Consider the following 57,671-nt stretch of genomic DNA (forward strand, 5'->3'; position numbering starts at 1 on the left):
TGCGATACCTGCCGTTGCTCCAGTTCGGCGTACAGACGTTTCAGGAATGCATTGGGCTGGCTTTGTAATGTATAACTAACGCTGTGCTGGCCAAGGTCAACCTTTTCAACCAAGTAAGCCACATTGAAAGCGTCTGGCTGCAGCACGACAAAGTGAATGCCGTCGGCACCGCGCTGCAGGGCATCAGCGGCTTTGTCAATGGCCTGCCTGCCGTCATCGGTCACTTGTATTTGCTGCACGTTCAGCCAGCTGTTGTCGCCGTTTTTGTTGCCGCGCATAAAAGGAAAATCGCCGGGCTTCTGCTTTACAAAGGGCAGGTCGGCAATGTCTTCTTTAGCGTAGTATGGCTTTATGTCGATGCCTTCGTAGGTGTGCCAGTTAAGGCTTTCCAGAGGCGTTTCGCGCAGGTCCTTGCGTGCTTTCTGTTCCCAATCCGCTGCGGTGGCAGGGGTGAAATCTGCAAACAGGCGCTCCTGGTTTTGCTGCTCGTCAGTCGTCATGCTTTTGTTCTAATTTCTTGTAAAGATAGCCTTTTATCCCTTACAAAGTAAGGCTGCTTGAATGGCTGAGAAGTTGAATTAATACCTCAGCTTATCTGTTCCTGGTACGCCTGGTACAGCCAGTACCCGATCAGGAGCCACGCAATGACAATAACAACTGCCATCACATAGTTTGGTTTCTGTTCGTGCATCTGCTCCTTTGCTTTTTTGCGGTAATAGTGCAGCAGCGGCGGCGGTACCAGCTTGATGGACAGCCAGATGCCCAGCGGCAGAATCAGCAAATCGTCGAGGTAGCCGAGCAGGGGAACAAAGTCCGGGATCAGGTCGATGGGACTGAAGGCATAGGCCACGGTAATCAAAACCATCACTTTGGCGGCGAACGGCATGCGCGGGTCCTGCGAGGCTAAGTATAAAGTATAAATGTCCTCTTTCAGTTGCCGTACAAACTCTTTCCATTTCCGAAGCATGTTAGCTTGTACGGGAGATGGGGTGTAAAGTAAGGCTGGGGATGGGCACGCGCTGTAACACCGTGCATACTACCTATGGCAAAATTGATTATCTTCAACCTTCACTCTAAAACATAAACATGATCAGAAACTATACTTTCACACAGCGCACCCTACTTGCCACGCTTGGTTTGGGGCTGCTGATGGCTCCGGCCATGGCGCAGGACACCAAACTGATGGCCAAGGCAAGCAACCTGGCTGATAAGGTGGAACCGAAGGTAATTGAATGGCGCCGCCATTTCCACGAGCACCCGGAACTAAGCAACCGCGAAAAGGAAACAGCTGCCCGCATCGCCTCAGAACTGAAGAAAATGGGCATAGAGGTGGAGACAGGCGTGGCCAAGAACGGCGTTGTCGGCATACTGAAAGGCGGCAAGCCTGGGCCGGTGGTAGCACTGCGCGCTGATATTGACGGCCTGCCTGTAACGGAGCGTGCCGACGTGCCGTTTGCCTCTAAAGCCAAAGGTACTTACAACGGAAACGAAGTGGGCGTAATGCACGCCTGCGGCCACGACACGCACATTGCCATGTTGCTGGGTGCAGCCGAGGTGCTGTCAAGTATGAAGAACGATCTGAAGGGCACGGTGAAGTTTATTTTTCAGCCAGCCGAGGAAGGTGCTCCGGCAGGTGAGGAGGGAGGAGCCCGGCTGATGGTGAAAGAGGGCGTACTCGAAAAAGGACCGAAGCCTGAGGTGATTTTTGGCCTTCACATTAACTCACAGACTGAGGTAGGCACGCTCAAGTACAGGCCGGGCGGCATTATGGCCGGGGCCGATGTGTTCCGAATCAAGGTAAAAGGCAAGCAGGTGCACGGGGCCAATCCTTGGGCAGGCGTAGACCCGATCGTGGTATCGTCGCAGATCATTTACGGTTTGCAAACCATCATCAGCCGCCAAACCGAGCTCACCGAGGATGCCGCCGTCATTACGGTAGGTATTATCCACGGCGGCGTGCGCAACAACATCATTCCGGAGGAGGTGCAGATGGAAGGCACGATCCGTACGCTTGACAAGGACATGCAGAAAAAGATCCACGACAAGATCCGTCTTACGGCCACCAACATTGCCGAAAGTGCCGGGGCCACCGCAGAGGTGGAGATAGAGGAGATGGCCGCCATTACCTACAACGAGCCTGCCCTAACCGAAAAAATGCTACCTACGCTGCAGGCAACGGCCGGCAAGGACAAGGTAAAACTGATGAACGCCATGACGGGTGCCGAGGATTTCTCTTACTTTCAGCAGGAGATCCCGGGGCTGTACCTGTTTGTGGGCGGCATGCCCAAAGGCCAGGACCCGGCCAAGGCACCGGCGCACCACACCCCCGACTTCTTTGTGGATGAAAGCGGCATGAAACTGGGCGTGAAAACACTTACCAACCTGACGCTGGACTACATGAACGGCAAAGGCAAAAAGTAAAATTTATACTTGCTAAAACAGGAAAGGCAGCCTTAGTCGGGGCTGCCTTTCCTGCTTTAGCAAGTATAAGCTCCTTACTGGGTAAGGGTATTGTAGTAGTTCACCAGGTTAACCAAGCTGGCCTGAGACGTGAAATCGGTATTGTTTTTCTTTACAAAATCCTCCACTGCCGCTTTGTTGGCGCTAAAGTGCTCCAGGTTCTGCTTTTTACGCTTGCCTACTTCCCCTAACTCTTTTTGATCGCTCTGCTTGAGGTAGTATTTTTCCTTTTTGATGATGCGGTCTGACTTTTCGCCTGAGTTCAGAGCCACGTTGTAGCTGGAGCGCAGGAGTTCAGTGTCTATTTTACGATAGAGACTCATATTCGCGTCATTCACCAGCACCTCCAGAAACCCTATCACAGGCTGCCCTTCGTTTGTCAGTCCGGCATTGGTGGCATTAATAAAAATGCGCTTGCCCCGGATGGGGTCGTGCAGCACAAAGGCATCCACAGTGTTGCTGTAAATCACGCGCAGCTGATCGAGGGTAGGCTCCGGCGTATTCACTGTTTTGATGAGGAACTGGTTGTTTTCCAGGTCATACTTAAACTCCTCGGTTTCGAGCAGGCGGTTGAGCGTAAAGTAGAGGGTGCCGGTGCTCCAGTTGTCGGTCAGGAACGTGGTACCGATTACCGCAGGCGTGGTATCCAGTTCGTCAGCGGGGAGGGCCCGGTACTCGCCGTAACCTGTGCCTACGTTTGTGGTGAGTTCGCCAATATAAGTGGGCATGGCACTGGCAGATTTGCCTGTGGATACAGATTGGGCATCAGCATGGTAAACAGTTAGCGCCAACAGCGTAAGTACGGCGGCTATTTTTTCGCTTACTTTCATGGTTCAGGAAATTTATTGGGTGTAAAACGTATGGCTGTGCCTGCCAGGCCAGCCTCATATCAACTTTCCGCCTTCAAACGAATAGCTTCTAAGCCTGTTGAAGTGCACTACAATGTCATCATATTTACGTTGGTTATGAAAGTGTTAGCCACTATTTCACCAACATTTTACCTGTTCCCACAGGCTTGTGGCGGCTCGTGATAGTGTAGAAGTATAAGCCGGCGGCGAGTGCTTCCGGACGGGTCAGGTTATTCTGCCCCGGCTGCAGTTTTAGGCGTGCCACTGTTTTGCCGTTGACATCGCGCAGATGCAGGAGCATGTTGGGGAGGTCTGGAGCTTTAATCACAAACTTGTCGGCCACGGGATTGGGATATAGGATGAAACCGGCTTTTGCCAGCTCATCTCCAACCGCGGTTGGCTGCTGCTCGCCCACCACCAGGTAAGTGTAGTTCCAATCAAGGTCGTATCTATCAATAAAACTCCCATTCCCTCTGATGTCTACTTCAGCTTTCCCGCGCATGCCTATCGTGTACGGCTCCAGGCGCACAAGATCAGCGGTGGGCGTAAAGGTGAGGGTTACGGCTTTGCCATTGGCCGAGTCGCGCATGGTTATAACCGGGGAGGCCAAGTCCAGGGTGTCCAGGTCGCTGTACTGACGGGCGTGCAGTGCGAAGTCAGTTCCCTCGGCAGAACGCAGGAAGTACTCCAGCTTCAGCGGCTGGTTTGGGCGGGCAAGTATAGAGCCATCATAGTTCACGGTTAGCCGCTCTCTATGCAGCTGCCTGAGAATTGGCTGCTGCGTTCGCTCCGCTACGGTCACCATAAAATCCACCACCATCGATCCGATGACTTTCCCCTCCCGGTGTTCCGTGATTTTTACCGCAATGGCATATTTCCCCTTTGTGGCGGGTGTCTTCCAGCGTAGTTCCCCGAATTTATCAACCGTCAGTCCTTCCGGAAACGTATAGCCTGCAATATAAGTGGGATAGCCTTTTCCATCTATTATCTTTCTTTCCCTTGAAGGCACCAGGTCGTACGTCAGCCTGTCACCGTCCGCGTCGTAGGCAATCAGGTTAAACTTCATTTCCTCTCCAACATAGGCCGCAAAAAGAGGGGCTCCGGCAAGCTTTGCGCCATGCCTGTTCACTGCCGTAGGGTCTACTTTTAGCGTTGTGAGGATGTAAAACGACTTTTGATCGGATGGACTGGGTATGTTAATGTGGTTGTTGTCCCGATTTTCTCCTGTCCAGGCAACGGTATACTCGCCGGGGCTGCCGTAAGTATAGCTCCAAAAAAATGTTTCTAAATCGAATATGTTGTTATATTTTACTACGGTAGCTCTGGGCACTTCTACAGTGGTGCCGTCGCCCATAGCAACCAGAATAGCCATGTCCTCAGCAGTCGAATTCCGGTTGGTATAGACGGTCTGAGTAAAGTTGTACTTGCGTGGGTTTTGCGGGTCTACGCTGTAACTGATGTAGCCACCGACAATGTGCGTAGCCTGTGCGAACAGGGGCAGGAAGAGTAGCGCTAAGACGCTAAAAATTAATCTTGTTTTCACAGGGCTTCATATTTATAGAGATAGAGCAATATACAAAGTATAACTTAAATAAAGGTAATCTTCTGTTAGAAATATTATAAGTGTAGATTAGCAATGGCTGGTGCTAATTTTGGGCGGAAGAACCCAGATGATTTGGTTGGTGTTGGGGAGGCGGATACCTTTGAGATCAGACCCTAAGAAAACATGAACACATACCTTTCCCGGAAGCTCGGAGTTCTGCTCCTGGTCCTTAGCCTGGCCTCTTGCCAGCGCCCTTGGGTTGCTTCGCCCGCACCTGGCACCAACACCGATGTGCCTGTAGACTCCACCATCACCGCCGATCCGCAGATGGAAGCCAGAATTGCCCCGTACCGCCAGCAGGTTATCGCCAAAATGTCGGAAGTGGTGGGAACGGCACCTGTGGCCTTGAGCAAAGGAGATTATGAGTCGCCCCTGGGCAACTTTGTAGTAGACCTGCAACTGGCGCAAGCCGAGCCGCTCTACGGCAAGCCTATCGACCTCTCGCTGACCACCAATGGCGGCCTGCGCATGCCGCTGCCGGCAGGAGAGATTACCACGGGCAATGTGTTTGAACTGATGCCCTTTGAGAACGAGTTGCTGGTGCTTACGCTGAAAGGGGAGACGGTGCAGCAGCTGTTCGATTACGCCGCGGCGCGCAAAAACGCCCCCATCGGCAACGCCACCTACACAGTGGCTGTTGGCAAAGCCAAAGACATAAAAATAGCCGGCAAGCCATTCGACCCGAGGCAGACTTATACGTTGGTTACCTCCAACTACCTGGCTGGTGGCGGCGATGACCTGAACATGCTGAAGGACGCCGTGAAGACGGAAACTGTAGGCCTGCTGCTTCGCGATGCGATCCTGCAGCAAATTCGCCACTATACTTCTATCGGTAAGCCTGTCACGGCCGACACCACCAAACGCGTCACCATCCTCCCATAAGTATAAACTACATGAAAAGAAGAGATTTTCTAAAGACTTCGGCACTTGGGGCGGCTGGTATCGGTATGCTCGGCCTTCCGCTCCCGGCAGCCGCCGCGCAAAGTATAACCCTCACCATCCTGCACACCAACGACCAGCATTCGCGCATCGACCCGCTGCCCACCGACGGCCGCAAGTATGGCGGCATGGGTGGCATGGCCCGCCGTGCCACGCTGATCGAGCAGATACGCCAGCAGCAGCCCAACGTGCTGCTATTGGACGCCGGCGACATCTGGCAGGGCACACCCTACTTTAACTTCTTTAACGGGGAGCTGGAGTACAAGCTGATGAGCGAGATGAAGTATGATGCGGCCACTCTCGGCAACCACGATTTTGACCTGGGCCTGGAGGGGCTGCAGCGGCAGTTGCCACACGCCTCCTTCCCGTTCGTGAGCGCCAACTACGATTTCAGCAAAACCATCCTTCAAAATCAGTTTGCGCCCTACAAAGTATTCGAGAAACAGGGTATCCGGATCGGCGTGTTTGGCCTGGGCATAGAACTGGCGGGGCTGGTGGGCAAGAATAACTACGGCGACACGGTGTACCTTGATCCGGTAGCCACGGCCCGCGAGGTGGTACAGGAACTGCGCGGTCAGCAGCAGTGTAACCTGGTGATTTGCCTTTCACACTTGGGTTACAAATATGAGGACGGCAAAATAGACGACGTGACGCTGGCGCAGCAGGTAGAAGGCATTGATCTGATTCTCGGCGGCCATACACATACCTTCCTGGAGCAGCCTGAAGTTTTCAGACATGCCTATGGCCACGAAACGCTTGTAAACCAAGTGGGTTGGTCCGGCATCTTCCTGGGCCGCCTCGACTACAGCTTCAACAAAAAAACAAAAGAAAAAACAGGCCTCAGAACCGCTGTGTTAGCTATTGAGAAACCTGTAACAACTTCGTGAAAAAATAATTTTTTGTTTACGGATTATTGAGCAAATTTGTAACCCCCTGCCGGTGAAAGAGCCGTTTGTTACACCAAACAAATCTGATGTGTTTTGGAAAATTGGATGATCAAAGACTGTTCAACTGTATGGAATAACTGCCTCCAGGTGATCAAGGATAATATTGGCGAACAGAGTTACAAGACTTGGTTTGAGCCGATAAAGCCTATATCGCTGCGAGATAGCGTGTTAACCATACAAGTGCCCAGCCAATTCTTTTATGAGTGGCTGGAGGAGCACTATGTGCAGCTTCTAAAGAAGGTCATCTACCAGGAGCTGGGCAGCGAAGGCCGTCTGGAGTACTCCATCATTGTGGATAGGGGCAACGAGTCGAACAAGCCGCAGACGGTGAATATTCCCACCAAGAAGATCCCGCAGGCGGTGGTTAACTCATACAGGCCGGAGCAAAACTTCATTAAGAGCCCGTTCGAGTCGAAGACCATCGACCGCAATTTCCTGAACTCGCAGCTTAACCCATCCTATACTTTTGAGAATTACATAGAGGGAGACTGTAACCGTCTGGCGCGCTCGGCGGGTTATGCCGTGGCCAACAAACCGGGTACTACTTCTTTTAACCCGCTCATGATTTACGGCGGTGTGGGGCTTGGCAAAACGCACCTGGTGCAGGCCATCGGCAACAACATCAAAAACATAAACCCGGAGAAGTTTGTGCTTTACGTGTCGTCGGAGAAGTTCGTGAACCAGTTCATCGAGTCCCTGAAGACAAACAACGTGCAGGATTTTGCCAACTTTTACTTGCTGGTTGATATCCTGATCATTGACGACGTGCAGTTTCTGAGCGGCAAGGAGAAGACGCAGGAAATGTTCTTCCACATCTTCAACCACCTGCACCAGTCCGGCAAGCAGATTGTGATGACATCTGACTGCCCTCCACGCGACCTGAAAGGCCTGGAGGAGCGCCTGCTGTCCCGCTTTAAGTGGGGCCTTACAGCCGACCTGCAGAGCCCGGATTTTGAAACGCGCATGGCCATCATCCAGAAAAAGATGCAGGGCGACGGCATTGACATCCCGGACAACGTGGTGGAGTACCTGGCTTACAGCGTAGACACGAACGTGCGTGAGCTGGAGGGTGTTTTGATCTCCCTGATCGCGCAGTCATCGCTCAACAGAAAAGAAATTGACCTGGAGCTTGCCAAGCAGGCCCTAAAGCATATTATAGAGGATGTGGAGACCGAGGTGAACCTCGACTTCATCCAGAAAACGGTGGCCGAGTACTTCCAGGTAAGCCTGGACTCGCTGAAAGCCAAAACCCGCAAGAAAGAAATTGTGACGGCGCGCCAAGTGGCCATGTACTTCGCTAAGGAATTCACCAGCCACTCGCTCAAGTCCATCGGTTATCACTTCGGCGGCCGTGACCACAGCACGGTAATTCACTCGGTGCAAACGGTTTCTGACCTGATCGACACAGACAAGAAGTTCAAGGCCAGCATTCAGGAACTACAGAAGAAATTCAAATCCAAGAGTGGCTAAGAGCAGCTACTCAAGAGAGACAGCATAAAATAGAACGGCGTCCATACTTGCAAGTGTGGACGCCGTTCTATTTTATGCTTATCCTTAATTTAAATTCTGTTGCCTACCGTGTCAGAAAGCTCAAACTGGTGCTCTTCGGCCATATCGCGAATCTTATTCTTGATCCGGTCGAGGTCGCGTTTTTTGCGCACCTGCTTCAGGTCGAGGTATACTTGCGCACCGTCCTTCAGGGTGAGGCGCAGGGCCAGGGGCGTAATGTGCACCGCTGCTATATCCGGAATCTGCACCAAATGCTTCGTGCGGAACACACCGAATTTCTGGACAATGTACTGTTCCGTTATCTCGATGTAAGACTGCACCCCGAAAACCGAGGTGTTCTGCAGCACCACGTAAAACAAGAAGGCAATGGCCAGCCCAAAAAAGGCATAGTACAGGTAGTTCTCGCCACCGGTGCGCTCTTCAGAGAAGAGAAGCATTGCCGCCCAGCTTATCCAGAACAGCGTAAGTATAAGCTGCACTGTAAATGAAAGTTTTGCATTACGCGTTGGGCTTAGCTGCACAATCATACTCGATCGGGCACTACTACCAGATACTGCCATTCTTTAAATATTTGGTGATACATTAGTGCCGGCAAGCGGCCTCACATGCAATATAATGAAATATTACACAAGTGATGCCTGTACCGTGATCTCCGGCACCGAACTTAGTGCCTTCGACACCGGGCAGCCTGCTTTCGCCTCCTGCGCCAGCTGTTGGAACTGTTCATTGTCTAGTCCCTCTACCTTGGCCTCGGTGGTGAGTTCTATCTTCAGGATGGTGGGGGCGCTGTCCTGCTCGCCCAGCGTTACCACGGCTTTGGTTTCAATATAGTCTGGTGTGATGTCCTGTTTTCCCATCAGGGCGCTCAGGAACATGGAGTAGCAGCCGGCGTGTGCAGCTCCAATCAGTTCCTCAGGTGTGGTGCCGCTGTTGCTGTCGCCGAAGCGCGAGGCAAAAGTATACTTGGCCTGCAATGCGCCGTTTCCTGATTTTACTTCTCCTTCGCCGTCTTTAAGGCCTTTGTTCCATCTGGCTTGTGCTTCATGTTTTTTCATGTGTCTGTCGTTTTTTTGTGAAAGCTAGTTCATAAAACTGCTACTGTGTTAGAATGTTTCTTGTTTACCCGGTTTGAAACCGAAGGGTTGTGTGCCCATAAATAGGCTGTTTTGTGGCATTGCTGCTTTATCTCGTTATCTTTACTTTTCATCAGATAGAATCTTATGGGTGTAAAAGCATTGCTGAGCAAGCCACTGGCTGCCTATGTGCATAAAAAACATCAACGTTGGGTAGAGAATCCTGTGGCGGCGCAGCAGGCAGTTTTTAAGAACCTGGTACAAAAAGCACAGGCAACTAAATTCGGCCGTGACCATAGCTTTGCAAGTATAAAATCGCACGCTGATTTTGTGAAGGCAGTGCCCGTACGGGACTATGAGGCGCTTTCGGCATACTTTAACCTGGTAAAGCAGGGCGAAAACGATGTACTATGGCCCGGAAAACCACTGTACCTGGCCAAAACCTCCGGCACCACCTCCGGCACCAAGTATATTCCCATCACCCGCGATTCCATTCCGAACCATATTAACGGCGCCAAAGATGCGCTGCTGGCCTACGTGCACGAAACGGGCAAATCCGCTTTTCTCGATGGCAAGATGATTTTCCTGTCAGGCAGCCCGGAGCTGGAGCAGGTGAGCGGCATCAACACCGGGCGGCTGTCAGGCATCGCCAACCACCATGTGCCTGGTTACCTGCGCACGAACCAGCTGCCCAGCTACAAAACCAACTGCATCGACGACTGGGAAACGAAGCTCGACCAGATCGTGGAGGAAACCATTGACCGGGACATGACCCTGATCTCAGGGATTCCGCCCTGGGTGCAGATGTATTTTGATAAGCTCATTCGGCAGACTGGAAAACCGATCAAGGATATTTTTCCGAACTTTCAGCTGTTTGTGTACGGCGGCGTTAACTTTGAGCCTTACCGCAAAAAACTGTTCGAGTCGATCGGCCAGCAGGTAGACTCGATTGAGCTGTTCCCCGCCTCAGAAGGCTTTTTTGCCTTTCAGAACAAGCAAAACGACCCGGGGCTGCTGCTGCTGCTGGATGCTGGAATTTTCTACGAGTTTATACCTACGGAAGAATACTTTAACGAGAACCCGACCCGCCTGACGATAGGGGAGGTGGAGCCGGGCGTGAACTACGCGCTGGTGGTGAGCAGCAATGCCGGCCTCTGGAGTTATTCTATCGGGGACACAGTAAAATTCACCTCCGTTAAGCCGTACAAGCTGATCGTGAGCGGCCGCATCAAGCATTTTATATCCGCTTTCGGTGAGCACGTGATCGGCGAAGAGGTAGAGAAGGCGATGAAACTGACCATGGCCAAGTTTCCGGAGGTAGAGCTGATCGAGTTTACCGTGGCCCCGTTTGTGAGCCAGAACGAAGGGGCTTCCTGCCATGAATGGCTGGTGGAGTTTGCCATCAAACCCGCCAACGAAGCTGCCTTTGCGGCAGAGCTGGACAAGCAACTCCGCCAACTGAACTCTTACTACGATGACCTGATTGCCGGCAATATTCTGCAGAAACTAAAGTTAACAGCCTTGCCACGCGGTGCCTTTCAAAGTTACATGAAGTCGCAGGGCAAGTTGGGCGGGCAGAATAAAGTACCGCGGTTAAGTAATGATCGGAAATTAGCTGGAGGGTTGCTGGCAGTTACGAGTTCCTAATTCCGAGTTAATTTATCTGAAAACTCATGAGTAAAAGTATAGTTTCAGAAAAGGCTTATGCTTTTGCTGTGCGGGTGGTAAGAATGTATCAGCACCTTTCTAAGGATAAAAAAGAATTTATTCTATCGAAGCAGGTACTACGCAGCGGAACTTCTATTGGAGCAAACGTGGAAGAAGCCACTGGAGGACAATCAACGGCAGATTTCATACATAAGTTAAGCATTGCAAGGAAAGAGGCGCGGGAAACATCCTACTGGCTGAGGCTCTTACATGAGACAGGCTACATCGAAACTAAACACTTTGAGAGCATACAAGCGGATTGCCTGTAGCTCACGAAAATTTTAAATAGTATAATCCTAACGAGTCAGGGAAAGAGCAAAACCAACTCGGAACTAGGAACTCGTAATTCGTAACTCACCATGAAGAGAATCGCCATACTTGGCTCTACCGGCTCCATCGGTACACAGGCGCTGGACGTGATCAGGGCAAACCCGGAAAGCTTCGAACTGGAAGTAATCACTGCGCACAGCAACGCCGAACTGCTGATACAGCAGGCACTGGAATTCAGACCCAACACCATCGTTATTTCCCGCGAAGACCTGTACGAGCAGGTGCAGCAGGCGCTGCAGCACGAGGACATCAAAGTATACACTGGCAGCAAAGCCCTGTGTTCCGTGGTGGAAATGGGCACCGTAGACATGGTGTTAACTGCCATGGTGGGCTATGCCGGCCTGTTGCCAACCATACACGCCATCAAAGCTGGCAAGCAAATTGCCCTGGCTAACAAGGAAACGCTGGTGGTGGCCGGAAAACTAATCACTGACCTGGCAAAGCAGTATGGCGTCAACATTTACCCAGTTGATTCCGAGCATAGCGCCATTTTTCAGTGCCTGGTAGGTGAATTCCACAACCCGATCGAGAAAATCATACTGACTGCCTCCGGCGGACCGTTTAGAGGCAAGAGCGCCGCAGAGCTGGCGCAGGTTACCAAGGCACAGGCCCTGAAGCACCCGAACTGGGACATGGGCGCCAAGATCACCATCGACTCGGCCTCTCTGATGAACAAGGGGTTGGAAGTGATTGAGGCCAAGTGGCTGTTCGGGCTGCGCAACAACCAGATTGAGGTGGTGGTGCACCCGCAGTCAATTGTGCATTCGCTGGTGCAGTTTGAGGACGGTTCCATTAAAGCGCAACTTGGCTTGCCTGACATGAAATTGCCCATACAGTATGCCCTTGGGTATCCTGAGCGCCTGAAATCAGATTTCCCGCGCTTCAGCTTCCTGGATTACCCGCAGCTTACGTTTGAACAGCCCGACATGAAAACGTTCCGCAACCTGCAGCTGGCCTTCGATGCCATGGAGCGTGGAGGCAATATGGCCTGCATCCTGAATGCTGCTAATGAAGTGGCTGTCAGTGCCTTTTTGCGTGATGAGGTGGGATTCCTGCAGATGTCCGATATCCTGGAGAGCTGTATGGCAAAAGTTGCGTATATTGCGAATCCTTCTTACGAGGACTATGTTACCACAGACAGGGAGGCACGGGCGTACGCTTCTGCGTTGCTGAACAAGTAATTACACAGCCTGTTTCCTAAGAGTAACAGACTACAACCAAGTATAAACTTTTCTTTTTTAGATGGATATAGTAGTAATGGTAGCCCAGCTCATTCTGGGGCTTACGATATTAGTTGGATTACACGAGCTGGGACACATGTTGGCGGCCAAGTGGTTTGGTATGCGCGTGGAGAAGTACGCCATTGGCTTTCCGCCTAAGGTTTTCAGCAAGAAGTTCGGTGAAACAGAGTACATGCTGGGCCTGATCCCGCTGGGCGGTTTCGTGAAGATTTCCGGTATGGTAGACGAATCCATGGACACGGAGGCGCTGAAAGAGGAGCCGAAGCCATGGGAATTCCGTGCCAAGCCAGCCTGGCAGCGCCTCATCGTGATGATGGGCGGTATTATCGTGAACGTGATCACCGGCATCGTTATTTATGTGGCCCTGACCTACAGCTACGGTGAAAGCTACCTGCCTGCCTCTGAGGCAAAGTATGGCGTAGTGCCTAACGAGATAGGCCAGGACATCGGTTTCCGCACCGGCGATAAAGTAGTGGCTGTGAACGGCGAGAAGCTGCAGCGGTTCAACGATGTATACTCTATTGATGCCATACTTGGCCGTAACTCCTACTACACAGTGGAGCGCAACGGCGAGCTGATTGACTTAAAAGTGCCTGTTGACCTGGCAGATAAGCTGGCAGACAAGGAAGAGCGCATGCTGTTTGTACAGCCGCGTTTACCATTCAAAGTAGGCCAGGTGGTTAAAGGCAGTGCTGCCGATGAGGCAGGCTTAAAGGTAGGCGATACCTTCAAAACCATCAACGGCAAGAACGTCATGTTCTTCAATGATTTCCAGGAAGCCATGCTGGCCAATGCCGGTAAAAAAGTGGTGATGGTGGTGGAGCGAAACGGCAAACCGATTAAGCTGCAAGCCGAAGTTGGCGACGACGGTACCCTGGGCTTTTACCAGGAGCCGCTGGTGCAGCTGGCCACGCGCGAGTACAGCCTGGGAGAGTCTATCCCAATGGGCACAGAACAGGCCTTTGGTGTGATCACGGCAAACCTGAAAGGCTTCGGCAAGATTTTCCGTGGGGAGATGTCTGCCTCCAAGTCGCTCAGTGGCCCGATTGGCATTGCCCAAATATTTGGCGATACGTTTAACTGGTACAAGTTCTGGAGCATCACGGCCATGTTATCGATGGTACTGGCCTTTATGAACTTCCTACCGATTCCGGCACTGGATGGCGGCCATGTTGTATTTTTAACATACGAGATCATCAGTGGCCGCAAGCCGTCTGATAACTTTTTAGAGAACGCCCAGAAAGTGGGCATGGTTTTATTGTTAGGTTTAATGGCTTTTGCTATCTTTAACGATGTGTTCAAGATTATCTTTTAACTAAAGATACCTCCATGAAGTTCGTCGTAAAGTACACCCTCACAAGCTTAAGTTTATTTTTAGTTTTTGCACTTACCCAAGCTGAAGCTTCACCGGCCAAAGCACCTGCAAGTATAAAATACCAAGCTATCGCCCTTCAGGGCGATAGCACCTACCTGGTGCAGCAGGGCGATACCTACTACAGCCTCTCCCGCCGCTTCAACGTGCCACTCGACTCGCTGCAGCGTTGGAATAAGAACCTCCTGCAAATCGGGCAGACCCTCTACCTTGCCAATCCAAAGAAAAAAAGTGCTGTAGCAGCTGCCAAGCCTGCCGCTGCGGCATCAAAACCTGCTGTTGCCGCCAAAGCCGTTCCTGCAGCAAAAAGTAACACAGCTGAAAGGGGTGGTGCAACAACCGCAAAGCAGCAAGTGGAAAGCAACTCTGCCGCGCCGGCACCGGCGCCAAAGCTTGCCGCCGATAAAACCAAAAGCCGCATCCTGGTTATTCCCTTCGACCCGCACCTATACTTCTCCGATGCCGATGCCGAGATTGCGCGCCAGTCCAAGATCCCGATGCAGAACGTGCGCCACGTGTTCCGCGGCCGCCTGAATGCCATGCTGGCACCGGAGGGCTATGAAACCATACACTTGCTGGGCGGCGTGTACCGCGATAGCGTGAGCGAGCTGAGTCGGGTGTATAAGTCGCTGCACTACGCGTACCAGGATAACAAGCAGTCGCGTTTTAACCACCAGCCGGAGGTAAAGGAAGACAAGGGGCCCAGCGTGCTGAATTGGGTGAAGGACCAAAAAGACAGGATTGGCTCCCGGGGAGAGCCGTCCACCGTGCCTGTTGCCCAAGACCCAGACAAGCACTTCGGCGCTACTGTGAAGGACCCGAAATTCTTCAGCTACTTCAACAACCAGTACGGCATCGACTATTACGTTTTCATCAATCAGTTTGAGGTAAAAACGATCTATGAGAATTGCCTCGACCGTGCCGCACTGAACTATGAGCGTGACTTTATGGTGCACTACAGCATCTATGACAACACAGGCAAGCTGGTTTCCGGAAATAAAGTGAAGGTGCCGTACCAGTCCAACATCAACAACGTAGAGCGCATTGTGAGCGACAGCATGCCGAATATGGCAGATCGGGTACTTTCTGATTTGCCAAATACCAAATAGCCTTATTATTGGTATCAATCTTGCTTCTTACGTGCCGAAACAGATTATTCTTTCAAGTATGAAGTATAGATTCCTTGCCCTCCTGCTATTGCTGGCTTTTGCTGTAGCACGCCCTGCCGCCGCCCACGATTACCACGCCAGCATTGCCGACGTGCAGTTTGACCCCCGCACCCAAACATTGCAGGTTGCAGTGAGGATATTTATGGATGACCTAGAGAATATTCTCTCGCGCCGTACCAAGACAAAGGTGGAGTACAACCAGACGTCTGATCAGGTTCAAAAGCACCTCGCAGATTATTTAAATACAACCCTCGCCTTTGAAGTAGAGAAAGACAAGCCGATAAAGCATAAGTTTATTGGCTCTGAGGCGGAAGCGGATGTGGTGTGGGTATACCTGGAGGTTCTGGTAAAGCAGGAGACGCTGACACAGCTGTACGTTAAAAACGCTATTCTCACCGAGCTGTTCTCTGATCAGATGAACATCGTGAACATCAACTACAAGGGCAAAACGGAGAGTGTGCTGCTACAGCGCGGCGAAACAGAGAAGAAAGTAGCGCTGTAAGTATAAACTATAAGTATAAAGAAAGGCTGAACTGCACGAGCGGTTCAGCCTTTTTGCTTTTCAAGTGATGATGAAGGCCTAGCAGCGAGTAGCAGAAGACCTCGCAGTGTGCGCAGCTCCTGCGAGCGTCTGAAGCGGAATCAGCTGTTGCTCCGTAGCCCAAACGCTCGCGGGACCTCCGGACACCGCGAGGTTTTCCCACTTCAAGCATTAAACAAAACAGCAGTTCTTACTTCTTCTTTGGCTTTATCACCGTGAACTCCACGCGGCGGTTAATGCGGCGGTCTTCCTCGGTCTTCTCTTCCTTGAGTGGCATGCGGCTGCCGTATCCAATCGCGATAATGCGGCCGTCTTCCAGGTTCACTTTCTCTTCAATGTACTTCTTGATGGCATCAGCCCTGTCCTGTGAGAGGGAAAGGTTAAACTCAGCGTCTCCGGCACCGTCGGTGTGGCCGGCAATCTCCAACTGGTAAGTCGGGTGGTCGATCATGAAATAAGCCACCTCGTCCAGCACAGGCTCCATCTCCGGTTTGATGGTAGACTGGTTCTGGTCAAACTCGATGTTCTGAAACACCAGCGGAATGTTGTAGTCAATCATGGTGGTCATCAAGTGGATGGAGGTATCGTCTTTCAGTTGCAGCTCCCGCTCAATGGTAAAGAAATCCTCACTCTGTATCAGGATCATATACTTGGTGTTGTCGATCAGGTCAAACTCAAAGGATCCGTCGGGGCGGATGTACTTGCTCGAAATCTCAATACCGTTTTCCAGGTCGATGATGGAGATCACCCCGGACAGTGGTTTGTTCGAGACAGAATCTTTCAGGGTGCCCTCCACCTTGGTTACCGCCAGCGGGTGCGCCTCCATGGGCAGCGGGAAAGAGTACAGGTCCAGGTTCTGCATGTCGTCTGGTTCGGAGCGCGCGTAGTAGAGATTTTTTGAGGCGGCATCGATGGTGAAGTAATACTCGCTGCCCCGGCCGTTTACCAACGGACCAATGTTGCGCGGTTCCTGCCAGTTTCCTTTCACCTGATAGGTTTTATAGATGTCGAAGTCGCCGAAGTTGTTGAGCTGGCCGCGCGAGCTGAAGTATAAAACCCGGAACTTAGGGTGCAGAAACGGGCTTACCTCGCTTTCGCGGGTGTTGATCACCGGCCCGATATTCTGCGCTTGTGCCCACTCGCCCTTCTTGTTTTTGTAAGTATAGTAGATGTCGGAAAGGCCAAAACCGCCCAGCCGGTCTGAGGCGAAGTACAGGGTGTCCTCCTGCTGCGAAAGGGTGGGCTGCGAGTCCCAGGCATCGCTGTTTACCTTCGCACCGAGGTTCTGAATTTCTCCCCACGAGCCGTCGGCCTGCATCGTGGCCTTATACAGGTCGCAGTTGCCAAAGCCGTCGGGTGCCTCACAGCGGGCGAAGTACAGCGTCTTGCCATCGCGGCTCAGGCAGGCAGAGCCCTCGTTGAATATACTGTTGATGGGCTTGCCAAATGACCTCGCCTCCTCCCAAAAGCCGTTGTTCTGCTTGCTGTAGTATAAATCCTCGTTCGCGCGGCCCTTAAAGTCATCCATATTGCGCTTCGACGTATAAATGAACACCTCGTTCTCATCGCTTAGGGTAGGGCCGTAATCGGCATAAGGCGAGTTGATGGGGTTGCCCATGTTCAGGTACACGCCCTGTGGCGGCTTAAAGGTAGCGATGGCCTTGCGGTACTCCACCAGCTCGTAATAGTAGTCCAGCGGCACGTAATAGTCCTTGGTGTTCTGCTCCAGCGAGTCGTAGTAAGATTTTATCTGTGTGATGTCGGAGCGATGGTGCTTGAGCACGAGGCGGAACAGCGCCTTGGCCTTCTCTTTGTTGCCCTGGCGCTCGTGCAGCTGCCCCAGCCGCCAGAGCAGACGGGTGTCCTTGTAAAAGTTTTGGGTCCCGAACTGAAACACATACTTCTCCAGCAGGGGGAGCACCTTGTCGTACTGCCTGCGCTTTTCGAGTTTTTGTATCAGCGCAAGCTGCTTGCGGTCGTGATAGTAGGGGATTTTGTTTAAATTGGGGAAATCGAGGTGCAACTCCTGCTGGGGCACCGATTTGTGAATTTTAAGTCCTGCCTCGGGTTGCTCTAAGGGGACGTGCCTGAGCTCCTGTGCCTGCGTCTGGAAGGAAGAAAGGTGCAGTGGCAGCAAGAAAACGAATAAAAACAGACGCTTCATTAGCTTGTATTTAACACAAAGCCTAAAGATATCACTTTTGCGCTATATTGTTACGAACAGGCCCTGTTATCGCTTCTTTTTTTGATTCCGGGCCTTGCACGGCACAAACCCGACAATTCATCACCTGAAAGCGCCTTGGCACAAGACTTGAACACCAATAGCAGTACAGAAAAACCGGGGGAGGAACAGTGTTCTTCTGTCAAAATGGCATTGAATAACCTATGAAAAACCATACACTAGAGAATTTTTTACAAAATTTACTTTTGAGCAACATTGCAGATGACGAAGGACCGGAGCTTATTCCCATTATAACGGCTGATGTTGAGGATGATATAAAACTGGAGGACCTGCCTGACGAGCTGCCGCTGTTGGCAGTCCGTAACACGGTGCTTTTCCCGGGTGTGGTGCTGCCGATAACGGTGAGCCGCAAAAAGTCGGTGAAGCTGGTGCGCAAGGCCCACAACGGCGACAAGATTGTGGGTGTGGTGGCGCAGAAGAACACCAACTCCGACGATCCGTCGGCCGATGATATCTACAGCGTTGGCACCATTGCCAAAATCCTGAAGATGCTGGTGCTGCCCGATGGGAACACCACGATCATCATTCAGGGGCAGAGCCGCTTTAAAGTAGAGGAGGTTACGCAGGAAGACCCGTACCTGGCCGCGCGCGTGAGCCTGTGCGAGGAGACGCCGATGGATAAGAGCAAGAAGGAGGTGAAGGCGCTGGTGCAATCGCTGAAAGATGCGGCGGGCAAAATGCTGAAGCTGAACCCCGAGATTCCGCAGGAGGCGCAGGTGGCCCTCGATAATATCGATAGCCCAAGCTTCCTGACGCACTTCCTGTCGAGCAACCTGAACGTGGAGGTGGCGCAGAAGCAGGAGCTGCTGGAGGTGAACGATGGCAGGGAGCGCGGCACGCAGTTGCTGGAACTCATGCTGCGCGAAATACAGCTGCTCGAACTAAAGCAGGAAATCCACTCGAAAGTACATACCGACATTGACCAGCAGCAGCGGGATTATTTCCTGCGGCAGCAGATAAAAGTATTGCAGGACGAGCTGGGGCAGGAGGGGCCGGACCAGGAAATAGAGCGTTTCCGCGAGCGTGCCCTGAAAAAGAAGTGGCCGGAGCCGGTGGCGCTGCATTTCAAGAAAGAGATGGACAAGCTGGCCCGCCTGAACCCTCAGGCGGCCGAGTACCCGGTGTCGGTGAACTACCTGGAGTTTTTGCTGGATTTGCCCTGGAGCGAGTATACCAAAGACAACTTCAACCTGAAACGCACCAAAAAGATACTGGACGCAGACCATTACGGGCTGGAGAAAGTAAAGGAGCGCATTGTGGAGTACCTGGCCGTGCTCAAGCTGAAGAACGACATGAAGGCGCCGATTCTGTGCCTTTACGGACCTCCGGGCGTGGGTAAAACCTCTCTGGGCCGCTCTGTAGCCAAAGCCCTGGGCCGTAACTATGTGCGCATGTCGCTGGGTGGTGTGCGTGACGAGGCCGAAATCCGCGGCCACCGCCGCACCTATGTAGGCGCGATGCCAGGCAAAATCATCAGCCAGATAAAGAAAACAGGCTCCTCTAACCCGGTCATCATACTTGACGAAATCGATAAACTAGCCTCTGATTTCCGTGGCGACCCGGCCTCTGCCTTACTCGAGGTGCTGGACCCGGAGCAGAACCATACGTTCATGGACAATTACCTGGATGTGGAGTATGATTTGTCGAAGGTGCTTTTCATCGCCACGGCCAACTCGCTGGATACTATTCAGCCTGCCCTGCGCGACCGTATGGAGATCATCGAAATAACCGGCTACACGATGGAGGAGAAAACCGAGATAGCCAAACGCCACCTGGTGCCGAAGCAAATCGCGGATCATGGCCTGGAGGAAAACGACGTGAAGCTGCCGCGGGCAACAATCCAGAAAGTAATTGACGACTACACCCGCGAGTCGGGCGTGCGTAACCTGGAGCGAAAGATCGGCCAATTGGTGCGGAACACGGCCAAGCAGAAGGCGATGGAGGAGGAATTTGCCGGCTCCATCAAGCCGGAGGATGTGGTGAAGATTCTTGGCTCTGAGATATTCGACAAGGAGATTTACCAGGACATCGATACAGCCGGTGTGGTGACAGGCCTGGCCTGGACTTCGGTGGGCGGTGATATCCTGTTCATCGAAAGTATACTGAGTCGCGGCAAGGGCAAACTGACGCTATCAGGCCAATTGGGTGATGTGATGAAGGAATCAGCCATGACGGCAATTTCTTACCTCAAAGCACACGCCGAGCTATTGGACATTGATTACCGCCTGTTCGACCAGTACGACCTGCACATTCACTTCCCGGAAGGCGCAGTGCCGAAAGACGGTCCTTCGGCCGGTATCGCTATTTTCACGTCGATTGCCTCTGTGTTCACGCAGCGCAAGGTGAAGTCGCGGTTGGCGATGACGGGTGAGATTACGTTGCGCGGTAAGGTGTTGCCAGTGGGCGGCATCAAAGAGAAAATTCTGGCGGCCAAGCGCGCCGGTATCACCGATATCATACTTTGCCAGAAAAATAAAAAGGACATCAACGAAATTCCGGCGCATTACATCAAAGGTCTCAACATCCATTACGTTGACCGTGTGGACGACGTGGTGAAGATCGCGCTGCTGAAGGAGCGGGTAAAGTATCCGCTAAACCTGACGGTGCGGGAGGAGAAAGCTGACGCAGAGAAGTAGTTTCGAATAACTGAATTTTGAATGAGTGGTTGATTGAATGAGCGAATTTCACCCAATCCTGTCATCTCGACGATAGGAGAGATCTTTTCAGAATTCCAGATAGATTTCTCACTATCGTTCGAAATGACAAAAGTGGTTGAGCAAGTATAAAATAGCCTATTCATGCAGTCACTCATTCGCCCATTCATAGATAATCGCCCGTGCAACGAGCCAAACTCCTTACGCTTCTGCTTTTAACGCTGGCACTGCAAGCGCAGGCGCAGATCGGGGGGCAGCGTGGGTTTTCATTTCTGGAACTGCCGAACAGCGCGAAACTGGCGGCCTTGGGCGGAATAAATGTTACGGCGGGCGCGCACGATATAAGTATGATTTCAGCGAACCCGGCCTTGCTGAACAAGGAGATGGACAGGCAGTTGAGTTTGAGCTATATCGGTTACCTGGCTGATATCAAACAAAGCAGTTTGGCCTACGGTTTTAGTAGCGAGAAGTGTGGCCGCTGGGCGGCAAGTATAAATTACCTGAACTACGGTGATTTTGTACAACGCGACCCGACAGGTATGGAGCAAGGCACCTTTAACGTGAACGACTATACTTTGTCGCTGTCGCATGCGCGGGAGGTGGAGGCGTTTACGATAGGCGCAACGGCAAAAGTGGCTGTGTCAAGTATAGCGGGTAACAAGGCGGTTGGTGTATTGGCAGATGCGGGAGCTGTATTTAAGCATCCGGAAAAGGATTTTACAGTGGGATTGGCGTTTAAGAATGTAGGTTACCAGGTGAAGGCTTATGATGGGGGAGAGCGGCAGCAAATGCCTTGGGATGCGCAACTGGGCATCACATACAAGCCAGAGCACATGCCCGTGCGGCTGTCGCTCACGGCACACCGCCTTTACCAGTTCGACATAGTGTACCTCGACCCAAACGCACCGGGGCAGCTGGATGAGAATGGAAACGAGGTGAAGGAAGAGAAAAAGCTGGGGGATAAGATTGCCCGCCACTTTGTGGTAGGAACCGAGTTTATAGTCAGTAAGAATTTTCAGGTGCGGGCCGGATATAACCACTTGCGCCGCAAAGAGCTGCGGCTCGATACAAAAGCAGGAGGAGCGGGCTTCTCGTTGGGAGCCATGCTGCGGGTGCGGAACTTTGAGTTGAACTATGGCAGCGCCTTTTTTCACCCATCGGGCGCTACGCACTACGTTACCGTCGGCACCAACACCAGCACGCTCCTCAAAAAGAAAAGAAGTTCCTAAACTACCGGCAATTGCGCGAACACGTAGCAATAGCCGGAAGAAGATGTTTAAATTTAAAAAAAGACATGGCAAATAAGATTGTATCATTAACACCAGCCCAGATTGTGGCGGAGCTGGATAAATATATCATTGGGCAGAAAGACGCTAAACGCAACGTGGCCATCGCGCTTCGTAACCGCTGGCGCCGCATGAATGCCGAAGAAAGTATAAAAGGCGATATCGTGCCGAACAACATTCTGATGATCGGTGCAACAGGTGTGGGTAAAACAGAGATTGCCCGCCGCTTAGCCAAAATTGCCGATGCGCCTTTTACCAAGGTAGAGGCCTCTAAATTTACCGAGGTAGGCTACGTGGGCCGCGACGTGGAAAGCATGGTGCGCGACCTGGTGGAGCAGTCGGTGAACATGGTGAAGACGCGCATGAAGGAGGAGGTGAAGCAGAAAGCGGCCGAGATGGTGGAAGACATCATACTGGACGCGCTCATTCCGCCGATCCAGGGCCGCACACACAGCCCCGTTTCCACGTCTGCTGATCCGAATGTGATGCCCGACAACGACTATGAACTGAATGAGCGTACGCGCGAGAAGTTCCGCGAAAAGATCCGAAACGGCGATCTGGAAGACCGCAAAATCGAGATTCGCGTGTCGCAAAGCTCTATGCCGGGTATGGGCGTGATGGGGCCAGGTATGGACGAGGCTTCCATGATGAACATCCAGGAGATGATCAGCGGCATGATGCCGAAAAAGACCAAAAAACGCAAAGTAACCATTGCCGAGGCACGTAAGATTTTACTCGAGGAAGAGGCATCCAAGCTGATCGACATGGATGAAGTGAAGGAGGAGGCGATCTTTAAGGCTGAGAACTCCGGCGTGATCTTTATTGATGAGATTGACAAGGTAGCCAGCGCCAGCAACAAGGGCGGTGGCGGTCCGGATGTGAGCCGTGAGGGCGTGCAGCGCGACCTGCTTCCGATTGTAGAGGGTTCCACGGTGAACACCAAGTATGGCATTATTAACACCGACCATATTCTGTTTATCGCCGCCGGTGCGTTTCACGTGGCCAAGCCGTCTGATTTGATCCCAGAATTGCAGGGCCGCTTCCCAATTCGCGTGGAGCTGAACAGCCTGACCAAAGACGACTTCTACCAGATCCTGAAATTCCCGAAGAACGCCCTTACGAAACAGTACGAGGCGTTACTAGCTTCGGAGGACGTGGAACTGACTTTTAATGACGAAGCTTTGGATGAAATTGCCTCCATCGCCTTTGAGGTGAACACAGAGGTAGAGAATATCGGAGCTCGCCGCCTGCACACAGTAATGAGCCGCCTGCTCAACGACATCCTGTTCGACGTGCCGGACAAGATCGGAGCCAACGCGCACATCGTAGTAGACCGCGCCATGGTACAGGAGAAGCTGTCCGGTATGGTGAAAAACCGTGATCTGAGTCAGTATATACTTTAGGAATGATGAATTATAAATTCTGAATTATGAAGTAACATCCTGGCGCGGGAGTCTATCCCGTGACTGTGGGTGTGCGCGAGTATCCAGAATCGCTGTTTAATTCAAAGCTGGTGTTTCTGCTGTGGCAGGAGCACCAGCTCTTTTTATTTAAATCAGGTTTTGATTATTATAGACATCATTATGAATGAAAGTCCAAAACATGTCTACTCCGCGATAGTTGCTGCAGCAGTTCTGCTTTCGATATTTACTGCCGTTCTAGCTTATATCATTACAGTTGAAGCGTCTTATTCATCAGATTGGAAAGAGACCAGAAACTTTAATCTTACTGTTGATACCTGCGATGAAGCAAAAAGTAAAGCAGAGAATGACTTTGAAAGAGGTTTGGTGCGCATGTATTTTAGTAGTGGAGTCTTAGAAGAACATCAAAATGGTTTTCCTTACAACTTCTATAACCGTCTAGAAAGTGAATATAATATAGAAGTCATATACACTGGAGATGTTGGTAATTCTCTACATAAATGTTACAATCTTATGATGGATGACCTGCTTGATGAAAAGTTAGGAAAACATACAATCGAAGACTTGTTCAATAAGTTAAGGGACGAGGAGTATGTACAATGAAGCATCTACCTAAGCACTCTATTCGTACCTCTAATTCATAATTCTTAATTCATCATTCCTAATTGTGAGCGAAGTGAACCTCTACATCATCACCGGATCCAGCAAGGGCATAGGCAAAGCCATTGCGGAAGAACTGCTGAAAGACGAGAACAACCAGGTCGTGGGCGTGTCGCGTACGTGCAGCATCAAGCACCCGAATTACCGTCACCAACCTATGGACTTCTCGGATGTGGAGGCCGTGGAACATAATCTTCAGAAGATATTCCTGCCGTACCCGGAGGCCACGAAGTTGGTGCTGATTAACAATGCCGGTGTGGTTGGCGATATTGGCTATGTGGGCGAGAAGATGCCGAACGAGCGCTTTGAGTTTGTGTTTGATGTGAACGTGATCGTACCTGCCATGCTGATGAACTCCTTTTTAGAAGTATACCAGCAGCACGCGGCGCAAAAAGTGGTGGTGAACATCAGCTCCGGCGCTGGCAAGTATCCGGTAGATGGCTGGGCCAGTTACTGCGCCTCCAAGGCCGCTATCGACATGCTTTCGCAAACGGTGCAGTTGGAGCAGGACAAGCGCGGAACTGGCGTGAAAATTTATGCGCTGTCGCCGGGGGTAGTAGATACACCCATGCAGGGGCAGATAAGGGCGAGTGATGTGAGCAAGTTCAGCACGGTGGAGAAATTTAGGCAGTACAAAGAAAATAATGAATTAGCCGCACCAGAAGAAGTTGGCAGGAAAGTAGCACACTTCCTGCAAAACACGGACAAGTATACCGAAGTAATCGTGTCGGTGCGGGATATGTAAATGCGTATTTGTCTTAGATCATTATACAAGAGCTTTGCCCAAGGGTAAGGCTTTTTTTATGGCTGGGCAGTTGTTTTGGGGTTAAGCCATTGATTAACAAAGGTGCAGGGATAAATGAATTTGAAATATATGTTGCTAAATTGTTATACATATGCTAAATTACTATATGTAAGTGTTTAATCACTTTAGCTGCACCTGAATGAAACACCCCATCTGCCCCCGCTGCGATGCGCAGGAAATAGTTAAAAGCGGTATCGTGAATGAGAGACAGCGCTATCGCTGCAAAAAATGCAGTTACTATTTCTCCGTCAACAAGATCGGAAAGAACATCGACAGCTACTACGTTACCAAAGCATTGCAACTCTACATCGAGGGAATCAGCTACCGCGAGATAGAACGCATCCTCGGCGTCAGCCATGTATCCGTCATGAACTGGGTCCGCAAGTATAAAATCAAGGCTCCGGAGCAAACCGAATATCACCCCACCTACAAAATCTTCAACCACGCTGAGCTGGTAGATTACCTCAAAAACGGCGGCAACCTGAAAGGCGCTGGCATGATGATCACTGAGCTGGGCGACAAGTACATGATGATCAAATGGAAGCGGTTTAAAGAGTAGCGCTACAGATTAGTCACTCTCAACGCCCAAGTACAACCGCTACCAAGTAAGTATGGCTTTTGAAACCAGTGGAGGTTGCAAACCCGGCATCATAGACAGGCACAAGCCTGAAGACTTGCGCTAGCTGGGCAGTTAGGCCAGAACCCGGGAAAAATCGCTTCTGGCCGCTTTCTCTTCGCTATACTTTCATTTGCTATATAAAATTAGCATAAAAGTACATTCACCACCACCTTTCTCACAGCAATTCCCTAAAATAGGTGAAAGATTCAGGGCATATCGTCCGCTAGTACTAACCTGCAAACTCCTGAACACCAATGAAAAAACTGTTGCTAAGTGTAGTGGCCGGGCTTGGGCTTTGCTGCTTTGGGGGAGGCGCTCTGGCGCAAGGGTCTACGCTGTATGGTCCTGGACTGAAGGTGCCCCTGAACGAGGACGGTTCAAAGTATGTGCGCGTCATACTATGGAACCAGGTGTGGGTGCGCTACAACGAAAACAACACGGGCTCACTCCGTAATGGTGAGCCCGAGGACGGCACCTTTGATGTAGGTCTGCGCCGCTCGCGGGTGCTGTTTTACTCCCAGATCTCTCCCCGCTTCCTGATCGTGACGCACTTTGGTATTAACAACCAGAATGCGGTGAGCGGGGGGCTTTCGGCTATAGACGGTAAGAAGCCGCAGCTCTTCATGCACGATGCGTATGTGGACTATAAGGTATTTGGCAATCAGTTGCACCTGGGCGCCGGCTTGCATTACTGGAACGGCATCTCGCGCATGTCCAATGCCAGCACACTGAACTTTTTGGCAATCGATGCGCCCATCTTTAATTGGCCTACCATCGAAACCACCGACCAGTTTGCGCGCATGTTTGGTGTTTTTGCGAAAGGCAAGCTTGGTAAGCTCGATTACCGGGTGGCGGTGAACGACCCGTTTCTGACAAACACGGCAGAGGCCATCTCTACTACAGCCAACTACAATCCCCGAAACAATAAAAAAGTATACCAGGGCTACTTCAACTACCAGTTCCTGGACCAGGAGTCAAACCTGCTGCCTTACATGGTGGGCACCTACTTGGGCACCAAAAACGTGTTCAACATCGGGGCGGGCTTCTTGCACAACAGCGATGCCATGTGGCGCGAAGAGCCGCTGGGATTTGGCGGTAGCAGGGCTGTGGAAGAGGATATGAGCCTGTTTAGCGTGGATGCCTTTCTGGACAAACCGCTGAATACAGAAACAGGTTCTGCTATCACAGCCTACGCTGTTTACTATAACTACGACTTTGGCAGAAACCATGTGAGCAGCATTGGCCTCCTTAACCCTGCCAACGGCGGGGGCGCCCTGCGGGGTAATGCCGTGCCAACAATCGGCACAGGCAGCATCTACTACGGACAGGCTGGTTTCCTGCTGCCAACGGATACCTTCGGCGAGGAGGCAAGGCTGCAGCCCTATGCCGCCTTTAGCTACGGCAAGTTCGATGCCCTGAGGGACGGTAGCGGCGACAGGGTGGCAGCAAAAGTGCTGGATGTAGGGGCCAATCTTTATATAGAAGCACACCACGCAAAGCTCACGCTGAACTACCGCAACCGCCCGGACTTCACCAGCATCAACAACCTGAAGTATAGGCCAGAGATTACGTTGCAGGCTATGATCTACTTATAAAATCCACTCATTTAAACATCTAACCTTATCACCAATGGAAAATAACAAAGGAAGAATGCAGGAGTACTGGAAGCGCAACGTGCGCATTCTCTTTATACTGCTTGCGCTTTGGTTCATCGTGTCCTTTGTATTCGGGATACTGCTGGTCGACGAACTCAACGCCATCCGGCTGGGCGGTTACAAGCTTGGGTTCTGGTTTGCCCAACAAGGCTCCATTTATAGTTTTGTCATCATCATCTTTGTTTATGTATGGCTGATGAACAAGCTGGACAGAGAGTTTGATGTGCACGAAGACTAATCAACTTAACTTACCTCAAAGACAACATATATGGGAATCCTAACCTGGACTTACATCATAGTGGGCCTTACATTTGCCCTTTACATCGGCATCGCCATCTGGTCGCGAGCCGGTTCTACCAAAGAGTTTTATGTGGCCGGCGGGGGCGTAAGTCCGCTGGCAAACGGTATGGCCACCGCCGCCGACTGGATGAGTGCGGCCTCCTTTATTTCCATGGCCGGCCTGATCTCGTTTATGGGCTACGACGGCTCTGTTTACCTGATGGGATGGACAGGTGGCTACGTGCTGCTGGCCCTGCTGCTGGCGCCGTACCTGCGCAAGTTCGGTAAGTTTACCGTTCCTGATTTTGTGGGCGACCGCTACTACTCCAGAACAGCGCGCTTGGTGGCCGTTATCTGCGCCATCTTTATCTCCTTTACCTATGTGGCCGGGCAGATGCGCGGTGTGGGCATCGTGTTTTCGCGTTTCCTGGAAGTGGAGATAGAGACAGGGGTGATCATCGGCATGGTGATCGTGCTTTTCTATGCCGTGCTTGGCGGTATGAAAGGCATCACCTATACACAGGTGGCGCAGTTCTGCGTGCTGATTTTCGCTTACATGGTACCGGCTGTGTTTATTTCCATTATGCTCACCGGTAACCCGATTCCGCAGCTGGGCCTGGGGAGCGAGCTGAACGACGGAACCTACCTGCTCGATAAGCTGGATGGCATGCTCACGGAACTAGGCTTCGCGGCCTACACCGACGGCAGCAAAGCTACCATCGACGTGTTCTTTATCACAGCGGCCCTGATGGTAGGCACGGCAGGTTTGCCACACGTAATTGTGCGTTTCTTCACTGTGCCGAAAGTAAAAGATGCCCGTATGTCGGCAGGTTATGCGCTGGTGTTTATCGCTATACTTTATACTACGGCTCCGGCGGTAGGTGCCTTCGGTATGTACAACATGCTGAACACCACCAGTAACCAACCTATCGCTTCTATGCCGCAATGGGTGGGCAACTGGGGCAAGACAGGCCTAATTACGGTGACGGACAAGAATGCTGACGGCATCATCCAGTACGTGAAGAACGCGGACCAGAACGAGCTTGCCATCGATAAGGACATTATGGTGCTGGCCAATCCGGAGATTGCCCGCCTGCCTAACTGGGTTATTGCCCTGGTGGCTGCCGGTGGTCTGGCAGCTGCGCTTTCCACGGCGGCTGGTCTGTTGCTGGTTATCTCTACCTCCATTTCGCACGACTTGCTCAAGAACTCGTTCATGCCGGGCATATCAGAGAAAAGCGAGCTGATAGCGGCGCGTATAGCAGCTACGGCAGCTGTTGTAGTGGCCGGTTACTTCGGTATTTACCCGCCGGGATTTGTGGCCGAGGTTGTGGCCTTTGCCTTCGGTCTGGCGGCGGCCTCTTTCTTCCCGGTCATTATCATGGGTATCTTCTCGAAAACCATGAATAAGCAGGGCGCTATCTGGGGTATGGTAACAGGCCTCGCCTTTACGCTGGCGTATATTTCCTACTTCAAGTTCGTTAATCCTGCCGCCAATGTGCCTGAAAACTGGTGGTTCAATATATCGCCGGAAGGCATTGGAACCCTTGGCATGGTGCTGAATTTTATTGTATCTTTTTTGATATCAAAAATGACACCTCCGCCGCCGGCGCATGTTCAGGACCTGGTGGAGGATATCAGAATTCCGCGTGGAGCAGTCGCATCAACGGGGGCACATTAAGCGTTCTTTATATCATTAAATAGCAGACCCCACTCCCGGTCTTCCACAACGGAGGCAGGGGTGGGGTCGCTAATTGAATCAGACTTATACTTAACCGACTCATGCGCGACCGTGTAAAAGGCAGGCGACTTTTCTTCATCAGCATCCTGTTCCTGGTGCTGTTGAATTTCCCGGTGCTCTCCATCTTTAACAAAGGTGGTGTGGTGGCGGGGGTGCCTGTTTTATACTTGTACATGATGCTGGTGTGGCTGGCTTGTATCGTGGCCATCGGCCTGTTTGTGGAGCGGAAGCAGATTCGTAAACCGAAAGGCAAAGTATGAATTACTGGCTCGTCATCGGTGTGTCGTTTCTGTACCTGGCTTTGCTGTTCGGCCTGGCTTACTGGGCAGAGCGCCGTTCGGTGGCAGGTAAAAGTTTTGTCAGCAACCCCTACGTCTACGCGCTGTCGATGGCCGTGTACTGCACCGCCTGGACCTACTATGGCAGTGTAGGGCGCGCAGCCACCACCGGCTTGCAGTACCTGGCTATTTATGTGGGCCCCACCCTGATGGCGCCGCTTTGGTGGGTGGTACTGCGCAAAATCATCCGCATCTGCAAAGTGCAGCGCATCACCACACTGGCCGATTTCATTTCCTCGCGCTACGGTAAAAGCATTACGCTGGGCAGCATTGTAACTATTATCTGCGTGCTGGGCGTGATACCCTATATCTCCATACAGCTAAAAGCCATCACCAGCAGCCTTAGCATGCTCACGAACAGGGCAGGCGAGGTAGAAGCATTCCCGGATACATCGTTTTTTATTGCGATTGGGCTGGCACTGTTTACCATTGTGTATGGCACGCGGCATATCGAGGCCACCGAGCGCCACGAAGGTATGGTAACGGCTATTGCATTCGAGTCGGTGCTGAAGCTGGTGGTGTTTATCGTAGCCGGTGTGTTTGTGACCTATGTTGTTTTCAACGGGTTTGATGATGTGATGGCGCAGGCGCAGCAGCTGCCGAATTTCCAGCAACTGATGACGTTCAGCAACGAGAGCGGCTTTGCAGAGTGGTTCTGGATAGTGTTTTTATCGATGCTGGCCATCCTTTTCCTGCCGCGCCAGTTTCAGGTGGCGGTGGTGGAGAACGTGGACGAGCAACACCTGAACAAGGCCATGTGGCTGTTTCCGCTATACTTGTTTGCCATCAATATTTTCGTGCTGCCCATTGCACTAGGAGGCAACATCCTATTTGCCCCCGGTACCTACGATGCTGATATGTTTGTGCTGGCCATTCCGCTGAGTCAGGGGCAAAGTCTGCTGGCGCTGCTGGTATACTTAGGCGGTTACTCGGCGGCCACCAGCATGGTAATCGTGGCCACCATCGCTTTAAGTGTGATGATGAGCAACAACCTGGTGATGCCGCTCATGATCAACACACCCTACTTCAAAACCAGCAACCAGGACCGCCTCACGCGCATCCTGCTCTACAGCCGCCGCCTCTGCATTCTGGTGGTGCTGCTGCTGGCTTATTTATATTACAAAGGCGTAGCCGAATACTACTCGCTCGTAGAGGTGGGGCTGGTGTCGTTTGCGGCGGTGGCGCAGTTTGCCCCGGCCGTGATAGGTGGTATCTTCTGGAAGGAAGGCACCAAAGGAGGTGCCCTGGCAGGCATTGTGGTGGGCGCCATCCTGTGGTTTTATACCTTGGTGATACCCTCTATTGTGGGGGTGGGCATGCTGCCGCCAAGCGTGATGACGCAGGGGCCGTTTGGCATCGAGCTGCTGAAGCCGTTTGCCCTTTTTGGCCTGCAGGGGATGGACTATATCTCACACGCCATGTTCTGGACCATGTTCCTGAACGCCGGCTTCTACGTGGGCGTATCCTTGCTAAGTCGGCAAACCTCGCAGGAGCGGAACCAGGCGGAGGTGTTTATGGATATTTTCCGCTACTCCACCGTGTATGAGTCGTCCATCGTCTGGAAGGGCACGGCGTACATACCTGATATCAAATCGCTGCTGGTGAATTTTCTTGGAGAGAAACGTACCGAAACGGCTCTTAAAACTTACCAGCGCAAGTACCCGGCTCCGGAGGATGAAAGTGGTAAAGCCGACCCGAAACTGGTTACTTATGCCGAAAAGCTGCTGTCGGGCGTGATCGGGACATCGTCGGCGCGCATTATGGTGGCCTCGGTGGTGAAGGAGGAGGAGATAAGTATAGACGAAGTGCTGAACATCCTGCGGGAGTCGCAGCAGCTCATCAGCATCAACAACGAGCTGCGGCGAAAATCGCTGGAGCTGCGGCGGGCAACCGAGCAGCTGCGCAGCGCCAACGAGCGCCTGAAGCAGCTGGACGAGCTGAAGGATGAGTTCCTGTCGACGGTAACGCACGAACTGCGCACGCCGCTCACTTCTATCCGGGCACTTTCCGAAATCCTGTACGACAACTCTGACATGGACCGCGAGGACCAGGAGCACTTCCTGCACACCATCGTGAAGGAGTCGGAGCGACTGACGCGCCTGATTACTCAGGTGCTGGACCTGGAGCGCTTTGAGAGCGGCCGCCAGAAACTGAACATGGAGCCAGTGCAGTTAAAGGAGCTTGTGCAGGAATCAGTGGAAGCGCTGGAGCAGCTGATACAGGAGAAAGGCATTGAGCTGATTGTGGATGTGCAGCACAGTTTGCCAGGTATAAACGCCGACCGCGACCGCCTGATACAGGTGCTGGTCAACCTCATCTCCAACGCCATCAAGTTCTGCAATCCGGAGCAGGGCAAGATTATCGTGTCGTGCTACTTTATCGATGGGGACGTAAAAGTGAATGTGGTGGACAACGGCAAAGGCATAGACCCTGAGAGCCAGCAGCAGATCTTCGACAAGTTTTACCAGGCCAAGCACCAGAACATCCGCAAGCCAGAGGGCAGCGGACTGGGGCTGGCCATCAGCAAAAAAATAATTGAGTCGCACCAGGGGCGGCTGTGGCTGGAGAGTAAGCCGGGTAAAGGAGCAAAGTTCTCCTTTACGCTGCCTGTAAAGGTAACAGCCGCCGCTGCTAAAGTATAAACTATGGGTAAAGTGAAAGAGAAACTGAAGGTGTTGGTGGTGGATGACGAGCCAAGTATACTGCTGCCGCTGGAGTTCCTGATGCGGAAAAACGGCTATCAGGTGTTTATTGCGCGCAACGGCACAGAGGCCATCGAGAGCGTGAACAAAGAACTGCCGCAGGTGGTGGTGCTCGACATTATGATGCCCGACGTGGATGGCTACGAAGTATGCCGCCACATCCGCCAGAAAGAAGAAATGAAAGGAGCCAAGGTTATTTTTCTGAGTGCCAAAACGAAGGAGGCTGACGTGAAGAAAGGCTATGCCGTGGGAGCGGACCTGTACATCCCCAAGCCTTTCTCGACCCGTTTCCTGATGGAGAAAATCAAAGAAATGACTGTGAGTTGAACGTATAAAACAGCAACACTATGGAGACTTCAACCCGAACGCCCAAAACATACGCGCAGGCCTACGCCCAAAGTATAGCAGAGCCGGAAACTTTCTGGGGAGAGCAGGCCGCGCAGCTGGATTGGTACGAGAAACCGGAGCAAATCCTGAGCACCGACGAGAACGGTTTTTACCGCTGGTTTAAGGGCGGCAAGCTAAACACGGCTTACCTGGCCCTGGACTACCACGTAGACAATGGCCGCGCAGACCAGAATGCACTGATCTACGATTCTCCGGTTACCAATACCATCAGGAAGTACACGTACCGGGAGCTGCGCGATTTTGTGGCCCGCTTTGCCGGTGCGCTGCAAAACCTGGGCGTGGGCAAGGGGGATACCGTTGTTATTTACATGCCCGTTATTCCGGAGGCGATGGTGGCGATGCTGGCCTGTGCCCGCCTGGGCGCAATACACTCGGTGGTGTTCGGAGGCTTTGCCCCGCATGAGCTGCGCGTACGCATTGATGACGCCAAGCCCAAAGTAGTGATCTCCGCCTCCTGCGGCATCGAATTTGCCAATATAATCCCGTACAAGCCCCTGCTCGATAAGGCGCTCGATACCAGCATCCACAAGCCAGCCCATACCATTATCTTTCAGCGGCCGCAGGTACAGGCAGAGATGCAGCCGGGCCGCGACCTGGATTACATGGAAGTACTGGAGCAGGCCGAGCCTGCCGACTGTGTGCCGGTTGATGCCACCGACCCGCTGTACATCCTTTATACTTCGGGCACCACCGGCAAGCCCAAAGGCATTGTGCGTGACAACGGCGGCCATGCCGTGGCGCTTAAGTATAGCATGAAAGCCGTGTATGATGTAGACCCGGGTGATGTATTCTGGGCTGCCTCAGATGTGGGCTGGGCCGTAGGGCACTCTTACCTGGTCTATGGTCCGCTGATCCACGGCTGCACCACGATACTTTTTGAGGGCAAGCCAGTGCGCACGCCCGATGCCGGCACGTTCTGGCGCGTGATTCAGGAGCACGGGGTAAAGGTGTTGTTCACGGCCCCGACCGCTTTCCGCGCCATCAAAAAGGAAGACCCGGACGGGCTGTTTAAGAAGAAGTCCGACACGCCATCGCTCAGGTACCTGTTCCTGGCCGGAGAGCGCTGCGATGTGGCCACTTACCATTGGGCAAAAGATATGCTGCAAGTGCCGGTGATCGACCACTGGTGGCAAACTGAATCTGGCTGGCCGATGGTGGCCAACATGATGGGCATTGAAGATTTGCCTGCCAAGCCCGGCTCTGCCGGTAACCCGGTTTGTGGCTATGAGGTGCAGATTCTGAACGAAGAAGGCAAGCAGCTCATCCCAAACCAGGAAGGCATTGTGGCCGTGAAACTACCGCTGCCGCCGGGCTGCCTGCCCACGCTCTGGCAGGACGATGAACGTTTCCGTAAATCATACCTGGAGCAGTTCCCGGGCTATTACATGACCGGTGATGGTGGCTATATTGATGAAGAGGGTTACGTGTACATCATGGGCCGCATTGATGATGTGATTAACGTATCCGGGCACCGCCTTTCTACCGGCGAGATGGAGGAGATGGTAGCCGCGCACCCGGCAGTGGCCGAATGTGCCGTGGTAGGGATAGCCGATGACCTGCGCGGGCAACGACCTATCGGACTGGTGGTGCTGAAAGATGGGCAGACGATAGGGGAGCAGCAACTGGAGAAAGAATTGGTAAGTATGATCCGGGAGCAGATTGGTGCGGTGGCTTATTTCAAAAATGTGCTGCTCGTAAACCGACTGCCTAAAACCCGGTCCGGCAAAATACTCCGCCGCATTCTGCGCCACATCGCCGACGGTACCCCTTACGCCGTACCCTCCACCATAGACGACCCGGCTATCCTGACCGAGATTCGCGATCACCTGAAGAAACGACGCATCGGGAATGCCTTTCTAAATCTTAAGACAAACGCAAACCAAGAACTAAACCTTGCCATGACGAACTATCAAGTTAAAACTTTTGAGGAGTACCAGGAAGCCTACAAACGCAGCACCGAAGATCCGGAAGGCTTCTGGTCTGATATAGCAGAAACCTTTACCTGGCGCAAAAAGTGGGATAAAGTGCTTGACTGGAATTTTGAGGAGCCAAGTATAAAGTGGTTTCAGGGCGGTAAAATGAACATCACCGAAAACTGCCTGGACCGCCACCTGAAAACCCGTGGCAACAAGCTGGCCCTGATCTGGGAGCCCAACGACCCGAAAGAGCGCTTTGTGCGCTATACGTACCGCGAATTGCACGAGAAAGTATGCCAGTTTGCCAACGTGCTTAAAAAGAACGGCGCCAAGAAAGGCGACCGCATCTGTATTTACATGCCGATGATCCCGGAACTGGCGATGGCGGTGCTGGCCTGTGCCCGTATCGGTGCCATCCATTCGGTTGTGTTTGCCGGTTTCTCTGCCGTAGCCATGGCCGACAGAATCAATGATGCCCAGTGTAGTATGGTGCTCACGTCTGACGGACTGAACCGCGGAGCCAAGCAGATTCCGGTGAAGCGCGTGGTAGATGAGGCACTGGAGCAGTGCGAGTCGGTGAAACGTGTGATTGTGTTTGAGCGTTTGGGTTGGGCCGTTAATATGCTGGAAGGCCGTGATGTGTGGTTCCACGATGAGGTGCAGGGTGTGAGCAAAGATTGCCCTGCCGAGGAAATGGATGCCGAAGACATGCTCTTTATACTGTATACCTCTGGCTCAACGGGCAAACCCAAAGGCGTGGTGCATACGTGCGGCGGCTACATGGTGTATGCGCAGTACAGTTTCAGCAATGTGTTCCAGTACCAGGAAAGCGACATCTACTGGTGTACGGCTGATATCGGCTGGATCACCGGCCATACGTACCTGGTATACGGCCCGCTGCTGGCTGGTGCCACCACCCTGATGTTTGAAGGCGTGCCTACCTACCCGGACAACGGCCGTTTCTGGCAAGTATGCGACAAGTTTGGCGTAACAATATTCTATACCGCTCCAACTGCTATCCGTGCTCTGATGGGAGGTGATATCGACGACGTGCTCTCGTACAGTCTGGACTCGCTGCGGGTGCTGGGTTCGGTGGGAGAACCTATAAACGAGGAGGCTTGGCACTGGTACCATACCCACGTCGGCAAGGAGGATTGCCCGGTAGTGGATACCTGGTGGCAAACTGAAACTGGCGGCATCATGATCTCTACCCTGGCTGACGTAACCCCGATGAAACCAAGCCACGCAGGGCTGCCGCTGCCGGGCATACAGCCAATACTCGTGGATGGCGAGGGCAAAGAAATAACCGAAAACGGGCAGGAAGGCTACCTGTGTATGAAATTTCCGTGGCCGGGCATCATCCGCACCACCTACGGCGACCACGAGCGCGCCCGCCTCAGCTACTTCTCTACCTACAAAGGTTTATACTTTACCGGCGATGGTGCCAAACGCGACGAGAACGGACTGTACCGTATCATCGGCCGGGTGGATGATGTGATCAACGTATCGGGTCACCGTTTCGGAACCGCCGAGATCGAGGAAGCTATTAACCACAACGAGCACGTGATTGAGTCGGCTGTGGTGGGTTACCCGCACGATGTGAAAGGGCAGGGCATCTACGCCTTCGTGATTCTGAAAGACAAGCCGGAGCGGGAAGAGTGGCTACGTGCCGAGATCATCGAGACGGTGGTAGAGAAGATCGGTAAAATCGCCAAGCCTGATAAAATCCAGATCGTAAGCGGTCTGCCGAAAACAAGGTCAGGCAAGATCATGCGCCGCATCCTGCGCAAAGTAGCCGAAGGTGACACCTCTAATTTAGGCGATACCTCAACCCTCCTTGATCCGGATGTAGTGGAAGAGATCAAGAACAACGCGCTGTAAGCGTAAAGTAAGTTTAGTTGTTTAAAGCCCTGTAGCTCTTGCTGCAGGGCTTTTTAGGTGTTTAGCAAGTTTTCTTTAGCGCTAGGGTTGTGTAGCGTAAAGCCGATGCATGATGTATATAACCACCCCTAGTCCCTCCTTTTTCTAAGGCGGGGAGTTTTATCCTCAGAAGTGTTAACATCCCCCTACCCCCTTCAAAGGGGGATTTAGCCTTTGTTGCATAGCATGAGCCATCGCCATCTGAACCGAATCCAGTCCTTGGGTTGAGCGCCTCTGGAGTTTTTCGGTCCCGCTGGAGGCGGGATTGCAAAGCGAAGCGAGCAAAGAAAAGGTCCCAGCGCGATGCCCTTATCGAGGGCCCCTCCCCCCAGGACGGGGCCCCGCGGCCGTGAGCGCTCCAAAGCCAGAAGTGGAACTGTTGGTATTCGGGAACTGGAGGATGAACAGTAGCTAGTAAGGATAGCTTGGTTCAAGTTACGGCAAGCAGCGGCTATAGAATTATAAATTGTGGAATGTAGAAGCTGTTGAAGGCACAAGCGGACGCTTGCGCCAGGGAATGTAACAAGTATAGCCACGGCGCAAGTATGGCCGCCGCTATACAAGTATGGGTTAAAGCCCTTCGAGTTATGAACTCAACACCATGGCAGGACACGAACTGCAAGCTCGCGCCAGCGGGCGAAATTCTTAACTCCAATCTCCTTGCACCTCATCCCCAAATCCCTTACCTTAAACAAACAAACCCCCACCTTATGAAACCCGCCAACGCCATACAGGAGCGCGTACTGGAGTTCCTGCAACAGTACCCGCCCTTTAACCTGATTAGCCAGGAGCAACTGCAGCAGTTGGCGGGGCAGGTGCGGGTGCAGTACCTGGAGCCGGAGCAGACGCTATTCAACCAGGGAGACACACCGCATGAAGTCTTTTACGTGGTGCGGCAAGGGTCGGTGCGGCTGGAGCAGGGCATGGGCGAGGCAAAGCGTCTGGTGGATGTGTGCGACGAAGGTGATGTGTTCGGGGCGCGGGCGCTTATCGCCAAAAAGAACTATTCCTCTACCGCCACGGCCACCGAGGAAACGCTCGTGTACGGCGTGTCCATTGCACTGTTTGATCCGATCCTGCACCACAACCCGGAGGTGGCTTTATACTTTGCCGCAGGCTTCGCGGCTGGCGGACCGGTGCAACAGGGCAACATGCAGGAAACAAACGAGGCCCGCCGCAGCCTTCACAGAACCACCACGCAGCAACTGCACCTCGAAGACGTGCTTACCCTGAGTACGGGCCACAATAAAGTTACCTGTACCGCCCAAACGTCCATTCGACTGGCTGCCCAGATCATGAGCGACAAGGACTCCAGTTTTATACTTGTAGTGGATGAGGAGGAGCATCCCATTGGCATTCTGACCGACACGGACCTGCGCAAGCGCGTGGTTGCGGGGCATGTTGGAATTGACGACATGGTGGAGGCGGTGATGTCGGAGCCGGAGGTAACCATTGCTCCCAACCCGCACATGGCCGAAGCCCTGCTGCTGCTGATGCGGCACCGGGTAAAGCACCTCTGCGTAACGCGTGACGGCACTGTAAATTCGCCGGTGGAGGGCGTGCTGACAGAGCATCATTTGTTGCTGGCCCAGGGAAATAACCCTGTCGTGCTGGTGCAGGAGATCCGGCAGACGTCAAGTATAGCGCACCTGCCTGCTATCCGGAATCGGGCTGAGGAACTGCTGCAGAAATACCTGGAGCAGGACGTGAACATCGCCTTTGTCGCCAACATCATGACAGAGATTAACGATGCGCTGGTGGTGCGGGCACTGCAGCATGCCGAAGGTATACTTGGTGAGCCGCCGCTGCGCTATTGCTGGCTCTCTATCGGGAGTGAGGGCCGTGAAGAGCAGCTATTGCGCACCGATCAGGACAATGCGCTGGTGTTTGAAGATGCCCATGTGGGGCTGGAGCAGGAGGCGCAGGCCTACTTCGTGCAGTTGGCGGTGCTGGTAAACGAGGTGCTGGAGCAGTGCGGCTTCGAGAAATGCCCGGCCAACATGATGGCCGGTAACCCGAAGTGGTGCCAGCCGCTGCACGCCTGGAAGCAGTACTTCCACAACTGGATACACGAGCCAACCGAGGAGGCGCTGCTGAACGCCAGCATCTTTTTCGATTACCGGCCTTTGCACGGCAACCTGGTGCTGGCCAAAGAACTGACCAGCTACATATACGAGCACATACAGCAGGAGCGAATTTTTCTGCCCTACCTGGCAAAGCACGCTCTGCAGAGCCCGCCGCCGCTTAGCTTTTTCCGCAATTTTATGGTGGAGCGCGGCGGCGACCACAAGGACCAGTTCGACATAAAGCTGCGGGCCATGACGCCACTAGTGGATGCTGCCCGCGTGCTGACGCTGTACAACCGCGTGGCCGGGGAAAATAATACCTTCAAGCGCTTTGCCAGGCTGGCGGAACTGGAACCGCAGAACGCCACTCTCTACCGCGAGGCCGCCATGGCCTACGAGATTATGATGCGGCACCGCGCCTTGAGTGGCTTGCGCAACAATGATACAGGGCGGTACATCAACCCGGCCCAGTTGAATAAGCTGGAGCGGCAGACACTGCGAAACACTTTTAAAATCATCAGCGATGTGCAGGAGCTGCTGCAGGTGCGGTTCCAGCTAAACTACCTCAACGCATGAGGCGCTGGTGGAAAGAACTTCTTCGTGGCAAGCCACAGGCGGCTCCCGGCGATCCGGACTTCTGGCAGGCGTACATCAGAGCCGTCAACAGCCAGTTCTCCGCCGCAAATCCCTTAGCCACTGCCGAGTTTGTTGTGTTCGACACAGAAACAACGGGGCTGGACCCCAAACAGGACAAAGCGCTGTCGATCGGGGCCGTAAAAGTGCTTGCAGGGCAGGTGCTGGTGCAGGAGAGCTTTGAATGCGTGGTGCGGCAACAGATTGCGCATGGCAATAAAAGTGCGGAAGTGCACGGGTTGCTGCGCCAGGAAGTGGAGCAGGGAGTGTCCGAACCGGAGGCCCTGAGGCAGCTTCTGGACTTCGCTGGTGGAGCCGTGCTGGTAGGCCACCACGTGGCGTTCGACATGGAAGTGGTGAACGGCATGATCAAGGGCAGCGGCATCAGTGGCAAGCTGCACAACAAAACCCTGGATACCGCCCAGCTTGCCAAACGCCTGGAGCGCCGCCACCATTCCCCCGACAGCTTCAGCCGCTCCGACTATACCCTGGATAGCCTTATTCACAAGTATAACCTGTCGAATGAATCGCGCCACACCGCCGCAGGAGATGCCTTTATCACCGCCATACTGCTGCTGAAACTGCTGGCACAGGCAAAGAAGCGGGGAATAAATATGGTGGGGGAGTTGGTGAGGTAACTATTAATTTTTTAAGCCTGGTTCGATGCAGGAGGTATTTAATTTAAGATAGCTTATTCATATATTTAGCGACTCTTATTAAATAAAAGCATCTATGAGACAAACATCCTTCAAACAGTACTTCATTGCATTGCTGGCATTGTTGGTACTAACATCTTGTGAAAAAGACGACATTTCTGTGGCACCTGTAGTTGATCAAGGAGGCTATGGGAACCTGTCTTATTTTGCGAAAGCCTCGGGGGCTGGTGTTAAACGAATGGGCGCCAAAGCTGATAACACAATGAGTTCCGCTGCTGTTGAATGGACTTCCGCATCTATCTATGTCGAAAAAATAGCCTTTGTTGGGAAAAGTGAAAGCCTGCTGGATACTACCATTCTTGTAGGAAAGAACATCAATATATTCAATGCTGATGCTTTGGCGGGAATAATCCAGTTACCCACAGGTTCTTATAAAGATGTGAAGGTTAAACTGTTTGCACGTAAATCAGAAAAGTCTGAAATGGCTTTTAGCCTCAAAGGGGCATTTGTAAATGCTAAAGGAGGAATAGATAGTGTAAGGGTAGGAAGCTCTTTCCCCTTCGAGGCGAATCTTGAGGTTACGGATATAGAAATCAATCCTTCAGATAAGTACAACGTGACTTTTACCTTCAATCTAGACAAAGTGCTAACGGGAATCTCGACAGAGTTACTACAGACCGCGAGAAGCTATGCCACAACAAACAATAAACGATTGTATGTGATCTGGAAGGGCGGATCTGATGAGGAACCATTCTACGACCAAGTTATTGAGAACTGGCAAACTGTTGCCAGTGTTGTCGTTACCAAAGAATAACCTGCCTGCATTTAATCAGAGGTTGGCGCATGCGTGTCCCTTGTGCATTTATGATATTGTGCATTTCCCTGCTTTGTCTCTACGATTTTGTTTTTTGCTCCAATAACAACTACAACTGGTTATACCAGGCGTTAGTCGGATGCTGATTTAGAAATATGGAAAGGGTAACTTCATCAGGGAGAGGTATGTCTGGAGGCGTTCCTTAGAACCGGGAGCAGAATGGTAGCTTCCTGGAATTTTCAAGAAGTAGAAGTAGGTCCGGATATGACTCCTTTACAATCGGGAAAAACAGAACCGGGACAAATTATTTACTGTACCCTGTTTCAGCCGCCTCTCTCCCAAAATCCCTTACCCATACTTCCGCAACCTGCAAACCCCTATCTTTGCCCCGCAACAACCTACAGCTATGATCGACGAAACACATAACCCCTGGACAACACTTTCCAGCAAACACATCTACCAGAACCCATGGATCAGAGTGCGCGAAGACCAGGTGCTAAACCCCAGCGGGGGCGAAGGCATCTACGGCGTGGTGAGCATGAAGAACAAAGCCATCGGCATCATTCCCATCGACGACGAGGGCAACACTTACCTGGTGGGTCAGTACCGCTACCCGCTGGATGAGTACAGTTGGGAAATTCCGATGGGCGGAGGTCTGGTAGAGAACGACATCCTGGAGTCGGCGAAGCGCGAGCTGAAGGAGGAAACCGGATTTACGGCTGCCCAATGGACTAATATCTGCCGCCTGCACACCTCAAACTCCGTTACCGATGAGGAGGGCTTTGTTTTTCTGGCACAGGAACTAAAGGCCGGGGAAACGGCTTTTGAAGAGACAGAGGAGCTGCATATCAAAAAGGTGCCTTTCAAGGAAGCCCTGCGCATGGCCATGAACAACGAGATCACCGATGCCATCAGCGTGGCAGGTATTCTGAAGGCGGCTTTTATCCTGCAGGAGCAGGGAAAACTGTAGCACCGGTTTATACTTGGCGGCGACCCTTCGCGTTTATACTTGCGGTAGGCCAGCACGGCGCCCGCGAGAATTGTACAGTGGTGGATTATTATTACATTTGGGCGTATGAAAGCTGTTAAATACCTATCTCACAGAATCTACACTACCTGGTGCGTTACCTGCTTTGTGCTGCCCTTTGTGGTAACGTATCCGCTGCAGGCGGTGCTGATGCGCAGGAAGAAGTGGTACAGCCAGTTACACAACATCAACCGGCTTTGGTCTTCGTCGGCCCTGCGCCTGTTCCTGACGCCCCTGGCAGTGGAGTGGCGCATGAAACTGGACCGGAAACAGCGTTACATCTTCACCCCAAACCACAGTTCTTACCTGGATATTCCGGTGGTGCTGCATGCCATCCCCGGATTTATTAACTTTGTGGGCAAAGCCGATTTGTGCAAGGTGCCCTTGTGGGGCAAAGTATACGAAAAGCTTTATATCCCGGTGGACCGCAAGAGCCCCATCAGCAGCGCCAAAAGCTACCTGAAGTCGCTTAAATCGCTGGAGGAGGGCCGCAGCCTGGTCATTTTCCCGGAGGGCACCATTCCCAAATCAGCCGGGGAACACATGCTGGCTTTCAAGGACGGTCCGTTTAAGCTGGCCATTGAGAAGCAGCTGCCGGTGGTGCCCATCACGATGCCATACAACCAACGCTTTCTGCCCGACCTGGACGGCAAACTGAAGGTGCGCTGGCATCCGCTGAAGATCATCATACACGAGCCCATCGAAACGAAGGGGCTCACGCTGGCCGACCTGCCGCAGCTGAAAGAGCAGGTGTTCCAGATTATTCAATCAGAATTAAATAAACATACCAAAGTACATGTCAACAGATATTCAGACTATCCGCAAAATAGCGCACTTAGCAAGGCTTGAGTTTAACGAGGAGAAAGAGCAGGAGATGCTGCAGGACCTGAACAAGATCCTGAACTGGGTGGACCAGCTGCGCGAGCTGGATACCGAGCACATCGAGCCGCTCATCCACATGTCGGAGGAGGTGAACGTGCTGCGCGAGGACGAGGTGCGCAATACCATTACCCATGAGGAGGCCCTGCTGAACGCCCCTAAAAAAGACTCCGATTATTTCCGCGTGCCGAAAGTAATGGAGTAATCTGCCGGCATAAGTATAAAGACAATCCGTGCCCGTTGTGCTTCTAAACTTACTGGTTTTAGCTTGGCGGCAGGCTGTGAAATCAGAATGTCTTGTGTCTTTTGTCGTGATACTTGTGTCCCTTATATATGAATAAAATAAAGTTTTGGGAAAGATGGGATACGCACACCAGGTATCCCTATCTTTTTTTGCTCCTGCTCGCGGCGCTGGCGCTGCTGCTGGGGGTGTATCATTTTTTTACCGGCGAAAACACGGTTTTTGCCTGGGACAAGCTACCTGACCTGCAGGTGGTGCCGCTGCCCGTGCACGAGGTAACGCGCCTGCTGGAGCCCTTCACCCTTTCCGCCGACGGGTACCTGATACTGGAGCAGTACGATGTGGCCCTGCCCGGCACCAGCATCCCGGCCGCCGCGGTGCTGCTGGGTATGGTGGCCGTCTGCGTTGCGTTTTACGCGGCCGCCATCAGCACCATGAAGCGCCTGGCATACTTTGGTGGCGTGCTGCTGCTGATGCTGTTCCTGGCCACCTTCAATTTCGATTTGCTGGATATTTTTGGCAGCGCCACCCAAACCATGCTGCTGCTAAGTATAGCGCTGCTGGCTATGGGCAGCTATGCCTTCCACGCCTTCCTGCCCGAAACCAACTTCTCGCTTCGCGTGCTGGCCATGCTGGGCGTGGTAACCCTGCTGGGGCTTCTGATCTACAGCGAAGCCGATTTCTCGGCTGAACTGGTGACGCTGCACCTGGTGAACTACAACTCCATCGGGTTGCTCGCGGCGGCGGTGCTTTTTATACTTTGGGTGGCCTACGAAAACGTGAACGCGCTGCTCTGGATCAACACACAGGCCAGCACACCTGAGCGGCGTTTCAGCATGTGGCAGTTCCTGCTCATCAGTGTTTTATACTTGCTGAGCCTGCTGCTGATGTACCTGCGCTACATCGGCTACATCCGCACCGAGATCATTTACATCAACAGCTACCTCATCCTGCTGCTTTCCACGGTGGCGGGATTCTGGGGCATGCGGCAGCGCGAGAAAGTATACAGCGGCATGTTTTCCTTTCGTCCGACGGGAGCCGTTTTGTACCTGGTGTTCGCCACCATAACGTTCCTGAGCATCGGCTACGCCTTCGCCACCGCCAACGACTCGCTCATCACCCTTTTCCGCGACATGGTGCTGTACTCGCACCTGGCTTTCGGCTTTGGCTTCCTGCTGTATGTGATGATCAACTTCGGGCGATTGCTGGAGCAGCGCCTGCCCGTGTACAAAGTGGTGTACGAGCCGCAGAAGTTCTCGCTTTTCTCGTTTTTCGTGATGAGCCTGGTGCTTTGCGTAATCCTGGTGATGCGCACGCAGTACCGTGTCTACTTCTACGCCCAGGCGGGTTATTACAGCTACATCGGCGATCTGTACCGCGCTTCTGACAATAATATTCTGGCCGTGCGCTTTTATGAGGAAAGCGATGTGTTTGACAACAGCAACGTGAAAGCCAACTATAGCCTGGCCGCACTGCACCGCCAGAACCAGCAGCGCAACGAGGAGATACTAAGGTTGCAGAAAGCCCTGGAAAAGCGCCCAAACCCGAAGCTCTACGTGCGCCTGGCCAACCTCTACGACGAGAAGCAGTACTTTTTTGAGCGGCTGTATGTGCTGCAGGAGGGCGTTGAGAAGTTTCCGGAGAGTGCGGAGATATACAACAACCTGGCCCTGCTTTACGCCCAGACCAGCGTGCAGGACAGCACCGAATACTACTTTAACCTGGCACAGGAGTATGCCTCCGATGAGGACGTGATTTACAGCAACCGCCTAGCCTACTACACCCGGCAGGCGATGCTGGAACCGGCGAAGACGGTGCTGGAGGAATCCAGGAAGGGCAAGTATAGAACGCTACGCAGCAACCAGTCGGCACTGCGCCAGCTCCTGGGCATGGAGCCGCAGAGCAAAGAGCCTTTTCGTCCCGACTCGCTGCAGGCGGTGGAGGATTTCACGCTGTTCTACAACCAGACCATCAGCCGCCTGGGCAGGGGGGACACCACCAGCCTGCAGGCCATCAACAGTTACCTGGCCTCTCCGGGCAACCAGATATTTTACGGCGACCTGCTGTTTCTGAAGGGCCTGGTGCACCACTATGACGGATTGCCGCAGGAGGGCCGCAACACCATGGAGAACCTGGCGCTGCAACTGGAGAATAAAAGCGGTTATTATTATAATGTGCTGGGGCAGTGGATGCTGGAGGAGAACAACTTCAGGGCTGCTGCCGCCTACTTTAAGCAGGCCAAAGACAGGGGCTATGCGCAGGCGTACCTCTCTGAGGGCTATGCCCTGGCCATGGCGTACCAACCCGAGGCGGCCGTGGCGGTGCTGGAAGAGGTGGCCTACACCGAAAACGAAGCGGCCATCACCTTGGCCCAGGACCTGGCGGCCCTGCTCCGCAAAACAGTGCCGGAAGTGCTGCAGGAGCCTTCAGACAAGGATAAACTGCAGTACCTGCTGGCGTACCTGCCCCACCTGGCTCCCCAACAGGTGGACTCGTTGGTGAATGCGGTGGAGGAAAAGGACCTGAAGCGCCGTGCCCTGGTGGCACGCGTAGACTACCTGCTGCAAAACCGAAAGCTGAAACCCGCCTACGATGCCATTACCGAGGCATCAACCCAGTTGCAGCCGGAAGGTGAGTTGCGCTCGCAGCTGAACCTGCAACAGCTACGCCTGTGGCTTTACACCGAGAAGTACGACGTGCTGCTGAACCGACTGGACAAGTTGTACCTGACGGACCGGGACAAACGCCATGCACTGTACTTTAAGGCGCGGATAGCCGAGGCACGTGGGCGCACCGAGGAAGCCGCCTCCCGTTACCAGCAGGCCCTGAGAATGCTAATTTATGATGAGGAAACCATACTGGCTGCCGCCAACTTCTACGACAAGTATAAACCCGAGGCGGAGACGGCCTACAGCATTCTGCTAAGCGGTATCACCTATAACCCCTATGCAGCCAAACTGCACCAGGCTTACGCGCTCGAGAGTCTGGACCAGGGGTTGTACTCCTATGCGGAGCAGGCTACAGAAAGGATTCAGGACTTGCTTCCTGCCACAGAATATAGTACATTTATAAAGAAGTTTGACCAGAAACGCCAGGAAATAGAGGCTCGCGCCGAAAACTGGCAGCTATGAAAAAAGGCCCTATGAGCACTATCATCGAAACCCACGATATCTCCAGAGTGTACCGCATGGGCGCAGAAACCATTAATGCCCTGCGCTCGGTAACCATCACCATCCAAAAAGGAGAGTATGTTGCCTTTATGGGGCCCTCCGGATCGGGAAAGTCCACGTTTATGAACATTATCGGCTGCCTGGATACACCAACGGCGGGAACCTATATCCTGAACGGGCAAGACGTAAGCAACATGACCGACAATGAACTGGCCGAGGTACGGAACAAAGAGATTGGGTTCGTGTTTCAGACTTTTAACCTGCTGCCGCGCCAAAGCTCGCTGGAGAACGTAGCCCTGCCCCTGATTTATGCCGGTTACAACAAAAGCCAGCGTGAGGAGAAGGCGCAAAAGGCACTCGAGAGCGTAGGCCTGGGATCGCGCGGAAAGCACAAACCAAATGAGCTGTCGGGTGGTCAGCGGCAGCGTGTGGCCATTGCGCGCGCGCTGATCAACAACCCTAGCATTATACTTGCCGACGAACCGACGGGTAACCTCGACACCAAAACATCTTACGAGATTATGGAGTTGTTTGAGAACCTGCACTCCAAGGGCCACACCATCATCATGGTAACGCACGAGGAGGACATCGCCAAATACGCGCACCGCATTGTGCGCCTCCGTGATGGTCTGGTGGAGTCCGATACCGTAAACCCGGACATCGCCACCGCATCAAGTTTGGAATCAGAGCATCAGCATTAATGAAGATATACACCAAGACCGGTGACAAAGGCACTACCTCCCTTATTGGCGGTACCCGCGTCGCCAAATCACACCTGCGCATCGAGGCCTACGGTACCGTAGATGAACTAAACTCCTACATTGGGCTGGTGCGCGACCAGGAAGTGAACCGCAACCGACTTGATGTACTGAAAGAGGTACAGGACAGGTTGTTCACCATCGGCTCCCTGCTGGCGACTGATCCCGGCAAGTCAAAAATGAAGACCCCGGACCTGCACGAAGAAGACATTGCGCTGCTGGAGCATGAAATCGACTCTATGTCGGAGGAGGTGCCGCCACTGCGTGCTTTTATACTTCCGGGAGGCCACCCGTCGGTTTCTTTCTGCCATGTGGCCCGATGCGTTTGCCGCCGTGCTGAGCGTTTGGCCATCAGCCTGCAGGAGATTTCGGAGGTGGAGGAGCTGGTGATAAAATATTTAAATAGACTTTCTGACTACTTGTTTGCCCTTTGCCGTAAAATGACGCAGGAGCTTGGCGCCGAAGAGGTAACCTGGAAACCAAGAATGTAGCATCCCATACCATACCACCATACAGGAATTAAAAACAACCCCTATTATGTCAATAGATATGCTAACGATACCAGCACAGTGCGTGACGCAATCGCGCATTGAGGAGCTGGATTACAACAACATTGAGTTCGGGAAGATCTTTTCTGACCACATGCTGGTGGCAGATTACAAAGACGGCGCCTGGCAAAACCCGCAGATATTGCCTTACGGCCCTATGGATTTAAGCCCGGCCACCTCGGCGCTGCATTACGGACAGGCTATTTTTGAGGGCATGAAGGCCTACCGCGATGCCAACGGCGATGTGCTTTTGTTCCGCCCGCTGGACAATTTCAACCGTTTGAACCTGTCTGCCGAGCGCATGTGCATGCCTGCGTTGCCGGAGGATATTTTTATGCAGGGGCTGGAGCAACTACTGAAATTGGATGCTGCCTGGGTGCCGCCAACCGCCGGCTGCGCCCTGTACCTGCGCCCGTTCATGTTCGCCACCGATAACTTTATCGGTGTGCGTCCTTCAGACACGTACCGCTTTATAATTTTCTCTTGCCCGGTGGGCGCCTATTACGGGCAGCCGCTGAAGGTGGCTATTGAGCCAAACTATGTGCGCTCTGCCGAGGGTGGCGCTGGCTTTGCCAAGGCTGCCGGTAACTACGGAGCGGCGCTTCTGCCAGCCCGAAAAATGCAGGAGAAAGGCTACCACCAGCTAATCTGGACGGATGCCAAGGAGCACAAGTATATTGAGGAGTCCGGTACTATGAACGTGATGTTCGTGATGGACGGCAAGCTCGTTACCCCGCCCGTGAGCACTACCATCCTTAAAGGCATTACCCGCAACAGCGTGCTGACGCTGGCCCGCGACTTCGGCTACACAGTGGAAGAGCGCAAAGTATCGGTGGATGAGATTGTGGCTGCACACAAAGCAGGTAAGCTGCAGGAGGCGTTCGGTACCGGCACCGCCGCCACCATCGCCCAGATCGCCACCATCCACTACAACGGGGAGGACATGGACTTGCCTGCCATCGAGGAGCGCGAAATCTCGAACCGGATATCCGCGGAGCTCGACAAGATTAAAACCGGGCAGTCGCCGGACCCGCACAACTGGGTGCAGCGCATTAGCCTGTAAGTATAAATAGTTTATACGAAGCAGGATGCACATCGCCTGCAGCCGACAAATCCGATTGCCGTATGCTGAAGTATAAAAGCAACAATTTATACTTCAGCATATTTTTATTTTAAAGTAAGTATAACCCAACCACGCGAATGACAACTGAGCAATTAAAAGAGTTGAAGGCCAGAGTAGAGGCCTTGGGGAGGTATCTTTGACTACGATACCAAGAAAGAGCAAATAGCCGAAACCGAAACCAAAACCACAGCCCCCGACTTCTGGGATGATCCGAAGGCCGCGGAGAAAGTGCTGAAGGAAATTAAGTCAATCAAAGTATGGACCGACCACTACGAGCAGGTGGAAAAGGCGGTATCTGACTTTGAGGTACTGTTCGACTTCTACAAAGAAGGCGATGTATCAGAGGAGGACATTGCAACCGAGTACAAGAAGGCCGAGCAGGCTGTGGAAGGGCTGGAATTCAAGCGCATGCTCAGCGAGGAGGAAGACCAGCTAAACGCCATCATTGAGATTAACCCGGGCGCAGGCGGCACCGAAAGCCAGGATTGGGCCGAAATGCTGATGCGCATGTACATCATGTGGGCCGAGTCGCACAACTTCAGTGTAAAGCAGATAAACTACCAGGCTGGCGACGGTGCCGGTATACGCTCCGCCACACTGGAGATTACGGGCGACTTTGCCTATGGATACCTGAAGTCAGAGATCGGCGTGCACCGCCTGGTGCGCATTTCCCCCTTCGACTCAGGTGGCCGCCGCCATACTTCGTTCGCGTCCATCTTTGCCTACCCGGTGGTGGATGACACGATTAACATCGAGGTAAACCCCAGCGACATTGACTGGGATACCTTCCGGTCGGGGGGCGCGGGTGGCCAGAACGTAAACAAGGTAGAGACGGCCGTTCGCCTGAAGCACAAGCCTTCGGGTATTGTGATTGAGTGCCAGATAGAGCGTTCGCAGCTCATGAACAAGGAGCACGCCCTGCGCATGCTGCGATCCAGGCTGTACCAGATAGAGTTAGACAAACGCCATGCTGAGCGCGACCGCATCGAGAGCACCAAAAAACGCATTGATTTTGGCTCGCAGATCCGGAACTACGTGCTGCATCCCTACAAACTCGTGAAAGATGTGCGCACCGGTGTAGAGCGTTCCGATGTGCAGAACGTGCTCGACGGCGACCTGGATGAATACATCAAGGCATTCCTGATGCAGGCATAACGTAGCAGACCTCAAAAGCAAGTATAAAAAAACAGAAGCGGCACCTCTAAGAGGTGCCGCTTCTGTTTTTTTATACTTGTGGAAGGTAAATTTTACAAAAAGCCCACCGCTGATAAAGAAGCATGCTTCTCCTGGAAAAATTCAATTGGTGTGAATATGCAAAATCGATAATATGTTGATTTAGAGATATGTTTACAAGCTGGGATAAAGCAAAGTATAGCTTTGCCATAACATGCTGCCAATGCGGCAGAGCTGGAAGCTACGTTTTTCGCAAGTAATAGTTTCAACTCTGAATATTTATTTTTCTACGCTGTTGTTTTTGATTTTACTGCTGCATATTATTGAGAAAAATTACAGGAATTCTACAACAAGCAAGGCAGTTCTAAGCTTTGCGCGGGTACCTTCTGCAATTAAATAATCACTTCCCAAATCAGTTGCAATGCTGGAGCGGTAAGTATAACTGACATTCCTTTAACAGACTTAGCAGGGAGCTTTCATGTTGCGCCGATGGCACAACACAAATTTGGACGCTCAAAAAATAATTCCGCACCTGGTGCCGTGGCGGAGCTATGCCCAGAATATTACCATTACCATAATTAATTTATCATCTACCTTTATTTACTTTTATTCACTTACTCACAATGAGAAAACTTTTATTACTGAGTTTTGTGATGGTGCTCACCCTGCTACAGCAGGCGTACGCCCAAAGCAAGACCGTGTCTGGTACGGTTACCGATCAGGTCACATCACAAGTGCTGCCAGGAGTGGCGGTAATTGTGAAGGGTACTTCTGTGGGCACAACCACAGGCTTAGATGGAACTTACTCCATTGAAGTGCCCGCAAGCGGAACAACGTTGGTTTTCCGCTTCATTGGTTACAAAACAGTAGAGCGCGAAATCGGAAATGCCGCTGCAATTAACATTGCCATGGGCGAAGACGAGAAACAGCTACAGGAAGTGGTGGTAGTGGCCTACGGTACAGCCGACAAAGGATCCTTTACCGGTTCTGCCGCACAATTAGGAGCGAAAGAATTAGCCAACAGACCTGTTACGAACGTGGTGAACGCTATTGCCGGCCAGGCAGCAGGTGTTCAGACAAACGCGGGAAGTGGCCAGCCGGGTTCTGCCCCGGATATCCGTATCCGCGGTATTGGTTCTATCAACTCTTCCAGCGATCCGCTTTACGTAGTAGATGGCTCGCCTTACACGGGCAGCATCGCAAACCTGAACATGGACGACGTGGAGAGCATCTCCATTCTTAAGGATGCCTCCTCTACAGCACTTTATGGAGCAAGAGCCACAAACGGTGTGGTGATGATCACAACTAAAAAAGGTAAGAAGGGCAGCAACAAGGTTAACTTCAGAATGTCACAGGGCTTAAGCGACCGAGGCATTAATGAGTATGACCGTGTAGATGCCTACGAGTACTACCCACTGGTGTGGGAAGCCCGCCGAAACAGTTTAGTGAACGCAGCAACTCCTTATTCTATGGAGGACGCCAACCAGATTGCATCCGGTTTGAAAACTCTGCGTGATGGTAAGGACGGCAGTGTTAAAGGAATATTGGGATACAACCCGTTCAACGTGGCTGACAATGCCATTGTGGGTGTTGATGGAAAGATAAACCCTGAGGCGAAACTGCGTTACGATGACGTGGATTGGTTTGAGCCCCTGCAGCGCAAAGGCACCCGCAGCGACTATGGCTTGAGCTACAGTGGCGGCTCTGACAAGAGCGACTATTACGTATCGCTTGGCTACCTGAAGGAGCAAGGCTATGTAATTAAGTCTGACTATGAGCGCTTCACGGGCCGTGTAAATGTAAACACGCAGGCCACCGATTGGCTGAGAACAGGTTTCAACGTGTCTGGTACGCTCACTGAGTCAAACCAGGCCAACACTGGCTCAAGCGCGAGCTATGTGAACCCGTTCAACTTTGCCCGTAACATGGGACCAATCTATCCGGTGTATGCACACGACCCGGCCACAGGTGCCTTGATTCTGGATGAAAACGGAAACAAAATCTACGACTACGGTAATATGTCTGAACTTGGCCTGTTGAGCCGTGGAAGCAGCGCCAGCGTTGGACGCCATATCGTTGCTGAAACCATGTGGAACGACAACCTGTTCAACCGCAACGTAATGAGCGCGAGAACTTTTGCGGAAGTAACTTTCCTGAAGGACTTCAAATTCACGACAAGCATCAGCGCTGACGTATCTAACTACCTGGGCGAAGAGTACAACAACAACAAAGTTGGTGACGGTGCGCCGGCCGGCCGTTCAAACCGCACAAGTACATCTTCTTTGACCTACACGGCAAACCAGTTGTTGAACTACTCTAAAACTTTCAACAACAGGCACTTTGTAGAGGCTTTGGTAGGACATGAGAACTACGCCTTTAATTATAAGTACCTGTACGGCATGCGCCAGGGCCTGATTGTGGAGGGCAACTCTGAACTGGGTAACTTTACAACCACAAACAGCCTTGATTCCCGCACAGACCGCCATACAATAGAAAGCTACCTGTCTCGCGTGAACTATACATTTGATGACAAGTATACCGTTTCCGGCTCATTCCGTCGTGATGGCTCTTCCAGGTTCCACAAAGACGTTAGATGGGGTGATTTCTGGTCAGTAGGTGCTTCCTGGCGCCTGGACCGCGAGACTTTCATTACAATGCCAGCGTTTGTTGACATGCTGAAACTGAGAGGCTCTTATGGCCAGGTAGGCAACGAGGCCCTGTTGAACGGTGGCGCAGACCGATACTACGGCTACCAGGCTCTGTATGGTCTTGGGTACAACAACGCGGGCGAGCCGGGCTTCCTGCAGGAAACACTTGCAAGCAATGACCTGACATGGGAATCAAACAACAGCTATGACATCGGAGTTGAGTTTGACCTGTTCAGCAGAATATCAGGCAGTGTAGAATACTTCAACAGAGAATCTGAAAACCTATTGTTCCAGGTGCCTCTTCCGCTTTCCAGCGGTGTGTTAACAAGATGGGACAATATCGGTACCATGGCGAACACTGGTTTCGAAGTGCAATTGTCTACAGACGTAGTGAAAGCGAAAGACTTCACATGGAATGTGAACCTGAACGGCGCTACTTACAAGAACGAACTGAAGAAGCTGCCACAGGAAGAAATGATTACCGGCACAAAGAAGTACATGGTTGGCAAGTCGGTTTATGACTACTGGCTGCGTGACTGGTACGGTGTGGACACTGAAACCGGAGCAGGCCTTTTTGTAGCAGACAAGTGGGTGGAAGGCAAAACAAAGGTGCTGGCCAACGGCGACTCTGTAACGACAGAAGCGAACAACGCCAGATTCCACTATGCAGGTTCTGCTATTCCTGATTTCGCTGGTGGTATCACCAATACGTTCACGTACAAAGGACTTTCGCTTTCCGTGTTGCTGACGTACCAGGTGGGTGGCAAAGTGTACGATGCCACATATGCAAGCTTGATGAACGGTGGAACACAGGGTGGCGCCCTGCACCAGGATATCCTGAACCGCTGGCAGAACCCTGGCGACGTGACAAACGTGCCAAGAATGGATCTTTCTGCTGCAACGCAGTCAAATGCCCAGTCTGACCGCTGGTTGATTGATGCTTCTTACCTGAACATCAGATCCGTAAACCTGAACTATGCCATTCCTTCTGAAATCTCTTCAAAAGTATTCATGAAGAACGCCAGCGTGTTTGCATCCGGTGAGAACTTAGGCATCTACTCCAAGCGCAGCGGGATGAACGTGAATCAGTCTTACTCAGGTGTTACTTCTAACGCTTACATCCCTTCCAGGATTTACACTGTTGGTTTGAACGTTACCCTTTAATTTTTAGAAATGAAAAAAGTATTATATAGTTCGCTTGCTACCTGCATGTTGCTGTTCAGCTCCTGCGAAAAAGAGTACCTGGAGGTGCAGCCAACGGATGCAGTTTCAGAGCAGATTGTGTTTACTACTACCGCCAACGCATGGGCAGCATTAAATGGCATACACAGAGCCATGTTCATGCAGTACAGTAACCAGGACCAGGCAGGCCACGGGTCAGTAATGATCAACATGGACATGCTGGGCGAAGACCTAGTGATGACGGCCGCTGGTAACGGATGGTTCAACGCAGCTTACCAGTGGCAAACGCACCGCAACGCTACCGCTGGTACTGTATACTTCACCTACAGGCTTTACTACAAGCTAATCGCTAACGCGAACATGATCATTGCCAACATAGACAAGGTGGATGGTCCTGCCGCTGATAAGGCTGCTATAAAAGGCCAGGCATTGGCCTACAGAGCCTGGGCACACCACCAACTGGTGCAGATCTTTGCAGAGCGTTACGATGCCTCGAAGGGTACAAACAACCAACTTGGTGTTCCTGTCATGACCTCCAACACGATAGAGGGACAACCGCGTGCCACTGTTCAGGACGTGTATGCCCAAATTGTTAAGGACATCGATGAGGCCATCACCCTCTTACCAGAGGGACGTAATGCCAAGTCGCACTTTAACATCCAGGTTGCGAAGGGTATCAAGGCACGCGTGGCCCTGACGATGCAGGATTGGGCAACTGCGGCTAAGTTTGCAAATGAAGCCAGAACAGGCATCAGTCTGATGAGCAGAGCAGACTACATGGCAGGTTTCAACAACGTCACAAACAGAGAATGGATGTGGGGCTCTGACCAGATTGCTGACCAGACCACCTATTTTTACTCATTCTTTGCCTACATGTCGCCTAACTTTAGCTCTACTAACATTAGAACTAACCCTAAAGCAATAAACAGCCAGCTGTACGCGAAGATAGCAGACACGGATGTGCGAAAGCAGATGTGGGACCCGACACCTACGGCGGTGAAAGACGCAGACGGCAAAACGACAGGGTTTGATGTGAACGGGTATATCATTCCGTCCAACTTCTCTGCCAGGCCATACATGAACAGAAAGTTTCTGGCAGATGGTGGCGCCAGCAGTATTGGTGACGTGCCGTACATGAGAGCCGCGGAAATGTACCTGATCGAGGCAGAGGCTTTGGCGCGCCAGGCAAAGTATGTTGATGCAGCGCTTGTGCTGACGACACTGGTGCAGAGCCGTGATGCAGCCTACGTGCCTGTGGAGCTGACAGGGCAGGAGCTTATTGAGGAGATACTGGTGCAGCGTCGCATTGAGCTATGGGGAGAGGGTTTCCGCTTCCTGGACCTGAAGCGCACAAACAGCCCGCTAAACAGGAATGGCGCTAACCACTCGGCCACACTTACCAACAACTTGTTTGACATGCCGGCAGGAGATAAGCAGTGGCAGTGGCTGATACCACAGGATGAGCTTAACGCCAATAAAAACCCGGGCATGGTGCAGAACCCACTGTAATGTCCATCCATCATAAAAAAAGCCCGCCCGTCTTCTGACGGGCGGGCTTTTTTTATGATGGTAGATTTGCTGCCAGTGAGCCATGGCGGCAGGTCAGTGGCAGCTATCGCTAAACCGCAAGACGAAATTTTTAGTGCAAAAAAAATTAAAAAAACATTATGCTTTCTTGTGCTGAAATGTCCGGCTCCGGAAGCGTTGAGTTGCTTGAATCAAGTTGTGCATACGTGCTGTGTTGCCCCTTGTACAAGCTTGATAAACAGTTTATTGTTGTAGCCCCTTTTTGTACCTGTGCTAACAAATAGCAAAGGATTGTAGCGGTTTGGTTTTAAAAGGGACAGTATAAAATACTGCTTTTGAATGTTTTAACACTAATAATTATTATTTGGACCTATTGCTTTTGAGTTTGCATCTGCATATTATTGGTAATAAATACAGAAGATACGAGAAGAAATGCAGTTGTGCGTCCGGGTTCAAAAGCCGTTTTTGATAGATAACAGTTTTCGTTTACCAGTTAAGGCATGTTGTACGCGCCGTCACAAACCCATACTTTCTAATTACTTAAAGGGGTGCTTAAATTTACCTGCTTTGCAGCTAGGTATAGTCCGATAAGACCCGCTCCGGAAAAGCAGCTAACGAGGTCATGCCAGCCTTGCATAATCGCTAAAAACGCTCAAGTTCTTTCCAATTATAATTCACCTAAATTCTAACAACAAATGAGAAAATTATTACTAGTAAGTTTTGTGATGGTGCTTACGCTGCTGCAGCAGGCGTATGCCCAAAGCAGAACGGTGTCTGGTACGGTTACTGACCAGAGCACATCACAAGGGCTGCCTGGCGTGGCAGTACTGGTGAAAGGAACCACAGTGGGTACCACCACTGGTGTTGACGGATCTTATACTCTTAATGTACCAGCTGATGGAAACACGCTGGTTTTTCGCTTTATTGGCTACCAGACAGTAGAGCGCGCAATTGGTAATGCAAGTTCAATAAATGTATCACTGCCGATAGACACTAAGCAACTAAGCGAGGTGGTAGTGACGGCTTTCGGTATAGAGAAAGAGGAGAAAGCGCTTAGCTACTCTGTACAGCAGCTGGATGCCGAGCAAATCACACGTGTGAACCAGCCAAACGTTACTAACGCCATTCAGGGTAAGGTAGCGGGCGTAATCGTTCGCCAGTCTAGTGGCTTGCCAGGCTCTTCCTCTACTATCACTATCCGTGGTAACCGCTCTTTCACAGGCAACAACCAGCCGCTTTACGTGGTAGACGGTATGCCTATTGAAAGTAATGCTTCATTCGCGGGCGGTGTAAGTGGAACAGACGCTTCATCCCGTGCACTGGACATTAACCCGAACGACATTGAGTCTATCTCGGTACTTAAAGGCGGTGCTGCTGCTGCACTTTATGGTGTTCGCGCCTCAAACGGTGTAGTGGTAATCACAACCAAGAAAGGCAGAGGCCTGGGCGACAGAAAAGGTGCAACAGTTACATTCAACACTGATTATTCTATTGACCAGGTATCCGTTACACCGGACCTGCAGAGCACGTATTCTCAGGGATCTGGCGGTGCTTTCAACGGAACAACCTCACTATCCTGGGGTCCGAAAATCAGCTCATTGGGCGATATCACTGACCCTGCTGGCAATGTAGTGCCAGGCAACAGAGTGTTTGATAACGTAGAGCCTTTCTTCCAGACTGGCCACACAGCCACTAATGGCATCACAGTAGCCAACAGCGGCGAACTTGGCAACTATGCCGTTTCCCTGGGCTACACAGACCAGGAAGGTATTGTACCTACAACTGGCATGGAGCGCTTCAACGCAAAGGTTGGCGGCGATTTCAAACTTAATCCTAAGTTCACACTGGGTGTAAGCGCTAACTTCGCTGACACGCACGTAGACAAGGTGCCAGGTGGATCTAACCTGTCAAACCCGCTCTTCACATTGTATGCTGCTCCTAGAAACTTCGACCTGTGGGGACTTCCTTTTGCGGATCCAAACAACCCTTTCAAGCAGATCAACTACCGTGGTGCTATCGACAACCCAAGATGGTCATTGGCCAACAACAAGTTTTACGAAGACACACGCCGTTTCATCGGAAGCGCGAGTTTGAACTACAAGCCTTTGGAGTGGTTAGGAATCAACTACAGACTGGGTAACGATTTCTTCATCACGGATGGTAAGGAAGTATACGAACTGGGTTCTGGCTTCACGGGCGGTAGATCAGCTACGCCTTCTGGCGGTCAGATCAACGACTATGCTTTCCAGCAAAACCAGGTGAACTCAAACATCTCTGCCAATATTAACAGAGACGTAACTGAAGACCTGAACGTAAACCTGCTGGTTGGTAGCGAATTGTACGAGATCAACTCCCGTCTGCTGAACAACGTGGGTCAGGGTATTGGTATCGGTGGCCTTCGTAACATCGGTAACACGACAGTACAGACCACGTCTGAGACAATGTCAAGCAGAAGAACAGTAGGTTTCTACTCTAACCTGGAATTGGGTTATAAAGACTACCTGTTCCTGAACGCTTCTGCCCGCCAGGATTATGTTTCTAACCTTGCCCCAGGCAACCGTGCATTCTTCTACCCATCCGTAGGTGCTGGCTTCGTATTCACAGATGCTTTTGGAATCGATAACAACATCCTGGATTTCGGTAAAATCAGAGCTTCTTACGCGGAAGTTGGACAGGCCCCGGAAACTGCCTTCATCACAAAGAACGTGTTTGTGGCAGGTGGTGCCGGATCAGGTTTCTTAACGGACGGTATCTCATTCCCATTCAATGGTTTGAACGGACGTACACTTAGCAACACGCTGAACTCTCCGCTTCTTAAGCCGCAGAACACCAAAACAGTTG

The 57,671-nt window shown here is 52.1% G+C and carries 44 protein-coding genes and 1 pseudogene (2 of these 45 only partly in view); 38 read left to right on the forward strand and 7 right to left on the reverse strand.

Annotated features, from left to right (window positions below; translation table 11 throughout):
• Positions 1 to 500, reverse strand: the beginning of a protein-coding gene (locus A0W33_RS12070; protein WP_068838370.1) for a methylmalonyl-CoA mutase subunit beta. 1,345 nt of this gene lie to the left of the window's left edge; only the first 500 of its 1,845 coding nucleotides appear in the window; it begins with the start codon at positions 498 to 500; its stop codon lies off the left edge, out of view.
• Positions 501 to 586: 86 nt separating this feature from the next.
• Positions 587 to 967 carry a YkvA family protein gene (locus A0W33_RS12075; protein ID WP_068838371.1) on the reverse strand — a complete coding sequence of 127 codons (381 nt, stop codon included), beginning with the start codon at positions 965 to 967 and terminating at the stop codon, positions 587 to 589.
• Between the two features lie 119 nt (positions 968 to 1,086).
• Here A0W33_RS12075 and A0W33_RS12080 point away from each other — a divergent pair, with 119 nt between their 5' ends.
• The gene (locus A0W33_RS12080; protein ID WP_068838372.1) at positions 1,087 to 2,421 is read left to right on the forward strand and encodes an amidohydrolase; all 1,335 of its coding nucleotides are present in this window, start codon (positions 1,087 to 1,089) and stop codon (positions 2,419 to 2,421) included.
• A gap of 74 nt (positions 2,422 to 2,495) precedes the next feature.
• Here A0W33_RS12080 and A0W33_RS12085 read toward each other — a convergent pair whose 3' ends face one another.
• On the reverse strand, positions 2,496 to 3,290 hold the full coding sequence (locus A0W33_RS12085) for a hypothetical protein (protein WP_068838373.1): 795 nt from the start codon (positions 3,288 to 3,290) through the stop codon (positions 2,496 to 2,498).
• A gap of 151 nt (positions 3,291 to 3,441) precedes the next feature.
• A complete protein-coding gene (locus A0W33_RS12090) occupies positions 3,442 to 4,851 on the reverse strand; it encodes a T9SS type A sorting domain-containing protein (protein ID WP_068838374.1) in 1,410 nt (469 codons plus the stop codon).
• 183 nt (positions 4,852 to 5,034) lie between these two features.
• Here A0W33_RS12090 and A0W33_RS12095 point away from each other — a divergent pair, with 183 nt between their 5' ends.
• From A0W33_RS12095 to dnaA, 3 genes are all read left to right on the forward strand, one after another.
• Positions 5,035 to 5,793 (forward strand): 5'-nucleotidase C-terminal domain-containing protein, encoded by a 759-nt coding sequence (locus A0W33_RS12095; RefSeq protein ID WP_068838375.1) that lies wholly within the window; start codon positions 5,035 to 5,037, stop codon positions 5,791 to 5,793.
• Positions 5,794 to 5,804: 11 nt separating this feature from the next.
• On the forward strand, positions 5,805 to 6,737 hold the full coding sequence (locus A0W33_RS12100) for a bifunctional metallophosphatase/5'-nucleotidase (protein ID WP_068838376.1): 933 nt from the start codon (positions 5,805 to 5,807) through the stop codon (positions 6,735 to 6,737).
• Between the two features lie 105 nt (positions 6,738 to 6,842).
• Positions 6,843 to 8,267 (forward strand): chromosomal replication initiator protein DnaA, encoded by a 1,425-nt coding sequence (gene dnaA / locus A0W33_RS12105; RefSeq protein ID WP_068838377.1) that lies wholly within the window; start codon positions 6,843 to 6,845, stop codon positions 8,265 to 8,267.
• Between the two features lie 89 nt (positions 8,268 to 8,356).
• Here the strand turns inward: dnaA and A0W33_RS12110 are convergent, their stop codons facing one another.
• Together A0W33_RS12110 and A0W33_RS12115 are read right to left on the reverse strand one after the other, a co-directional pair.
• A complete protein-coding gene (locus A0W33_RS12110) occupies positions 8,357 to 8,866 on the reverse strand; it encodes a hypothetical protein (protein ID WP_068838378.1) in 510 nt (169 codons plus the stop codon).
• 63 nt (positions 8,867 to 8,929) lie between these two features.
• The gene (locus A0W33_RS12115) at positions 8,930 to 9,361 is read right to left on the reverse strand and encodes an OsmC family peroxiredoxin (protein ID WP_068838379.1); all 432 of its coding nucleotides are present in this window, start codon (positions 9,359 to 9,361) and stop codon (positions 8,930 to 8,932) included.
• A 165-nt stretch (positions 9,362 to 9,526) separates the two neighbouring features.
• On the opposite strand from A0W33_RS12115, the gene A0W33_RS12120 reads away from it, so the two are divergent.
• The 6 genes from A0W33_RS12120 to A0W33_RS12145 all read left to right on the forward strand — a co-directional run bounded on the left by A0W33_RS12120 (position 9,527) and on the right by A0W33_RS12145 (position 15,700).
• Entirely contained in the window at positions 9,527 to 11,026 is a 1,500-nt protein-coding gene (locus A0W33_RS12120) for a GH3 auxin-responsive promoter family protein (protein ID WP_068838380.1), read from the forward strand.
• Positions 11,027 to 11,052: 26 nt separating this feature from the next.
• Positions 11,053 to 11,355, forward strand: coding sequence for a four helix bundle protein (locus tag A0W33_RS12125; protein ID WP_068838381.1), 303 nt, complete (start codon positions 11,053 to 11,055; stop codon positions 11,353 to 11,355).
• Between the two features lie 90 nt (positions 11,356 to 11,445).
• The gene (locus A0W33_RS12130) at positions 11,446 to 12,597 is read left to right on the forward strand and encodes a 1-deoxy-D-xylulose-5-phosphate reductoisomerase (protein ID WP_068838382.1); all 1,152 of its coding nucleotides are present in this window, start codon (positions 11,446 to 11,448) and stop codon (positions 12,595 to 12,597) included.
• Positions 12,598 to 12,658: 61 nt separating this feature from the next.
• Complete coding sequence (rseP, locus tag A0W33_RS12135; protein ID WP_068838383.1) at positions 12,659 to 13,972, forward strand: RIP metalloprotease RseP; 1,314 nt, start codon at positions 12,659 to 12,661, stop codon at positions 13,970 to 13,972.
• Between the two features lie 14 nt (positions 13,973 to 13,986).
• A complete protein-coding gene (locus tag A0W33_RS12140) occupies positions 13,987 to 15,138 on the forward strand; it encodes a LysM peptidoglycan-binding domain-containing protein (protein WP_068838384.1) in 1,152 nt (383 codons plus the stop codon).
• Positions 15,139 to 15,196: 58 nt separating this feature from the next.
• A complete protein-coding gene (locus tag A0W33_RS12145; RefSeq protein WP_068838385.1) occupies positions 15,197 to 15,700 on the forward strand; it encodes a DUF6702 family protein in 504 nt (167 codons plus the stop codon).
• 229 nt (positions 15,701 to 15,929) lie between these two features.
• Here A0W33_RS12145 and A0W33_RS12150 read toward each other — a convergent pair whose 3' ends face one another.
• Complete coding sequence (locus tag A0W33_RS12150) at positions 15,930 to 17,903, reverse strand: OmpA family protein (RefSeq protein ID WP_068838386.1); 1,974 nt, start codon at positions 17,901 to 17,903, stop codon at positions 15,930 to 15,932.
• Between the two features lie 221 nt (positions 17,904 to 18,124).
• Between A0W33_RS12150 and lon the strand changes: the two genes are divergently transcribed.
• The 28 genes and pseudogenes from lon to A0W33_RS12290 form a co-directional block, all read left to right on the forward strand.
• Positions 18,125 to 20,617, forward strand: coding sequence for an endopeptidase La (gene lon / locus A0W33_RS12155; RefSeq protein WP_068838387.1), 2,493 nt, complete (start codon positions 18,125 to 18,127; stop codon positions 20,615 to 20,617).
• Between the two features lie 200 nt (positions 20,618 to 20,817).
• On the forward strand, positions 20,818 to 21,864 hold the full coding sequence (gene porQ / locus A0W33_RS12160) for a type IX secretion system protein PorQ (protein WP_068838388.1): 1,047 nt from the start codon (positions 20,818 to 20,820) through the stop codon (positions 21,862 to 21,864).
• Positions 21,865 to 21,929: 65 nt separating this feature from the next.
• Positions 21,930 to 23,324 carry an ATP-dependent protease ATPase subunit HslU gene (hslU, locus tag A0W33_RS12165; RefSeq protein WP_068838389.1) on the forward strand — a complete coding sequence of 465 codons (1,395 nt, stop codon included), beginning with the start codon at positions 21,930 to 21,932 and terminating at the stop codon, positions 23,322 to 23,324.
• A gap of 180 nt (positions 23,325 to 23,504) precedes the next feature.
• Positions 23,505 to 23,945 (forward strand): hypothetical protein, encoded by a 441-nt coding sequence (locus tag A0W33_RS12170; protein ID WP_139237173.1) that lies wholly within the window; start codon positions 23,505 to 23,507, stop codon positions 23,943 to 23,945.
• Between the two features lie 64 nt (positions 23,946 to 24,009).
• Positions 24,010 to 24,747 (forward strand): SDR family NAD(P)-dependent oxidoreductase, encoded by a 738-nt coding sequence (locus A0W33_RS12175; RefSeq protein WP_229802170.1) that lies wholly within the window; start codon positions 24,010 to 24,012, stop codon positions 24,745 to 24,747.
• Between the two features lie 199 nt (positions 24,748 to 24,946).
• Complete coding sequence (locus A0W33_RS12180) at positions 24,947 to 25,366, forward strand: IS1/IS1595 family N-terminal zinc-binding domain-containing protein (RefSeq protein WP_068838391.1); 420 nt, start codon at positions 24,947 to 24,949, stop codon at positions 25,364 to 25,366.
• Positions 25,367 to 25,680: 314 nt separating this feature from the next.
• Complete coding sequence (locus A0W33_RS12185) at positions 25,681 to 27,021, forward strand: hypothetical protein (protein ID WP_068838392.1); 1,341 nt, start codon at positions 25,681 to 25,683, stop codon at positions 27,019 to 27,021.
• A 34-nt stretch (positions 27,022 to 27,055) separates the two neighbouring features.
• Positions 27,056 to 27,319 (forward strand): DUF4212 domain-containing protein, encoded by a 264-nt coding sequence (locus tag A0W33_RS12190; RefSeq protein ID WP_068838393.1) that lies wholly within the window; start codon positions 27,056 to 27,058, stop codon positions 27,317 to 27,319.
• Between the two features lie 30 nt (positions 27,320 to 27,349).
• Positions 27,350 to 29,041 carry a sodium:solute symporter family protein gene (locus tag A0W33_RS12195; RefSeq protein ID WP_068838394.1) on the forward strand — a complete coding sequence of 564 codons (1,692 nt, stop codon included), beginning with the start codon at positions 27,350 to 27,352 and terminating at the stop codon, positions 29,039 to 29,041.
• A 101-nt stretch (positions 29,042 to 29,142) separates the two neighbouring features.
• The gene (locus A0W33_RS12200) at positions 29,143 to 29,361 is read left to right on the forward strand and encodes a hypothetical protein (protein WP_068838395.1); all 219 of its coding nucleotides are present in this window, start codon (positions 29,143 to 29,145) and stop codon (positions 29,359 to 29,361) included.
• Entirely contained in the window at positions 29,358 to 32,081 is a 2,724-nt protein-coding gene (locus A0W33_RS12205) for an ATP-binding protein (RefSeq protein ID WP_068838396.1), read from the forward strand. The genes A0W33_RS12200 and A0W33_RS12205 overlap by 4 nt, the downstream gene beginning before the upstream one ends.
• A 3-nt stretch (positions 32,082 to 32,084) precedes the next feature.
• Positions 32,085 to 32,468, forward strand: a complete 384-nt coding sequence (locus tag A0W33_RS12210) for a response regulator transcription factor (protein ID WP_068838397.1) — start codon at positions 32,085 to 32,087, stop codon at positions 32,466 to 32,468.
• Between the two features lie 20 nt (positions 32,469 to 32,488).
• Positions 32,489 to 34,372, forward strand: a pseudogene (locus A0W33_RS21155) (propionyl-CoA synthetase); the annotation flags it as partial.
• 75 nt (positions 34,373 to 34,447) lie between these two features.
• Positions 34,448 to 36,346 carry an acetate--CoA ligase gene (gene acs, locus A0W33_RS21160; protein WP_068840097.1) on the forward strand — a complete coding sequence of 633 codons (1,899 nt, stop codon included), beginning with the start codon at positions 34,448 to 34,450 and terminating at the stop codon, positions 36,344 to 36,346.
• A gap of 749 nt (positions 36,347 to 37,095) precedes the next feature.
• The gene (locus tag A0W33_RS12225) at positions 37,096 to 39,027 is read left to right on the forward strand and encodes a DUF294 nucleotidyltransferase-like domain-containing protein (RefSeq protein ID WP_068838398.1); all 1,932 of its coding nucleotides are present in this window, start codon (positions 37,096 to 37,098) and stop codon (positions 39,025 to 39,027) included.
• On the forward strand, positions 39,024 to 39,722 hold the full coding sequence (locus tag A0W33_RS12230) for a 3'-5' exonuclease (protein ID WP_068838399.1): 699 nt from the start codon (positions 39,024 to 39,026) through the stop codon (positions 39,720 to 39,722). Before A0W33_RS12225 ends, A0W33_RS12230 begins: the two co-directional genes overlap by 4 nt.
• A 94-nt stretch (positions 39,723 to 39,816) precedes the next feature.
• Entirely contained in the window at positions 39,817 to 40,554 is a 738-nt protein-coding gene (locus tag A0W33_RS12235) for a hypothetical protein (protein ID WP_216637162.1), read from the forward strand.
• Between the two features lie 406 nt (positions 40,555 to 40,960).
• A complete protein-coding gene (locus A0W33_RS12240; protein WP_068838400.1) occupies positions 40,961 to 41,524 on the forward strand; it encodes an NUDIX domain-containing protein in 564 nt (187 codons plus the stop codon).
• 105 nt (positions 41,525 to 41,629) lie between these two features.
• Complete coding sequence (locus tag A0W33_RS12245) at positions 41,630 to 42,430, forward strand: lysophospholipid acyltransferase family protein (protein WP_229802171.1); 801 nt, start codon at positions 41,630 to 41,632, stop codon at positions 42,428 to 42,430.
• Positions 42,378 to 42,665, forward strand: coding sequence for an Asp-tRNA(Asn)/Glu-tRNA(Gln) amidotransferase subunit GatC (gene gatC / locus A0W33_RS12250; protein ID WP_068838401.1), 288 nt, complete (start codon positions 42,378 to 42,380; stop codon positions 42,663 to 42,665). Before A0W33_RS12245 ends, gatC begins: the two co-directional genes overlap by 53 nt.
• Positions 42,666 to 42,793: 128 nt before the next feature.
• Positions 42,794 to 45,832 carry a hypothetical protein gene (locus A0W33_RS12255; protein WP_068838402.1) on the forward strand — a complete coding sequence of 1,013 codons (3,039 nt, stop codon included), beginning with the start codon at positions 42,794 to 42,796 and terminating at the stop codon, positions 45,830 to 45,832.
• A gap of 11 nt (positions 45,833 to 45,843) precedes the next feature.
• Positions 45,844 to 46,572, forward strand: coding sequence for an ABC transporter ATP-binding protein (locus A0W33_RS12260; protein WP_068840100.1), 729 nt, complete (start codon positions 45,844 to 45,846; stop codon positions 46,570 to 46,572).
• Complete coding sequence (locus tag A0W33_RS12265; protein WP_068838403.1) at positions 46,572 to 47,120, forward strand: cob(I)yrinic acid a,c-diamide adenosyltransferase; 549 nt, start codon at positions 46,572 to 46,574, stop codon at positions 47,118 to 47,120. Before A0W33_RS12260 ends, A0W33_RS12265 begins: the two co-directional genes overlap by 1 nt.
• Before the next feature lie 46 nt (positions 47,121 to 47,166).
• Positions 47,167 to 48,240 carry a branched-chain amino acid aminotransferase gene (locus A0W33_RS12270; RefSeq protein ID WP_068838404.1) on the forward strand — a complete coding sequence of 358 codons (1,074 nt, stop codon included), beginning with the start codon at positions 47,167 to 47,169 and terminating at the stop codon, positions 48,238 to 48,240.
• Between the two features lie 137 nt (positions 48,241 to 48,377).
• Positions 48,378 to 49,455, forward strand: a protein-coding gene (gene prfB, locus A0W33_RS12275; RefSeq protein WP_139237172.1) for a peptide chain release factor 2 whose coding sequence is annotated in 2 segments (ribosomal slippage) — positions 48,378 to 48,437 and positions 48,439 to 49,455 — 1,077 coding nt in all. Because the reading frame shifts where the segments join, the coding sequence is not laid out codon by codon here.
• A 641-nt stretch (positions 49,456 to 50,096) separates the two neighbouring features.
• Positions 50,097 to 53,285 (forward strand): SusC/RagA family TonB-linked outer membrane protein, encoded by a 3,189-nt coding sequence (locus tag A0W33_RS12280; protein ID WP_068838405.1) that lies wholly within the window; start codon positions 50,097 to 50,099, stop codon positions 53,283 to 53,285.
• A gap of 9 nt (positions 53,286 to 53,294) precedes the next feature.
• Positions 53,295 to 54,812 carry a RagB/SusD family nutrient uptake outer membrane protein gene (locus tag A0W33_RS12285; RefSeq protein ID WP_068838406.1) on the forward strand — a complete coding sequence of 506 codons (1,518 nt, stop codon included), beginning with the start codon at positions 53,295 to 53,297 and terminating at the stop codon, positions 54,810 to 54,812.
• 713 nt (positions 54,813 to 55,525) lie between these two features.
• Positions 55,526 to 57,671: the 5' portion of a SusC/RagA family TonB-linked outer membrane protein gene (locus A0W33_RS12290; protein ID WP_068838407.1), read on the forward strand. The gene runs 1,019 nt beyond the window's last position; only the first 2,146 of its 3,165 coding nucleotides appear in the window; its start codon is at positions 55,526 to 55,528; its stop codon lies beyond the right edge, outside the window.

The sequence above is a fragment of the Pontibacter akesuensis genome (genome assembly GCF_001611675.1).
Classification (GTDB): Bacteria; Bacteroidota; Bacteroidia; order Cytophagales; family Hymenobacteraceae; genus Pontibacter; species Pontibacter akesuensis.

Bases quoted from the DNA above. Each gene is read 5' to 3' on its own strand.
- A0W33_RS12075 (WP_068838371.1), bottom strand. From the start codon at position 967: ATGCTTCGGAAATGGAAAGAGTTTGTACGGCAACTGAAAGAGGACATT.
- A0W33_RS12080 (WP_068838372.1), top strand. From the start codon at position 1,087: ATGATCAGAAACTATACTTTCACACAGCGCACCCTACTTGCCACGCTT.
- A0W33_RS12085 (WP_068838373.1), bottom strand. From the start codon at position 3,290: ATGAAAGTAAGCGAAAAAATAGCCGCCGTACTTACGCTGTTGGCGCTA.
- A0W33_RS12095 (WP_068838375.1), top strand. From the start codon at position 5,035: ATGAACACATACCTTTCCCGGAAGCTCGGAGTTCTGCTCCTGGTCCTT.
- A0W33_RS12100 (WP_068838376.1), top strand. From the start codon at position 5,805: ATGAAAAGAAGAGATTTTCTAAAGACTTCGGCACTTGGGGCGGCTGGT.
- dnaA (WP_068838377.1), top strand. From the start codon at position 6,843: ATGATCAAAGACTGTTCAACTGTATGGAATAACTGCCTCCAGGTGATC.
- A0W33_RS12110 (WP_068838378.1), bottom strand. From the start codon at position 8,866: ATGGCAGTATCTGGTAGTAGTGCCCGATCGAGTATGATTGTGCAGCTA.
- A0W33_RS12115 (WP_068838379.1), bottom strand. From the start codon at position 9,361: ATGAAAAAACATGAAGCACAAGCCAGATGGAACAAAGGCCTTAAAGAC.
- A0W33_RS12120 (WP_068838380.1), top strand. From the start codon at position 9,527: ATGGGTGTAAAAGCATTGCTGAGCAAGCCACTGGCTGCCTATGTGCAT.
- A0W33_RS12125 (WP_068838381.1), top strand. From the start codon at position 11,053: ATGAGTAAAAGTATAGTTTCAGAAAAGGCTTATGCTTTTGCTGTGCGG.
- A0W33_RS12130 (WP_068838382.1), top strand. From the start codon at position 11,446: ATGAAGAGAATCGCCATACTTGGCTCTACCGGCTCCATCGGTACACAG.
- rseP (WP_068838383.1), top strand. From the start codon at position 12,659: ATGGATATAGTAGTAATGGTAGCCCAGCTCATTCTGGGGCTTACGATA.
- A0W33_RS12140 (WP_068838384.1), top strand. From the start codon at position 13,987: ATGAAGTTCGTCGTAAAGTACACCCTCACAAGCTTAAGTTTATTTTTA.
- A0W33_RS12145 (WP_068838385.1), top strand. From the start codon at position 15,197: ATGAAGTATAGATTCCTTGCCCTCCTGCTATTGCTGGCTTTTGCTGTA.
- A0W33_RS12150 (WP_068838386.1), bottom strand. From the start codon at position 17,903: ATGAAGCGTCTGTTTTTATTCGTTTTCTTGCTGCCACTGCACCTTTCT.
- lon (WP_068838387.1), top strand. From the start codon at position 18,125: ATGAAAAACCATACACTAGAGAATTTTTTACAAAATTTACTTTTGAGC.
- hslU (WP_068838389.1), top strand. From the start codon at position 21,930: ATGGCAAATAAGATTGTATCATTAACACCAGCCCAGATTGTGGCGGAG.
- A0W33_RS12170 (WP_139237173.1), top strand. From the start codon at position 23,505: ATGAATGAAAGTCCAAAACATGTCTACTCCGCGATAGTTGCTGCAGCA.
- A0W33_RS12180 (WP_068838391.1), top strand. From the start codon at position 24,947: ATGAAACACCCCATCTGCCCCCGCTGCGATGCGCAGGAAATAGTTAAA.
- A0W33_RS12185 (WP_068838392.1), top strand. From the start codon at position 25,681: ATGAAAAAACTGTTGCTAAGTGTAGTGGCCGGGCTTGGGCTTTGCTGC.
- A0W33_RS12190 (WP_068838393.1), top strand. From the start codon at position 27,056: ATGGAAAATAACAAAGGAAGAATGCAGGAGTACTGGAAGCGCAACGTG.
- A0W33_RS12195 (WP_068838394.1), top strand. From the start codon at position 27,350: ATGGGAATCCTAACCTGGACTTACATCATAGTGGGCCTTACATTTGCC.
- A0W33_RS12200 (WP_068838395.1), top strand. From the start codon at position 29,143: ATGCGCGACCGTGTAAAAGGCAGGCGACTTTTCTTCATCAGCATCCTG.
- A0W33_RS12205 (WP_068838396.1), top strand. From the start codon at position 29,358: ATGAATTACTGGCTCGTCATCGGTGTGTCGTTTCTGTACCTGGCTTTG.
- A0W33_RS12210 (WP_068838397.1), top strand. From the start codon at position 32,085: ATGGGTAAAGTGAAAGAGAAACTGAAGGTGTTGGTGGTGGATGACGAG.
- acs (WP_068840097.1), top strand. From the start codon at position 34,448: ATGACGAACTATCAAGTTAAAACTTTTGAGGAGTACCAGGAAGCCTAC.
- A0W33_RS12225 (WP_068838398.1), top strand. From the start codon at position 37,096: ATGAAACCCGCCAACGCCATACAGGAGCGCGTACTGGAGTTCCTGCAA.
- A0W33_RS12230 (WP_068838399.1), top strand. From the start codon at position 39,024: ATGAGGCGCTGGTGGAAAGAACTTCTTCGTGGCAAGCCACAGGCGGCT.
- A0W33_RS12235 (WP_216637162.1), top strand. From the start codon at position 39,817: ATGAGACAAACATCCTTCAAACAGTACTTCATTGCATTGCTGGCATTG.
- A0W33_RS12240 (WP_068838400.1), top strand. From the start codon at position 40,961: ATGATCGACGAAACACATAACCCCTGGACAACACTTTCCAGCAAACAC.
- A0W33_RS12245 (WP_229802171.1), top strand. From the start codon at position 41,630: ATGAAAGCTGTTAAATACCTATCTCACAGAATCTACACTACCTGGTGC.
- gatC (WP_068838401.1), top strand. From the start codon at position 42,378: ATGTCAACAGATATTCAGACTATCCGCAAAATAGCGCACTTAGCAAGG.
- A0W33_RS12255 (WP_068838402.1), top strand. From the start codon at position 42,794: ATGAATAAAATAAAGTTTTGGGAAAGATGGGATACGCACACCAGGTAT.
- A0W33_RS12260 (WP_068840100.1), top strand. From the start codon at position 45,844: ATGAGCACTATCATCGAAACCCACGATATCTCCAGAGTGTACCGCATG.
- A0W33_RS12265 (WP_068838403.1), top strand. From the start codon at position 46,572: ATGAAGATATACACCAAGACCGGTGACAAAGGCACTACCTCCCTTATT.
- A0W33_RS12270 (WP_068838404.1), top strand. From the start codon at position 47,167: ATGTCAATAGATATGCTAACGATACCAGCACAGTGCGTGACGCAATCG.
- A0W33_RS12280 (WP_068838405.1), top strand. From the start codon at position 50,097: ATGAGAAAACTTTTATTACTGAGTTTTGTGATGGTGCTCACCCTGCTA.
- A0W33_RS12285 (WP_068838406.1), top strand. From the start codon at position 53,295: ATGAAAAAAGTATTATATAGTTCGCTTGCTACCTGCATGTTGCTGTTC.